This is a genomic window from Streptomyces hoynatensis, from assembly GCF_003626535.1.
GTDB lineage: Bacteria > Actinomycetota > Actinomycetes > Streptomycetales > Streptomycetaceae > Streptomyces > Streptomyces hoynatensis.
Window position 1 is genome coordinate 450,454 of sequence record NZ_RBAL01000002.1, and the last position, 55,493, is coordinate 505,946.

General features: G+C 75.5%; 54 protein-coding genes and 2 pseudogenes (2 of these 56 only partly in view). 35 read left to right on the top strand and 21 right to left on the bottom strand.

Annotation, left to right across the window (positions count from 1 at the left end):
• The 4 genes from D7294_RS33625 to D7294_RS05460 form a co-directional block, all read left to right on the top strand.
• Positions 1–37, top strand: the final stretch of a protein-coding gene (locus D7294_RS33625) for a helix-turn-helix transcriptional regulator (protein WP_158674569.1). 3,035 nt of this gene lie to the left of the window's left edge; 37 of the gene's 3,072 nt are visible here — the last part of the coding sequence; its start codon lies beyond the left edge, outside the window; it ends in the stop codon at positions 35–37.
• A 439-nt stretch (positions 38–476) separates the two neighbouring features.
• Positions 477–1,229 (top strand): SAM-dependent methyltransferase, encoded by a 753-nt coding sequence (locus tag D7294_RS05450; protein WP_120676026.1) that lies wholly within the window; start codon positions 477–479, stop codon positions 1,227–1,229.
• A 44-nt stretch (positions 1,230–1,273) separates the two neighbouring features.
• Positions 1,274–2,086 carry a methyltransferase domain-containing protein gene (locus tag D7294_RS05455; RefSeq protein ID WP_120676028.1) on the top strand — a complete coding sequence of 271 codons (813 nt, stop codon included), beginning with the start codon at positions 1,274–1,276 and terminating at the stop codon, positions 2,084–2,086.
• Positions 2,083–3,330: a phthiocerol/phthiodiolone dimycocerosyl transferase family protein gene (locus D7294_RS05460; RefSeq protein ID WP_120676030.1), complete on the top strand. Its 1,248-nt coding sequence runs from the start codon at positions 2,083–2,085 to the stop codon at positions 3,328–3,330. Before D7294_RS05455 ends, D7294_RS05460 begins: the two co-directional genes overlap by 4 nt.
• On the opposite strand, the gene D7294_RS05465 is transcribed toward D7294_RS05460, so the two are convergent.
• Positions 3,317–3,829, bottom strand: coding sequence for an ATP-binding protein (locus D7294_RS05465; RefSeq protein ID WP_120676032.1), 513 nt, complete (start codon positions 3,827–3,829; stop codon positions 3,317–3,319). The two genes, D7294_RS05460 and D7294_RS05465, sit on opposite strands and share 14 nt — an antisense overlap.
• Before the next feature lie 450 nt (positions 3,830–4,279).
• Between D7294_RS05465 and D7294_RS05470 the strand changes: the two genes are divergently transcribed.
• A complete protein-coding gene (locus D7294_RS05470; RefSeq protein ID WP_120676034.1) occupies positions 4,280–4,810 on the top strand; it encodes a hypothetical protein in 531 nt (176 codons plus the stop codon).
• A 46-nt stretch (positions 4,811–4,856) separates the two neighbouring features.
• On the opposite strand, the gene D7294_RS31525 is transcribed toward D7294_RS05470, so the two are convergent.
• A complete protein-coding gene (locus tag D7294_RS31525; protein ID WP_147450777.1) occupies positions 4,857–5,684 on the bottom strand; it encodes a hypothetical protein in 828 nt (275 codons plus the stop codon).
• 219 nt (positions 5,685–5,903) lie between these two features.
• Between D7294_RS31525 and D7294_RS05480 the strand changes: the two genes are divergently transcribed.
• The 5 genes from D7294_RS05480 (at position 5,904) to D7294_RS05500 (ending at position 13,034) form a co-directional block, all read left to right on the top strand.
• Positions 5,904–7,394, top strand: coding sequence for a hypothetical protein (locus D7294_RS05480; protein ID WP_120676038.1), 1,491 nt, complete (start codon positions 5,904–5,906; stop codon positions 7,392–7,394).
• Positions 7,391–8,788, top strand: coding sequence for a hypothetical protein (locus tag D7294_RS05485; RefSeq protein ID WP_120676040.1), 1,398 nt, complete (start codon positions 7,391–7,393; stop codon positions 8,786–8,788). Before D7294_RS05480 ends, D7294_RS05485 begins: the two co-directional genes overlap by 4 nt.
• Positions 8,785–10,755: a tetratricopeptide repeat protein gene (locus tag D7294_RS33630; RefSeq protein ID WP_120676042.1), complete on the top strand. Its 1,971-nt coding sequence runs from the start codon at positions 8,785–8,787 to the stop codon at positions 10,753–10,755. Before D7294_RS05485 ends, D7294_RS33630 begins: the two co-directional genes overlap by 4 nt.
• A 192-nt stretch (positions 10,756–10,947) precedes the next feature.
• A complete protein-coding gene (locus tag D7294_RS05495) occupies positions 10,948–12,324 on the top strand; it encodes a CHAT domain-containing protein (protein WP_120676044.1) in 1,377 nt (458 codons plus the stop codon).
• Between the two features lie 320 nt (positions 12,325–12,644).
• The gene (locus D7294_RS05500) at positions 12,645–13,034 is read left to right on the top strand and encodes a hypothetical protein (RefSeq protein ID WP_120676047.1); all 390 of its coding nucleotides are present in this window, start codon (positions 12,645–12,647) and stop codon (positions 13,032–13,034) included.
• Between the two features lie 111 nt (positions 13,035–13,145).
• Here D7294_RS05500 and D7294_RS05505 read toward each other — a convergent pair whose 3' ends face one another.
• Positions 13,146–14,048: a Gfo/Idh/MocA family protein gene (locus D7294_RS05505; RefSeq protein WP_241562115.1), complete on the bottom strand. Its 903-nt coding sequence runs from the start codon at positions 14,046–14,048 to the stop codon at positions 13,146–13,148.
• Positions 14,049–14,079: 31 nt separating this feature from the next.
• Positions 14,080–14,238, bottom strand: a pseudogene (locus D7294_RS32895) (Gfo/Idh/MocA family protein); the annotation flags it as partial.
• Positions 14,239–14,346: 108 nt separating this feature from the next.
• Between D7294_RS32895 and D7294_RS05510 the strand changes: the two are divergent.
• Positions 14,347–14,943, top strand: coding sequence for a TetR/AcrR family transcriptional regulator (locus tag D7294_RS05510; protein WP_120676049.1), 597 nt, complete (start codon positions 14,347–14,349; stop codon positions 14,941–14,943).
• 57 nt (positions 14,944–15,000) lie between these two features.
• Here D7294_RS05510 and D7294_RS05515 read toward each other — a convergent pair whose 3' ends face one another.
• Complete coding sequence (locus tag D7294_RS05515) at positions 15,001–15,609, bottom strand: CGNR zinc finger domain-containing protein (protein ID WP_120676051.1); 609 nt, start codon at positions 15,607–15,609, stop codon at positions 15,001–15,003.
• Positions 15,610–15,693: 84 nt separating this feature from the next.
• On the opposite strand from D7294_RS05515, the gene D7294_RS05520 reads away from it, so the two are divergent.
• The 5 genes from D7294_RS05520 to D7294_RS05535 all read left to right on the top strand — a co-directional run bounded on the left by D7294_RS05520 (position 15,694) and on the right by D7294_RS05535 (position 19,144).
• The gene (locus D7294_RS05520) at positions 15,694–16,482 is read left to right on the top strand and encodes an MBL fold metallo-hydrolase (RefSeq protein ID WP_120676053.1); all 789 of its coding nucleotides are present in this window, start codon (positions 15,694–15,696) and stop codon (positions 16,480–16,482) included.
• Positions 16,483–16,625: 143 nt separating this feature from the next.
• Entirely contained in the window at positions 16,626–17,159 is a 534-nt protein-coding gene (locus D7294_RS05525; RefSeq protein WP_120676055.1) for a hypothetical protein, read from the top strand.
• A 159-nt stretch (positions 17,160–17,318) separates the two neighbouring features.
• Entirely contained in the window at positions 17,319–17,486 is a 168-nt protein-coding gene (locus tag D7294_RS31815; RefSeq protein ID WP_158674570.1) for a hypothetical protein, read from the top strand.
• Positions 17,483–18,295: a DUF2637 domain-containing protein gene (locus D7294_RS05530; RefSeq protein WP_120676057.1), complete on the top strand. Its 813-nt coding sequence runs from the start codon at positions 17,483–17,485 to the stop codon at positions 18,293–18,295. The genes D7294_RS31815 and D7294_RS05530 overlap by 4 nt, the downstream gene beginning before the upstream one ends.
• 60 nt (positions 18,296–18,355) lie before the next feature.
• Positions 18,356–19,144, top strand: a complete 789-nt coding sequence (locus D7294_RS05535) for an SAM-dependent methyltransferase (RefSeq protein ID WP_120676059.1) — start codon at positions 18,356–18,358, stop codon at positions 19,142–19,144.
• A 22-nt stretch (positions 19,145–19,166) separates the two neighbouring features.
• Here the strand turns inward: D7294_RS05535 and D7294_RS05540 are convergent, their stop codons facing one another.
• On the bottom strand, positions 19,167–20,093 hold the full coding sequence (locus D7294_RS05540) for a YihY/virulence factor BrkB family protein (RefSeq protein WP_120676061.1): 927 nt from the start codon (positions 20,091–20,093) through the stop codon (positions 19,167–19,169).
• Between the two features lie 315 nt (positions 20,094–20,408).
• Here D7294_RS05540 and D7294_RS05545 point away from each other — a divergent pair, with 315 nt between their 5' ends.
• From D7294_RS05545 to D7294_RS05560, 4 genes are all read left to right on the top strand, one after another.
• On the top strand, positions 20,409–20,690 hold the full coding sequence (locus D7294_RS05545) for a DUF1876 domain-containing protein (RefSeq protein ID WP_277751067.1): 282 nt from the start codon (positions 20,409–20,411) through the stop codon (positions 20,688–20,690).
• Between the two features lie 201 nt (positions 20,691–20,891).
• Positions 20,892–22,406 (top strand): multidrug effflux MFS transporter, encoded by a 1,515-nt coding sequence (locus D7294_RS05550; protein WP_120676063.1) that lies wholly within the window; start codon positions 20,892–20,894, stop codon positions 22,404–22,406.
• The gene (locus tag D7294_RS05555; protein ID WP_120676270.1) at positions 22,403–23,401 is read left to right on the top strand and encodes a small ribosomal subunit Rsm22 family protein; all 999 of its coding nucleotides are present in this window, start codon (positions 22,403–22,405) and stop codon (positions 23,399–23,401) included. The genes D7294_RS05550 and D7294_RS05555 overlap by 4 nt, the downstream gene beginning before the upstream one ends.
• A 336-nt stretch (positions 23,402–23,737) precedes the next feature.
• Complete coding sequence (locus D7294_RS05560; RefSeq protein WP_120676065.1) at positions 23,738–24,448, top strand: bifunctional DNA primase/polymerase; 711 nt, start codon at positions 23,738–23,740, stop codon at positions 24,446–24,448.
• Positions 24,449–24,527: 79 nt separating this feature from the next.
• On the opposite strand, the gene D7294_RS05565 is transcribed toward D7294_RS05560, so the two are convergent.
• A complete protein-coding gene (locus tag D7294_RS05565) occupies positions 24,528–25,505 on the bottom strand; it encodes an SCO2278 family lipoprotein (RefSeq protein WP_120676067.1) in 978 nt (325 codons plus the stop codon).
• A 144-nt stretch (positions 25,506–25,649) separates the two neighbouring features.
• Between D7294_RS05565 and D7294_RS05570 the strand changes: the two genes are divergently transcribed.
• Entirely contained in the window at positions 25,650–26,429 is a 780-nt protein-coding gene (locus tag D7294_RS05570; protein WP_120676069.1) for a CDP-alcohol phosphatidyltransferase family protein, read from the top strand.
• On the opposite strand, the gene D7294_RS05575 is transcribed toward D7294_RS05570, so the two are convergent.
• On the bottom strand, positions 26,354–26,827 hold the full coding sequence (locus D7294_RS05575) for an FAD synthase family protein (protein ID WP_120676071.1): 474 nt from the start codon (positions 26,825–26,827) through the stop codon (positions 26,354–26,356). The two genes, D7294_RS05570 and D7294_RS05575, sit on opposite strands and share 76 nt — an antisense overlap.
• 129 nt (positions 26,828–26,956) lie before the next feature.
• Here D7294_RS05575 and D7294_RS05580 point away from each other — a divergent pair.
• The 3 genes and pseudogenes from D7294_RS05580 to D7294_RS05595 all read left to right on the top strand — a co-directional run.
• Positions 26,957–28,243: pseudogene (locus D7294_RS05580) on the top strand (glycosyltransferase); the annotation flags it as partial.
• Between the two features lie 299 nt (positions 28,244–28,542).
• Positions 28,543–30,288 (top strand): lipopolysaccharide biosynthesis protein, encoded by a 1,746-nt coding sequence (locus D7294_RS05590; RefSeq protein WP_174248271.1) that lies wholly within the window; start codon positions 28,543–28,545, stop codon positions 30,286–30,288.
• Positions 30,285–31,538 (top strand): MATE family efflux transporter, encoded by a 1,254-nt coding sequence (locus D7294_RS05595; RefSeq protein ID WP_241562116.1) that lies wholly within the window; start codon positions 30,285–30,287, stop codon positions 31,536–31,538. Before D7294_RS05590 ends, D7294_RS05595 begins: the two co-directional genes overlap by 4 nt.
• Before the next feature lie 41 nt (positions 31,539–31,579).
• On the opposite strand, the gene D7294_RS05600 is transcribed toward D7294_RS05595, so the two are convergent.
• A complete protein-coding gene (locus D7294_RS05600) occupies positions 31,580–31,951 on the bottom strand; it encodes a DUF4267 domain-containing protein (protein ID WP_120676073.1) in 372 nt (123 codons plus the stop codon).
• A 347-nt stretch (positions 31,952–32,298) separates the two neighbouring features.
• On the opposite strand from D7294_RS05600, the gene D7294_RS05605 reads away from it, so the two are divergent.
• The 8 genes from D7294_RS05605 (at position 32,299) to D7294_RS05635 (ending at position 40,491) form a co-directional block, all read left to right on the top strand.
• Positions 32,299–32,967 (top strand): aspartate/glutamate racemase family protein, encoded by a 669-nt coding sequence (locus tag D7294_RS05605; RefSeq protein ID WP_120676075.1) that lies wholly within the window; start codon positions 32,299–32,301, stop codon positions 32,965–32,967.
• 219 nt (positions 32,968–33,186) lie between these two features.
• Positions 33,187–34,581 (top strand): glycoside hydrolase family 16 protein, encoded by a 1,395-nt coding sequence (locus tag D7294_RS05610; RefSeq protein WP_241562117.1) that lies wholly within the window; start codon positions 33,187–33,189, stop codon positions 34,579–34,581.
• Between the two features lie 166 nt (positions 34,582–34,747).
• Entirely contained in the window at positions 34,748–35,830 is a 1,083-nt protein-coding gene (locus D7294_RS05615; protein ID WP_158674571.1) for a methyltransferase domain-containing protein, read from the top strand.
• Between the two features lie 126 nt (positions 35,831–35,956).
• Positions 35,957–36,085 carry a hypothetical protein gene (locus D7294_RS33635; protein ID WP_277751068.1) on the top strand — a complete coding sequence of 43 codons (129 nt, stop codon included), beginning with the start codon at positions 35,957–35,959 and terminating at the stop codon, positions 36,083–36,085.
• Between the two features lie 157 nt (positions 36,086–36,242).
• Positions 36,243–37,706 carry a hypothetical protein gene (locus D7294_RS05620; protein WP_120676278.1) on the top strand — a complete coding sequence of 488 codons (1,464 nt, stop codon included), beginning with the start codon at positions 36,243–36,245 and terminating at the stop codon, positions 37,704–37,706.
• A 128-nt stretch (positions 37,707–37,834) separates the two neighbouring features.
• A complete protein-coding gene (locus tag D7294_RS05625) occupies positions 37,835–39,034 on the top strand; it encodes a glycosyltransferase (RefSeq protein ID WP_120676079.1) in 1,200 nt (399 codons plus the stop codon).
• A gap of 207 nt (positions 39,035–39,241) precedes the next feature.
• Positions 39,242–39,739: a DUF234 domain-containing protein gene (locus D7294_RS05630; RefSeq protein ID WP_120676081.1), complete on the top strand. Its 498-nt coding sequence runs from the start codon at positions 39,242–39,244 to the stop codon at positions 39,737–39,739.
• Positions 39,718–40,491, top strand: coding sequence for a glycosyltransferase family 2 protein (locus D7294_RS05635; RefSeq protein WP_120676083.1), 774 nt, complete (start codon positions 39,718–39,720; stop codon positions 40,489–40,491). Before D7294_RS05630 ends, D7294_RS05635 begins: the two co-directional genes overlap by 22 nt.
• Before the next feature lie 37 nt (positions 40,492–40,528).
• Here the strand turns inward: D7294_RS05635 and D7294_RS05640 are convergent, their stop codons facing one another.
• The 4 genes from D7294_RS05640 to D7294_RS05655 form a co-directional block, all read right to left on the bottom strand.
• Complete coding sequence (locus tag D7294_RS05640; protein ID WP_241562118.1) at positions 40,529–41,467, bottom strand: TauD/TfdA family dioxygenase; 939 nt, start codon at positions 41,465–41,467, stop codon at positions 40,529–40,531.
• A 22-nt stretch (positions 41,468–41,489) separates the two neighbouring features.
• A complete protein-coding gene (locus D7294_RS31530) occupies positions 41,490–41,681 on the bottom strand; it encodes a hypothetical protein (RefSeq protein ID WP_147450778.1) in 192 nt (63 codons plus the stop codon).
• A gap of 70 nt (positions 41,682–41,751) precedes the next feature.
• The gene (locus D7294_RS05650; protein ID WP_120676087.1) at positions 41,752–42,237 is read right to left on the bottom strand and encodes an NUDIX domain-containing protein; all 486 of its coding nucleotides are present in this window, start codon (positions 42,235–42,237) and stop codon (positions 41,752–41,754) included.
• Between the two features lie 36 nt (positions 42,238–42,273).
• Entirely contained in the window at positions 42,274–42,642 is a 369-nt protein-coding gene (locus D7294_RS05655; protein ID WP_158674572.1) for an ATP-binding protein, read from the bottom strand.
• 300 nt (positions 42,643–42,942) lie between these two features.
• Here D7294_RS05655 and D7294_RS05660 point away from each other — a divergent pair, with 300 nt between their 5' ends.
• Entirely contained in the window at positions 42,943–43,812 is an 870-nt protein-coding gene (locus tag D7294_RS05660; protein ID WP_241562119.1) for a helix-turn-helix domain-containing protein, read from the top strand.
• Positions 43,813–43,821: 9 nt separating this feature from the next.
• Positions 43,822–44,025 (top strand): DUF397 domain-containing protein, encoded by a 204-nt coding sequence (locus D7294_RS05665; protein WP_120676093.1) that lies wholly within the window; start codon positions 43,822–43,824, stop codon positions 44,023–44,025.
• Positions 44,026–44,274: 249 nt separating this feature from the next.
• Here D7294_RS05665 and D7294_RS05670 read toward each other — a convergent pair whose 3' ends face one another.
• The 4 genes from D7294_RS05670 to gmd form a co-directional block, all read right to left on the bottom strand.
• Positions 44,275–45,135 (bottom strand): glycosyltransferase family 2 protein, encoded by an 861-nt coding sequence (locus D7294_RS05670; RefSeq protein ID WP_120676095.1) that lies wholly within the window; start codon positions 45,133–45,135, stop codon positions 44,275–44,277.
• A gap of 7 nt (positions 45,136–45,142) precedes the next feature.
• Positions 45,143–45,667 carry a hypothetical protein gene (locus tag D7294_RS05675; RefSeq protein ID WP_120676098.1) on the bottom strand — a complete coding sequence of 175 codons (525 nt, stop codon included), beginning with the start codon at positions 45,665–45,667 and terminating at the stop codon, positions 45,143–45,145.
• A complete protein-coding gene (locus D7294_RS05680; protein ID WP_241562120.1) occupies positions 45,664–48,480 on the bottom strand; it encodes a CBM96 family carbohydrate-binding protein in 2,817 nt (938 codons plus the stop codon). The genes D7294_RS05675 and D7294_RS05680 overlap by 4 nt, the downstream gene beginning before the upstream one ends.
• A gap of 160 nt (positions 48,481–48,640) precedes the next feature.
• Positions 48,641–49,666: a GDP-mannose 4,6-dehydratase gene (gene gmd, locus D7294_RS05685; RefSeq protein ID WP_120676100.1), complete on the bottom strand. Its 1,026-nt coding sequence runs from the start codon at positions 49,664–49,666 to the stop codon at positions 48,641–48,643.
• 127 nt (positions 49,667–49,793) lie between these two features.
• Between gmd and D7294_RS05690 the strand changes: the two genes are divergently transcribed.
• Positions 49,794–50,735 carry a GDP-L-fucose synthase family protein gene (locus D7294_RS05690; RefSeq protein ID WP_241562121.1) on the top strand — a complete coding sequence of 314 codons (942 nt, stop codon included), beginning with the start codon at positions 49,794–49,796 and terminating at the stop codon, positions 50,733–50,735.
• On the opposite strand, the gene D7294_RS05695 is transcribed toward D7294_RS05690, so the two are convergent.
• From D7294_RS05695 to D7294_RS05710, 4 genes are all read right to left on the bottom strand, one after another.
• Complete coding sequence (locus D7294_RS05695; protein WP_120676104.1) at positions 50,732–52,246, bottom strand: exopolysaccharide biosynthesis polyprenyl glycosylphosphotransferase; 1,515 nt, start codon at positions 52,244–52,246, stop codon at positions 50,732–50,734. The genes D7294_RS05690 and D7294_RS05695 overlap by 4 nt on opposite strands.
• Positions 52,247–52,617: 371 nt before the next feature.
• Positions 52,618–53,121 carry an ATP-binding cassette domain-containing protein gene (locus D7294_RS05700; RefSeq protein WP_120676106.1) on the bottom strand — a complete coding sequence of 168 codons (504 nt, stop codon included), beginning with the start codon at positions 53,119–53,121 and terminating at the stop codon, positions 52,618–52,620.
• 214 nt (positions 53,122–53,335) lie between these two features.
• A complete protein-coding gene (locus D7294_RS05705) occupies positions 53,336–54,937 on the bottom strand; it encodes an alpha-amylase family glycosyl hydrolase (protein ID WP_120676108.1) in 1,602 nt (533 codons plus the stop codon).
• A gap of 16 nt (positions 54,938–54,953) precedes the next feature.
• Positions 54,954–55,493, bottom strand: partial view of a carbohydrate ABC transporter permease gene (locus D7294_RS05710; protein ID WP_120676110.1) — the 3' portion only. Its footprint extends 357 nt past the window's final position; 540 of the gene's 897 nt are visible here — the last part of the coding sequence; its start codon lies beyond the right edge, outside the window; the stop codon is at positions 54,954–54,956.

Genomic DNA, 55,493 nt, shown 5'->3' on the forward strand with positions numbered 1-55,493 from the left:
CCCCGGCCTCGCCGAGGAGCCGAGGGAGACGGCCTGAGGCGAGCGCGCCGGGCACCGCCCCCCGCGCCCGCCGAGGAAACCGGCCGCGCCGCCCGGGCCCCGGCCCGCGCCGCCCACCGGCCCGCGCGGGCCGGGGCCCCGCGCAGGCGGGTGGGCCGCGCGCGGCCGGTGCGCGCCCGCCGCGGCCCCCGGCCCCCGGGACCCCGCGCGACCGCGCAGAACCCCGTGACCGGCCTTGTCCCTCACCGGACGCGACTGCTTGCATGCGAGTCGTGACGAGTCAGGACGTGAGGTACGCGTCGAACGCGGCACACCTCAGCGCAGCGCCAGGAACGACAGAGACGACAGAGACGACAGAGACGACAGAGACGACAGAACCGACCGGACCAGCCGGGGCAGCCGGACCAGCCGGAGCCGCCGGGCGCCCCCCGGGGCCGCCGGCAAAGGACGGCCCCGCCCGCCACAGCTCGGCGCGGGTGTGGAACCACTGGCTGGGCGGCGTCCACAACCTCGCCGTGGACCGCGCCGCCGGCGACCGGCTCTCCCTGGAACACCCGGGAGTGGTCGAACGCGCCCGCACCACACGCCACTTCCTGACCCGGGCCGTGCGCCACCTGGCGCGCGAGGCGGGCGTCACCCAGTTCCTCGACGTGGGCTCCGGGCTGCCCACCGCGGGCAACACCCACCAGATCGCGCAGGCGGCCCGACCCGAGGCGCGCGTCCTCTACGTGGACCACGACCCGGCCACCGTCCGGTACGCCCGCGAGCTGCTGCGCTCCACGCCCGAGGGCGCCGCCGCCTACGCCGAGGCCGACCTGCGCCGCCCCGCGGACGTGCTCGCCGCCGCCCGCGCCACCCTCGACCTGTCGCGCCCGGTGGCGCTCGTCCTCAGCGGCATCCTCGGGCACGTGCCCGGCTACGCCCGGGCCCGCGGCATCGTGCGGGAGCTGCTGGCCGCCCTGCCCCCCGGGAGCCACCTCCTCGCCCACGACCTGAGCGACACCCAGCCCGAGTGGCGCGCCCTCCAGGCCAGGCACAACTCCGCCGCCCCCCTCGCCTACCACCTGCGCAGCCCCGAGCGCATCGCGGGCTTCTTCGCGGGCCTCGAACTCCTCGACCCAGGCGTCGTCCCGGTGACCTCCTGGCGCCCCGACGGAAGCGAGCACTACCCCGCCGAGTGGACCCGCCTGGTGGCCGACGTCGTGGGCGGAGTCGGCCGCAAGCCCTGAGCCCGCCCGCCCCTTCCCACCCCGCGACCCACCGGAGGCCCGCCATGCCCGACGCCTGGAACCCCCTGCGGCACCTGCGCGCCGCGACCGCGCGCACCCGCCCCTTCCACGACCTGTTCCTCCACGTCCCCGACCCGGCCCGCGGCCCGGCGCGCGTCGTCGACCTCGGCTGCGGGTCCGGGGAGATCACCGCCCTCCTCGCCGAGCGCTGGCCGGGCGCGCACGTCACCGGCCTGGACAACTCCGCGGAACGGCTGCGCGAGGCCGAGCGGTTCGCCGGGCCCACGCCGGGCGGCGGGCGCCTCGACTTCGGCCGGGCCGACCTCGCCGACTGGGCGCCGGGGGAGCCCGTGGACGTGCTGGTGTCCAGCGCCGCGATCCAGTGGGTCCCCGACCACCTCGACCTGTTCAAGACCTGGACCCACACCCTCACCCCCGGCGGCGTCCTCGCCTTCCAGCTCCCGGACAACGCCGCCTCGGCGGGGCACGCGGCCCTGCGCGAGCTGTGCGCGAGCCCCCGCTGGCGCGACCGGCTCGGCCGGGGCGTGCTGCGGGAGTTGCGGGTCCACGACCCGGCCGTGTACGCGGACCGCCTGGCCTCGCTCGGCTTCGCCGTGGACGCCTGGGAGACGACGTACGCGCACGTGCTGCCCGGCCCTGACCCCTTCGCGGAGTGGATCGGCGGCACCGGCATGCGGCCCGTGCTCGACGCCCTGGTGGGAGAACCGGGGGCCGCGGGGGAGTTCCTCGCCGCCTACCGCGAGCGCCTGCGCGCGGCGTACCCGGTCACCGCCTGCGGCACCGTCTTCCCCTTCCGCCGCGTCTTCGCGGTGGCCACGAGGGGCGGGGACCGGTGAGCGCCGCGCCGCTCGAACGGGCCCTGTCGCCGCACGAGGCCGCCATGCTCGCCGGCGACATGCGGGTGGTGACCGTGTGGGAGCTGCGCGGGGAAGTGGCGGAGGACGCCCTGGAGACGGCTCTCGGGCACCTCGCCAGGCGCTATCCGGTGCTCGGCGGCCGGCTCTTCGCCCGCGGCGGCGAGGGCGTGCTGCGGATCGACCCCACCCCCGTCCCGCTGCGGCTGCACCGGGGCGGGGACCTCGCCCGGGCGATCGGGGAGCGCGGCGACTGGGCCACGGGCCCCCTGCTGCGGACCACGCTGGTCACCGGCCCCGCAGAACGGGGGCGCCACCTGGTCGCCGCGTTCCCGCGGGCCTGCGTGGACGGCATGTGCGTGGTCGCCGTGCAGCAGGAGTTCCTCGCCCTGTACGCGGCGGCCCGCGCGGGCAAGGACCCCGACCTCACGCCCGTCCTGCCGGTGCTCGCCGGCCCCCTGGAGGCGGAGCTTGAGGGGCGCTGCGCCCCCGGCGAGCTGCGCGCCTACGCCGAGCGGCGGGCCGCCGAGGAGGCGGAACGGCCCCCGGCGCGCCTCGCGCCGGCCGCCGCCGTGGACGGCGGGCCCGGGCCCGACCCGGGGTTCGGCACCGCGCGCGCCGAGCTGAGCCCCGCGGAGACCGCCGCGCTGACCGGCCTGGCGCACCGCGCCGGGCTCACGGTCAACACCCTGGTCTGCGGCCTCCTGCTCGCCGCCCTGCGGCCCTCGCTCGAACCTGCGGACGGCGCCCTGCCGGTGAGCTGCGGCGTCGCCGTCGACCTGCGGCGCAGGCTGTCCCCGCCGGTGCCCAACGAGGTGATCCAGTCGGCCGCCTCCGGCTTCCCGGTGCGGCTGGACGTGGCGCGGGGCAGCGACCCGCTGTCCCTGGCCCACCGGCTGGCCGGGCCGATCCGCGCGCACCTGCGGGCCGGGACCGCGGAGCGGGAGGTGGCGGCCTTCCCGCACCTGACGGCGCAGGGCCCCGCCTCCCTGTTCGTCACCAACCTGGGGGAGATCGACAGCCCCTCGCTGCCGGAGCCGGCGCGCGCCGCGCGCCTCCAGGTGCTCCCGCTGACCCGCATGCCGATGGTCTTCGCCGTGGTCACCCGCTACCGGGGGAGCCTGCACGTGGACTTCCCCTTCAGCCGCGCCTGGTACACCGACGGCCAGATCCGGCGCCTCGCCGCCGCGACCCGGTCCCTGGCCGCGGAGCTCAGCGCCCGCTGACGACCGGCCCGCCGGCGAGGGGCCCGCCGGGGACGGGGGAGCCGCGCCCGGTTCCGCCGGGGGCCCGGCGGGCGGGTGCCTCCCGGGCGCAGGGCACGACGGCGGTGACCGTCTTGCCGCCGCGCGGGCCCGGGCCGGTCCGCACCGAGTGGGCGAGGCCGTGGACCAGGTGCAGTCCGAAGCCGCCCGGGGTGTGCGGATCGAGCGGGCGCGGCCTCGGCGGCCTGGGGCTCGCGTCCTGCACCGCCACCTCCACCGCGTCCGGCGTCACCGCCCGCAGCCGGAACCCGGTCAGCCCGCCGGCGTGCCGCACCGCGTTGGTCACCAGCTCGGAGACCACGAGCAGCACCGAGTCCACGTCCTCGGCGCGCGGCGGCGGAGACATGACGGACAGGAAACGGCGCGCGACGGCCCTGGCGCCCGTCACCACCTGCTCCCGGTGATCGGCGGGAGCGGCCCGCCCGGCTCCCTTCCGTTGCCCCACGTCCGGCACATTCATCAGGGCCCCCTTCTTCGCCCTTCTTTCGGTCTTCTTTTCAGTCTTCTTTTCGGTCTTCGCCCTACTTTGCCCTGTTTCGCGCACCGCCTGGCCGCCCTTCCGCGGCCCGCTCCGGCCGTACGGTTCGGGTGCCCGGCGAGGTCTCCGGCAAACGCCGCCAACTGGCCTTATGCGGGCGAAATCTGAGCGGAGGGGAGAGGAGGGGCGAGGTGGGGCGGGGTGGGGCGGGGTGGGCGCGGGGCGCTCCGGGGCGCGGGCCGCCCGGAGTCGGCGCGTTCTGCTTATGCCGTTTTCACGAACGGCTGGTTAGCATCCGTTCGTCGGGCCCTGGGGACCGCTCCCCTTTCGCTCCACGTCCGGGCGCGTTCCTGCGCGTTCGGCCGCCTTGGTCCCTTCTCGGCCCGCATGTCCCTGAGTCGGCGAGAGAATCGAGTATCCGGGGTAACGACGATGGCCTCATCCACCGAGAGAGCACTGGGCAAGCTGCTGAGCAAGCACAGGACGGACACCGGAAGGCGGCGCCGGGCGGCCGTGCGCGCGCTGGTACTCGGCGCCGTCCTCGTCGTGGCGGGCGCCGTGGCCTTCGCGGCCGCCCCCGCCTACGCCGCCGCCGTCCTCCTCCTGCTGGGCCTGCTCTCCCTGCTGCGCGGTGTGCTGGGGGCCAGGGACCACAGGCGGCTCGGCACCGAGCTCTTCGCCGTCCGCGAGCGTGGCCTGGTCCACCGGCGCGGCGGTTACTCGCAGGCGGTGCCCTGGGAGAAGGTCGCCTCGGTCACCGTGGTGCGCGGCGCCCGCCCGCTGCTGTGGCTGGCCGGCCGCGACACGGTCTGCCGCGTGCGGCTGACCGAGGGCGGAACGATCCGGGTGTCCCCCTACACCCCGGACGCCGCCAGGCTGGCCGAGCTCGTGGCCGAACACGTCGCCGCCCCGGCCGAGACCGGGGCCGGGGCCCCGCGCCGGGCCCGCCAGGCCACCGCCTGACCGCGGCCCGCGGGGGAGGGGCCCGCGGGGCGGCCGGCGAGGTGGCTCACGGGGTGGCGCGCAGCATCACGACCACCTCGGACTCCTCGTCCGGCAGGTAGCGCACCGGTACCACCGTCCCCGGCTGCAGCCCGGGCGCGAGGGAGGCGGGCACGTTCTTCTCCTGCGTGCTGTCGAACGCGGTCCCGTCGGGCCTGGTCACCCGAAGCGTCAGGCGCACCACCGCCCGCTCGCCGCGTACCTCCCCGGTCGGCGTCATCGCGACCACCACGGCGTGCGCCTCGCGCCCCTCCTCGGCGATCCGCAGCTGGCGCGCGGTGATCTCGCCCTTGGCGAGCTGGACGCGGCCGGTGACCCGCTGCACCTCCTGCGGGGCGGCGTCCGTGGCCACCACCACGCGTGCGACCTGCCCCGCTGCGGCCTTCCCCCCTCCCGCCGCCCCGGCGCCGCCGGCGGCGTCCCCCGGCAGGTAGCGCACCGGCAGCCGGGTGCCCGGGGTGAGCAGGGAAAGCTCCGTCAGGTCGACGACCCGGCGCGCCACCGCGCGGAACGACCGGCCCTCCTCGGTGTCCACGTCCAGCAGGATGTCGAGCTGCGGCTGGTCGTTGACGGACAGGCCGGTGCGCTCCACCGCCCGCACGGTGCCCACGGCGAGCGGCGCGCCGCGGAACTCCGCCGGAAGCTGCCCGACTCCCCGGAAGGTCCCGAGCAGCCTGCCGAAGACGAGCAGATCGGGGACGGCGAAGAGCAGCAGGCAGGGGCCGACGAGAAAGCCGTTGACCCAGTCGCCTGGGCCGCCGGTCAGGCCGGTCAGCAGATAGCAGACGGTGAGGACCGCGCCCACGGCGGCGGTCAGCCAGGCGAGCAGACGCATGAGGGCTCCTTACGTGGTGGGTGGGCTGGGGTTCCGGTCCCGCCGGGGCGGGAGCCGCGGGCGGGCGGGTGCGAACGCCGCCGGGAACGGGGGCGGCGCCCCGGCGGCCGGGGAAGCAGATCCCGTGCGCCGCCGGGGAGTTCAGCCTCGCCCTGCGGACCGGCTACCGATCACACGTTTCCGCCCTGGGCGGCGGCGCGGCCGGTTACGATGCCGGGAATGAGCCTGGGAACGCCCGCCGTCGGCGAGACGGCGCCGACGCTGCCGCGGGCCCTCCTCCTCGCCCGGGCCTGGGCCGAACTCGGCGATTCCGTCGCCCCGTTGAGCAACGCCTCGGGCCGCCCGCTGGCCCGCACCGTCAAGCTGCTGCTCGACCCGCTGGTGCTGCGGCCGGCGCTCAACCCGCGCTTCGCCGGGGCCGCCATCCGCCGCGAGGACGCCGGGGACCTGCGGCGGGCGATCCTGGCGGCCGGCCCCGAACTCGCGGCGACGGCCGGCTGGTTCCTGCTGCTGAAGCGGGCCAGGCGCCGCGCCCGCATCACCGAGGGCAACCCGCAGGACCGCTACTTCCAGCACTGCTACGAGCTGGCCCGCCGCCACGGCCCGCCGCCGCCGGGACCCCGCGCCGAGCGCCTCGCCGCCGAGGCCCTCGCCGAGCTGCACGGTCAGCCGGGCGGCGCGCGGCTGACCGTGGCCGCGCTGCGCGCCTACCTCACCGAACCGGCCCGCGCCGCGGTGCTCGCCGGCCGGCTGCGGGCCGCGTGGGAACGGGAGCCCGCGGAGGCGAAGGACCCGCAGGACCTGGTTCCGGCGCGGCTTTGGGCGTTCCTCGATGCCGGCGCGGCAGATGCGGCACGCCCGGCGCGCCGGGAGCGGGCCGGGGAGCCGTTCGCCGCCCTGGTGGCGGACCGGGTGGGGAGCCTGGCCGCCTCCGGGCTCGAACTCCCGGGAGTCGCCCGCGAGCTGGGGCTGACCGCGCGCCTCAGGCCGGTCCCGCCCGAGCTGGGGGAGCGGGCCTCGAAGCGGAGCCTGCCGAGGCCGTTCGACAGGTCCGTGCTGGAGCGGCTCTTCGCGGGCTTCACCGCCGCCTTCCACCGCGAGGCGATGCCGGAGCTGCCGATCCTGGTGGCGGAGGAGATCCGCCGCACCGCCGCGCCCTGGCAACTGGCCGGGGAGGACTCCCGCGTGGCCATCGCCCTCGGCCGCGAGGCCAGCGCCGGGCTCCCCTCGGGCCGGGACCGGCCCGCCGGGGCGGGCGGGCCCGGCGCGGTCGGTGAGCCCGGCGCGGTCGGCGAACCTGGGGAGGCCGGTGAGCCGGGCGAGCCGGACGGGGCGGGCGAAATCGGTGAGCCGGGCCGGGCGGGCGAGTCCGGTGGGGCCGGCGAGTCCGGTGGGGGCGGCCGGGAGCTGCCGCCGAACGCCGCGCGGGCCAGGCTCCTCGCGCGCTGGCGCAGGGAGGCGTACGTGCAGCGCGCGTTGCGCCTGCCGCACCCGGACGCGCCGGGGCTGCCCGCCGCGCTGCGCGAGGAGGTCCTCGCGGTCAGGCAGGCGTACCTGCGGCGGCTCTGGGCCCGGCTGCACGGCCGTGAGCTGCGGAGGGAGACGCTCGACCCCGGGGAGGTCCCGGACCTGCTCGACGGCGTGCTGCGTTCGGTGATCATGGACCAGCGCGACCGCCTGCGGGCCGCCCTGGAACGGGAGGCGGCGTGAGCCCGGCACTGCGGGTGACGCGGGCGGGCGGCGCGTTGCGCGTGGGCGGCCCCCCGCCCCACCCCGAGCAGGCGGCCCTGGTCGAGGCCCGCGGCGCCCTGCTGGCCTGGGACGTCCTCGCCGCGGAGGAGGCCGGGCTGCCCGTGGCCGAGATCCACGATCCGCACGCCGCGGCCGACTGGCTCTGGGAGATCTACGGCCCCGGGGGCGCGGACGCGATCCTCGGCGCCGGCGAGGGCACCTCCCGGGTGACGGCCGAGGGTCCCGCGCCCGCCGAGTCGGGGGTGCTCGACGCCGCGCGCCGCCTGGGGCACCTGTCCTGGGCGGCGGCCTGGTGGCCGGCCTCCGCGGTGGCCGGGGTGCCGGCGCTCGCCCCCGCCCTGCTGGCGGCGGAACAGGCCCTCGCCGCCACGGCGGTGGAGCACCTGCTCGACGCCCCAGGCGCCCTCGGGCCGCCGCTCGCCCGGCGCCGCGAACCCCAGGACGCGGCCGGCCTCCGGGACCCGGGCGCCCCGGGCGCGGCCGGGGACCCCGGGGGGAACGAGCCGCCGGACGGCGCGGCCGGGGACCCCCTGGCCCTGGGCCTGTCCGACGCAGCGGCCGAGGACCCCGTGGCCCGGCTGCTCCGGCGTGCCGCACCCGCCGCCGGCGTCCTCGCCGCCCTGGCCGGCGACCCCGAACTCGGCGCGGCCGCACGGGAGACGGCGGAACGGCTGGCCGCCGCGGCGGAGTCGTGGGGCGTCGACTGGCCCGAGCCTGGCAGGCCCGCCCCGGCCGCGCCGCGCCAGGCCCCCGCCGCCCCGCGCCTGGCCCTGGCCGCGGGCGGCCCGGCGGGCCGGCACGTGTTCCCGGGCGCCTCGGGGGCCCTGGGGCCCCCGGATTCCTCCGGCACCCCGGGGCTGCCGGGCCTGGCGGGGCTGTCGGGCAGCGTCCCCGTCGACTGGGCGCTGGTGCCGCCGGGGGCCGTGGACGCCGCCGCCGGGGCCGCCTGGTCGGTCACCCGGCGCGCGGGCGCCCTGCTGGTGACCGTCACCGTGCCGCGCGCCCCCCGCTCGCCCCTCGACCCGCGGGAGCCGCACCCGCCGCGGCTCGCCGCGCGGTTCGGGCCCGTGGAGTTCCCGCTGGCCCCGGCGCCGCGCCGGCCTGGCGAGTTCACCGGCGAGGCGGAACTGCCGGGGGCGGCGGTCCTGCTGCTGCCCCCGGCGCGCCGCGCCCTCACCGTCTGGGCCCCCGGCTTCGCCGCCCCCGGCCGCCCCGGCGGCCCGGGCGAGGAGGCCACCGCCCGCCGCGCCGCCCTGCTCCGCCACGCCGGGCACCGGCTCACGGCGCCCGGGGCCACACTCGCCGAACGCGCCGCGTACCACGCCGGATTCACCGGAGGGGAGCCCCGATGACCCAGCCCGAGGAACGTCCAGGCGAGGACCGGGAGGAGCCCCCCGCGCAGGAGCCGGGGGCGCAGGGGGAACCGCCCGAGGGCACCCTGGGCGTGCGCGGCCGGGCCTACGGCCCGCGCTGGGCGGCCACCGCCCGCCTGGTCTCCGACGCGGGCCTGGCCCTCGGCCGCGGCGAGCCGCCGCGGCGGGCCGAGGAGATGCTCAGGCGCGCCCACCGCGCCACGCTCGTTCCCGACGTGGACGGGGAGGGGCTCGACCTCAGGGCCAGGGCCCTGGCCAACCTGTCCTCCCTCGCCGAGGGCCGCGGCGACCTCACCCGGGCCCTCGACCTCGCCGGGGAGTCGATCGCCCTCTGCGAGGAGGCGGAACGGCTGACGGGCGACCGCCACGACACCTCGGCCACCCGGGCCGCCGCCCTGGTCAACCGGGCCCAGACGCTGCAACTGCTCGGCCGCTACCAGGAGGCGCTCGCGGACTGCGAGGCCGCCGCCGCGGTGGGCTTCGGCGCCGAGGAGGGCAACGGCCTGCTGCTCTCCTTCACCCTGCACAACACCCGCGGCTACGTGCTGACCTTCCTGGAGCGCTACCCGGAGGCGGAGGCCGAACTCAGGCGGGCCCTCGACCTCGCCCTGACGCACGAGCCGCGCCTGGCCGGGCACGCCTACGCCAACCTCGCCGCGCTCGCCCAGCGCGTGGGCGACCACGCGGCGGCCGGGGAGGACATGCGGCTGGCCGGGGAACTGCACCAGGCCACGGGCGACGCCGCGGCCGCCGCCGCGGCCGAGGAGGGCCTGGCCAGGCTCGCCTTCGAACGCGGCGACGCCAAGGAGGCGGGGCGCCGCTTCCAGGCGGCCCTCGGCGAGTTCGAACGGCTGGGCAGGCCGCTCGGCGCGGCGCACTGCCGGCTGGGGCTGGCGCGGGTCGCGATGCGGCGCGGGCGCTTCCTGCGGGCGCAGCGGCTGCTGGCGGCGGCGGCCCCCGTCCTCGAGGAGGCGGGGGAGGTGCCCTCCCTGATCGAGGCGCTGCTGCTCGTCGGGGACTTCTGGAGCCAGTCCCTGTTCCCCCGGCGCAGCGAACGGCACTACCTGATGGCGCGCGAGCTGTGCCTGCGCGCCGGGGCGCCGCACGAGGCGGCCCGGGTGGACGTGTACCGGGCGGTGATGGCCTTCGCCTCGCCGCTCGGCCCGCTGCGGCTGCCCATGCGGCCGGCGAAGCGGCGGCGGCTGCTGGCCGCGGCGCTCAACGTGGCCCTGCCCGCCGCGCTGGCCACGGACGCGGTGCGCTACCGCTTCGCGCCGGGCGCCGCGCGGGAGCGCTGGGTGCGGGGCGTGGCGGCGCCCGCGATGGAGGTGGCGTTCGACCTGGTCACCAAGCTCGGCATGACCCGTCTCGCGGTGGAACTCGTCGAGAGCGCCGGGGCGGCGGCCACCCTGGAGCAGGCGGCGCTGGACCCGGCCGCCCTGGCACAGGCCGCGCCCCCGGGCCGTTCCGGCGGGCCGCGCGAGGTCGCCGACCGGGTCAGGAGGGCCCTGCGCGAGGCCCCCGTCGAGACGGCCGTGCCCGGGGAGGCCGGCACTCCCGGGCCCGAAGCCCCGGGAGCGGGCGCCTTCCCGCCCGGGGCCCGCGGGCCCGCCGCCCCGGGCGGGGCGGGAGGTTCCGCGCCGGGCGGGGAACGCGAGGGCGCAGAAGGCCGCGGCGGCGAGGGACGTCGGGAGGACGAGGGACGGCGGGAGGACGAGCCGGGCGGTGGGGCACCGGGCGCCGAAGGCCCGCACGCGCCCTTCGCCGCCCTGGCCGCGCTCGGCGGCACGGGCGCGGCGGAGGGCTTCCCCGCCCCGCGGTTCGCGCTGCCGCCGCGGCTTGAGGTGCTGCCGGGGCAGGAGGCGTACCTGGACGCGTGGATCGAGGCGAGCGAGGAGCGCTACGGCTTCCCGATCCGCTCCCGCGAGGTCGTCCGCACGTGGTGAGGGGGCACGGGTGAAGGGGCACGGGGCGAGGACAGCCGTGGCAAACGGGGCGAGGTCCGGGAGGGCGCGGGCCGTGGGCCGCGGAAGAGCGGGGCGGACGGCGGACGTTGACGGGCGAGGGCCGGAGGGCGGGGGCGCGGCGCCGGCCGGCGCCCGGCCGCCCCGGCGAGCGGAAACGGGGGGTGGCGGGCGATGAACGAGACGGCCGCGACGGGCGGTACGGGCGAGAAGGGCGCGGCGGGCGGGGTCCGCGACGGGAGCGAGGCCGCCGGGGCCACCCGGCGCGTCCGGCGGGCGGGCAGGCGGGGCCGGGCCGCCTCCCCCGACCTGCACGCCGGCCTCGGCCCTGGCGCCCGTCCCGTGGTGCAGCTCAAGTACGCGGACGCGGGCGCCCTCTACGTCACCTGGCGGTGGGAGCACGCCCTGGACACCCCGGGCATGGTCGTCTTCCCGCGCGAGGCCGTGCGCGGGGTGCTGACCGAGCTGGCCGCCGCGCTGCCGAGCCCGCTGCCCGGCGAGGACGTGGAACGGGCCCTGGCGCGTTCCCTCGGCGGGGGCGCGTTCACCGACCCGGTGCGGGAACGGGCCCTCGCGATGCGGCTCACCGGCCTGCTGCCGGGACCGCTCGCCCAGGAGCTCGACGCGCTGATCGGCCGCGGCATCAGGCCGCGCCTGCGCGTCCAGCCCTCGCCCTCGACGGCGCAGGTGCCCTGGGAGGCGCTGCGCGGCAGCGACGGCGAGCGCCTGGTGGAGAGCGCGGACGTCGCCCTCCTGCCGCCGGCCACCGTGCGCAACTCGCCCGCCCGCCGCCCCTCCCCGTGGCGGCCGGAAGGGCCGGTGGCCGTGGCGCTCGACCCGCGCGTCCCCGGCTTCCCCGACGACTCGGCGCTCGGCTCCGTGCTCGGCCCGGTGGCCGCGGGCTCGCCGCTGGCGGCGCTCGCCGAACGCCTGGGCCCGCGGCTGCTGCCCGCCGGGGCCCGCCAGGCGCCGTTCCGCCGCCGCGACGTGACCCGCGAGGTGCTCGAACCGCTGCTCGCCGAGGCGGTCAGGTTCCTGTACGTGGGCCACGTCTCGACGGCCGACCACGGCCTGGGGGCCGCGCTGCACCTGGGGTGCGGGCCGGAGACCACCGGCCGGGCCGCGCTGGTCGGCGCGCACCGGCCGCTGACGGCGGCCGACCTGGTGCTCGGGCACCGGCCCGAGGCGCCGCGCCCCTGGCGGATGCCGAACCGGGTGGCGTTCATCGCCTGCGAGAGCGGCGGCGACCTGCGGTTCGCCGAGCCGACCGGGCTGGTGGCCGCGGCCGTCCACGGCGGGGCCGAGTACGTGACGGCGACCCGCTGGACGCTGCCCACCGACGCGGGCCTGCGGCACTTCGCGCCCGCGGCGGGTGCGGAGACCAGCGTGGTGCCCGAGGCGGTGCTCGCGGTGGACGCGGCGCACGAGGCCGCCGACCCGGTCGCCGCCCTCAACGCCTGGCAGGCCGGCAGGGCCCGGCTGTGGGAGGCCACCGGACGGATCGAGCACACCCCCCTGTTCTGGGCGGCGTTCACCACGACCCACGGCTGACCGGCCCCCCGCGTCCGCGCCGCCGCGCTCCCGCGTGCCGAAAGAGGCACAGAGGGTGGGAAGGCGCCTGGAAGGCGGCGAAAGGCGGAAAGGGGGGCGGAACGTGGCGGGGCATGACGAAATCCCGCGCCGGCGCGCCGGAGTTCCGCCGCGGCTCCGGAAGACTGGGGAAAGCAGCAGGGCGAGTCGGGGGAAGACAGAGGGGAGCCGGGAGAGCCGGGGACGAGCCGGGAGGCCGGATCGGGCCCGGGCGAGCCGGGGGTCCGGGGGCACCGGAAGAGCGCGAGCGCGCCCGAGGCGGGCGCCGGGAGGAGCGGGAGATGCGGGTCGGGCTGCTGCGCGCGGTGGGCGCGGGGACGGCGCTGTACGGACTCGGCGTGGCCGTGTGGCCCGGGCTGCTGGCGCGGCCCTCCGGGCTGGCCGACGAGGAGGGCCGCACGGCCGAGGCGACGCGCGCCTCCCTGCGTCCCCTTGCCCTGCGCGAGGTGGCGAGCGGGCTCGCCCTCGGCCTCGCCCCCAAGGGGCCCGCCCTGGGCACGGCCGCGGCCCTGCGGCTGGCCGCCGACCTGGGCGACGCGGCGCTGCTTGGCCGCACCCTGCCCGCCCCGCGCCACCGCCGCGCCGCCGCCACGGTCTCCCTGGCCTGGGCCTCCCTCACCGCGGCGGCCCTGCTGCTCCCCGCGCGGCCCGCGGGCGGCGCGAAGGACTGATCCGCCGCACGGAGCCGATCCCGCGCCCGGGCGGCCTTTCCCGTGCGGGGCCCGGTCGTCACGCCGTGCCGTGCCGTGCCGCGCCGGGCCTGGGGCCGTCCCCGGCCGCGGTCAGCGGACGGCCGTCTCCCGCGAGCCGTGCGCCGCGGACTGTTCGATGGCGGCGAGCAGCCGGTGCTGCCGGGCGGCGGCGTCGAAGTCGGGGCGGGCGGGGCGGCCCTCGGTCAGGGCCCGGGCGACGTCGCGGTAGAGCGCCGCGATCCTGGTCGCGGGCCCCGGCGGGACCGCCGCGGGAACGGTGCGGTAGGCCGCGGGCACGGCCAGGGGCTTCCCGTCGACGGAGATGTCCCAGTCGGTCCAGTGGAGATACATGCCCCTGCGGCGCGGGGTGGCGACCAGGGTTCCCCGTTCGCAGGCGAGCGTGAGGAAGAAGCCGACCCCGTCCGGTCGATCGCCGCCCTGGACGGCCACCGACGCCGTCGCCCCGCCGGCCAGCGTCCCGTGGAGCAGCACGTTTCCCGGCGTGCCGTTGCGCCGCCGCTCTCCCGTGCCCGCCACGGTCACCTGCTCGTGGACCAGGGGCAGCCGCGCGGACACGGAGGTGAAAGGGCCGGTGACGCCCTCCAGGGTGGACAGGAAGTGCCCCGCCATGATGCTGAGGATCGAGGCGCCGGCCGCGGGGTCGAGCGTCCAGGCCAGGTCGGCCTGGATGGTGCCGCCGCCGAACGGGGCGCCGTCGGCGACCAGGACGGCCGACTCCAGGCGCCCGAGGCGCCCCTCCGCCAGCAGGTCGGCGACGAAGCGCACGTCCGGGGAGTGCAGGCCCTGCAGCACCACCGCGGTCCGCACCCCGGCGGCACGCGCCTCGGCCGCGAGCGACCGCGCCTCCTCGGCGTCCACTCCGAGCGGCCACTCGGACAGGACGTGCTTGCCCGCCGCCAGGGCCGCCCGGATCGCCCCGGCGTGGCCCGGCGTGGCCCGGCACCTTGACCGATACCACGACGAGGTCGACATCCGGGTGCGCCGCCAGCTCCCCGGCCCCGGCGAACGCGTGCGGCACACCGTGCTCGGCGGCCACGCGTTCGGCACTCGCCAGGCGGGTGGTCGCGACGCCCGCGACCGTGAACTCCGGCAGGTGCGCCAGCGCCGGCAGGTGTCCCACCGAGGCCCAGCCGCCGCCTCCGACGATGCCGATCCCGATCATGTGTGCTCCCCAGAGATATGTACCGTACGGTATGAAAGTAGGGGTGGGCGGGTCTGCGGCGCAAGGGGATAACGTACCGAGCGGTACTGAACTGGAGAGGAGAAGCCCATGCCCGGTGGCCGGCCGCGCACCTTCGACCCGGACGCGGCGCTCGACCGCGCCCTTGAGGTGTTCTGGACCCACGGCTACGAGGGCGCCTCGCTGACCGGGCTCACGGGCGCGATGGGCATCAACAAGCCCAGCATGTACGCGGCTTTCGGCAGCAAGGAGGAGCTGTTCGCCAGGGTGCTCGGCCGCTACGTGCGGGGCCCGGCCGCCTTCGCCGGGGCGGCGCTTTCGGCGCCGACGTTCCGCGAACTGGCCGAGCGCCTGATCCTGGGCAGCGTCGAGCTCACCGCGGGCGGGGGCACCCCGCGGGGGTGCCTCGCCGTCAAGGGCGTCCACGCGTGCGGTCCGGGGGCCGGGCGCGCCCGGCGTGAGGCGGCCGCCGTCCGCGAGGCCGCCGCGGCCGCGCTGCGGGAACGCCTGGCGCAGCTGGAGGACCTGCCCGCCGGGGCCGAACCGGCGGCGCTGGCCCGGCTGCTGCACACGATCACCGACGGCATCGCCGTCCAGGCGGCCTCCGGCGTGCCGCGCGCCGCACTGGAACGCGTCGCCGCTTCCGCGCTGCGCCTGCTGCTCGGCGACGGCCGGCCGGAGCGCTGAGCCCGAGGCGCCGCGGCCGGGCGCGCCCCCAGGCCGGGGCGCCGGCGCGCGGCCGGGTCACGCCCCCGGCTTCGGGTCGGGGCGCGTCCGCCTGGCGTAGGCGCGGGCGGCGCGCGCCCGGTCGCCGCAGCGGGTCGAGCACCACTGCCGGCGGCCGTGCCGCAGCAGGTAGCGGTTGCAGGGAGGGGAGCCGCAGCCGGTGAGGCGGCCGGCGTCGGGGCCGGTGAGGAGGTCGGCGGCGTCGGCCGCCAGGGTCGCCAGGGCCCGGTCCAGGATCTCGTTCGTGGGGCACCGCACCGCGCGGTAGGGGCCGCGCACCTCGTCCCAGTGCAGCAGGGCGGCGGCGGGAGCCCGGCCGAGGGCGTCGTTGACGGCGGACAGCGCCGCGGGCAGCGCGGGCAGCCCCGCGACGCGGGAGGCGAACAGCGACCTGAGGTGCTCCCGCAGGGAGCGCAACTGCGCCGCGCACACCTCCCGCACGCCGGCGTCCTCCGGCGCGAGCCCGTGCGCGGTGAGCCAGCGGTTCGCGGCCCCCGGAGTGCCCAGGAGATCCACGAAGTGCCCCCCGGGGAGCGCGACGGCGCTGTTGACGAAGTCGAGGGCCGGGTAGTCCCCCGCCCCCGGCGCGGGGGGCGGCGCGGAGGGGCCGGTCGGGACCTGAGACATGACTGTCATGGTACGGGTTGCGCTCATCCGTGAGACCCCTCTATCGTTCTCACGGAATACTCGCCTTCTATCCGTGAGGTTTTCATGGCCGGTGCCGGCACGTCCGCCCCGTCGATCCCCGTCCGCGTCCTGGGCGGCCCGACCGCCCTCTTCGCGTACGGCGGCCTGCGCTTCCTGACCGATCCGACCTTCGACCCGCCCCGCCGCTACGAGGTGCCTGGCGGCTCGCTGACCAAGACGGCGCCCCCGGCCGCCGCGCCGCAGGACCTGGGCCGGATCGACGCGGTGCTGCTCTCGCACGACGAGCACCCGGACAACCTGGACGCGTCGGGCCGGGCCCTGCTCGCGAGCGTCCCGCTGACGCTGACCACGCCGGGCGGCGCCGGCCGCCTCGGCGGAGGGGCCAGGGGGCTGGCCGACTGGGAGCAGGCCGAACTGGAGCGCCCGGGCGGCGGCACGGTCCTCGTCACCGGCGTGCCCGCCGTCCACGGGCCCGGCGGGCGGGAGGAGGTCGAGCCGGTCACCGGCCAGGTCGTCGGCTTCGTCCTGACCGGCGAGGGCCTGCCCACGGTCTACGTCAGCGGCGACAACGCCTCCCTCGACGCGGTCAGGGCGATCGCCGAGCGGTGCGGCCCCGTGGACACCGCCGTCCTGTTCGCCGGGGCACCCCGCATCCCGGTCCGCTTCGGCGGCGCGCCGCTCGTCCTGGACAGCGCGCAGGCCGCCGAGGCCGCAAGGATCCTGGGCGCCCGCCGGGTGGTCCCCGTCCACTACGACCAGTGGTCGCACTTCACCGAGGGCCGGGACGACCTGGCCGCCGCCTTCACCGCGGCCGGCCTGCTCGACCGCCTGGACTTCTGCGACCCGCGCTGACCGCGGCCCGCCGGGACCGGGCGGGGCGGCGCGGCCCTCGTTTGCCGGGCGGCGCGGCGGGCACCCGTGGCGCGTCCCGGCGGGACTCGCCCGAGAACCGGCCGGGAACGGGACCCGCGAGCGGAGAGGACGGCGGAGAGGGCATGGGAGAGCACGGCTCACGCGCCGAGGCGAAAACCGGCGGCACGGGCCACGGCCCCGGCCTGCTCGGCGTCTACCTCAACGACCACCTGGCCGGCGCCACCGGCGGGCTGCGGCTCGCCCGCCGCATGACCGGCCCCCGCGCGAGCGCGGAACCCGGCCCCGAACTGCGGGAGATCGCGGCCGAGATCGCCGAGGACCGCGCCGCGCTGCTCGGCATCATGCGCCGCCTCGACGTGCCGGTGCGGCGTTACAAGGCGTACGCGGGCGGCGCGGCCGAGCTCGCCGGGCGGCTGAAGCCGAACGGCCGGCTGCTGCGCCGCTCGCCGCTGGCCGGCCTCGTCGAACTGGAGGCCCTGCGCCTGGGCGTCACCGGCAAGGCCGAGGCGTGGAGCGTGCTGCGCGAACTGGCCGCCTCCGACGCGCGCCTGGACTCGCGGCTCCTCGACGAACTGCTCGCCAGGGCCCTGCGCCAGGGCGAGACCCTGGATCGGCTCCGCGCCGAGCGCGCGCGGGAGCTCTTCGCCCCGGCCTGAGCGCCGTGCGCGCCGCGGCAAGCGCCGCGCACGCCGCGACCGGGCGGCGCCCGGCGGCCCGGATGGCGGCCCGGCGCGGCGGCTTATCCGATATGCAGGAATGACGCGCATATTTCCAAGGGGCCGCATCTCCGCCGAAAGAGGGTCGTTGGTAGGGATGTGACCACACCAGACATGGCCGGGCGCCTGTCCGTGCGCGAGCCCGAGCCGAAACCCCAACCTGACTGCTGTCACGACCTGCTGGACGAGTTGCTCGCCTCCCTGCAGCAGATCAGGTCCGAAATGGAGGAACGTTTGGCCGCGATCGAGCGGGGCGCCCCGCGGTGATCGACGACCCCCGGTACCTCCCGCCCTTCACCCCGCCCCGCCAGGGACCGCTCGCGGAGCACGACCTCCCGGGGGACCCCACGGCCCTGCCGATGGTCGCGGACTTCACCTGTTCCTCGGTGCACATCCCCCGCCCCCGCAGGCACCGCGGGCCGCGCGCCAGGCCCCCGCGGCGCCCCGCGGGCAGGCCGCGCTGGCCGCTCCTGGCCGGCGGCCTGCTGGCCGCCTGCATCACCCTGCTGGCCGCCGCGCTCAGCGCCCTCGCGGGCGTGCTCAGCTACGCCCCGCTGCGGCACGCGGCCAGCCTGCGCACCTCGCCCTCGCTGACCGCGTCCTGGCCGCTGCTGATCTACGGGCCCTGGCTGGTCGCCGCGCTGTCCGTGCTCCGCGCCGCCCTGTACCGGCGCGGGTCCACCCACTCCTGGTGCGTCGTGCTGCTGTCCTCCGCCCTCGCCGTCGTGCTGTGCGTCGCCCAGGCCCCCAGGGAACCGCTCGGCCTGGCGGTGGCCGGGCTCCCGCCGCTGTCCGCGCTGGTCGCCTTCCAGCAACTCGTGTGCCAGGCCACCCTCCTGCATCCGCCGCGCGGGGGCAGGAGCCGCGGCAGGCCACGCCGCGGTGCGGAGGAGGGCGAGGGGGGCGGCGCGCAGGCAGGCGTCCCCGGGCCGGCCCCCGGGGAGCAGGCGGCCGCCGGCACCCCGGCCGGAGGCGCAGCCGGGTACGGCACCAGGCGGGCAGCCGGGTACGGCACCGGGCCGGGGGGCGCCGGGCCGCCGGGCGGGATTCTCGGCCGAACTCCCAAGGGAATGTAGGGATTTCACCGCGCCGCTGCCCCTCTCCGCGGCGCCCGCGCCCCCACTAGCATGCGCGGCATGAGGGATGACCTGCCCGGCAGCGATCCACACGAGCCGCTCGCCGCCCGGATCTGGACCTACTGGCTGGGCGGCACCGAGCACTTCCCCGTGGACCGCAGGGCGGCGGACCGGTTCGCGCGGACCTTTCCCGACATCGTCGAACTCGCCCGCGTCGGGCGCTACTTCCTCGGCCGGGTCGTGCGTTTCCTGACCGTGGAGGCCGGGGTGCGGCAGTTCCTCGACATCGGCCCCGGCCTCCCCACGGCCGGGAGCACGCACCTGGTGGCCCAGCGCCTGACCCCCGGGGCGCGCGTGCTCTACGCGGACAACGATCCCGCGGTGCTCGCCCACGCCAGGGCCCTGCTCGACGAGCCGGGCGAGGGCGCGACCCACTACGTCGCCGCGGACCTGCGCCGGCCGGAGACGATCCTCGACGCCGCCTCCGCCACCCTGGACCTCGACCGGCCGGTCGGCCTGCTGCTGATGGGCGTGCTGGCGTACGTGCCGGAGTACGAGGAGGCCAGGTCCCTGGTCAAGACGCTGCTCGACGGCCTGCCGCAGGGCAGCTACCTGGCGCTCAGGGACGGCGTGGACACCCACCCCGGCTACGTGCGGGCGATGCACCACCACAACGCCGTGGCGGCCACCCCCTACCACCTGCGCACCCCGGAACAGCTGGCCGGATACCTCGACGGGCTCGAACTCGTCGAGCCGGGCGTGGTGCCCTGCCCCCAGTGGCGGCCCGACCCGGCGCCCTGGCCGCGGCCCGAGGTCGCCCTGCTCGGCGCCGTGGGCCGCAAGCCCTGACCGCCCCAGGGGCCGCCGCGGCTCAGCCGACGGCCTCCGCGCCCTCCTCCGGCCCGGCGGCCGGGGCCCTCTCCTCCCGTGCCAGCAGGGCGAGTTCGGCGTTGAACTGGGCGCCGGTCAGCAGGCTGAGGTTCGACACCCACAGCCACACCAGGAAGACGATGATGCCGGCCAGCGAGCCGTAGAGCCGGTTGTAGGTGCCCACGCCCGAGGCGTAGAGGGCGAAGGCCGCGGAGGCCACCAGCCACAGCAGGACGGCGAGCGCGCCGCCGGGCACGCCGCGCGCCGGGACGCCCCCGTCGGCCGGTCCGGTGCGGAACAGGACGAGCACCAGGCCGGTCACCAGCACCACGAGCAGCGGCCACTTCAGCAGGTTCCACGCGGTGGTCCCCGCCTCGCCGAAGCCGAGCAGCCGCCCTATCGTGCGCGCCGCGCCGCTGGTCAGCACCAGCACCGTCGCGCTGCCCACCAGCAGGGCCAGCAGGCCGAGCGCCCACAGGAGCGTGCGGGGGATGGCCCGCCACGGGGGCCTGCGGTCGACCAGCCCGTGCATCGCGTGCTGCACGCGCCGGAAGACGCTGAGGTAGTTGTAGGCGGAGACCAGGGCGCTGAGCCCGCCGACCACCGTCACCAACCAGGCGGAGGAACGCTCCTGGGCCAGGTCGTGCAGCGTCGTGGTCACCTCGCCCCTGGACTCCGCCGGAAGCAGCGCGCTCACCTGGCCGATCAGCTCCTGGCCCGCGCCCGGGTCGGCGAGCCCCACCACCGAGAGCGCCACGAACAGCGTGGGGAAGACCGCGAGGACCGAGTAGTAGGTGAGGGCCGCCGACCAGTGGTCGATGTCGTCGCGCCACATCGACACGGGGGTGCGGCGCAGCGCCACCGTCCACTGCGCGGGGACGGAGCGCGCGGTGGGCACCCCGGGCTCGGTCGGCAACTCTTCTGGCATCGCTCACCTGGTCGGTCCTGGCCCCCCGTTCGGCAGGGAACACGATGCCATCCCGCCGCCCGCCCGCTCGCCACGGCCCGCCTCCGGCGGCGGCCCCCGGGAACGTTCCCGCCCGGTGTGCGGCGCGCGCCGGCGCGGGTCACGATGGAGGGGCGGAACGCGCGCCCGGCCGCAGAACGCCGGGCGCGGTGCGGGGCGAGCCGCCGTGAACGCGACGTGAGTGGCCGCGAGTGGCCGCGAGTCCGTGACGTTGACGCGAGTGGCCGCGAGTCGCCGTGGCGTTGACGTGAGTGGCCGCGAGAAGGGAGGCGCGCCGTGGCGAAGGCGCACGAGGAGGTCTGGAACGTGCACATCGCGATCGGCGGCGACGGGAGGATGACCCGGGCGGAGGCGCGCCTGGAGGGCAAGCCGGACACCGTGCTGGTGAGCGAGGGCACGGCGCGCGCCAATCCCGAGGACGAGAACGTCCCCGCCATCGGCCGCGAACTGGCCGTCGCCCGCGCCCTGTCGGAGCTCTCCCACCAACTGCTGCACGTCACCATTCAGGACATCGAGGGCCACACCCACCAGCGCGTCACGCGGCTGCGCGACGTGTGAGCTTGCCCACCAGCCGGCGCGGCCGGTCCCGGCCGGGCCGGCGACCGCGGGCGCGAACCGGCTGGCAGGGCCGCCGCACCGGCCCGCGGAGCGCGGTGCGGGCGGCGGCGGGAGGCCGCCCGGGCGGAGTAAATCCGCGCGAGAACGCCGGTGTGATCGTGGGATGATTGAGTCGATCGTGACGAGTCACCGGAGAGGTGCATGAACCAGCCCGGCCAACCCCAGACGGCCGTACCCAGTCCCACCCCGACGCCCCGTTCCACCCCGAGCCCGGCCCACCGGCCGGCAGCCTCCCCGACCGCACCCCCCGGCGGCAGCCCCGCCGCCACCAGGCCCCAGCAGGCACGGCCCGGCGAACCCGGGCGAACGCGCTGGAGAAAGCCCTCCCCGACGCCCCAGGCGTCCCCGACGCAGCGCCGCCTTCGGCCCGCGTCCTCCGGAACCTCACGAGCGGCGCAGCTCACCGGCAGGGCGAGGGCCACACTCGTGTTCACCCTCATTCTCGGCAGCCTCTCCGCGCTGCCGGCCCTGTCGATGGACATGTACCTCCCGGCGCTGCCCGACGTGGGCGACGCACTGGGCACCGGGGCCTCCACCGCCCAGCTCTCTTTGACCGCCTGCCTGCTCGGACTCGGCCTCGGCCAGCTGGTCATCGGCCCGATGAGCGACCAACTCGGCCGCCGCTGGCCGCTGATCGCCGGCATGTCGGCGTACATCGCGGCCTCGCTCGCCTGCGCCTTCGCGCCCAACATCGAACTCCTCACCGGCTGCCGGTTCGTCCAGGGACTCGCCGGCTCGGCGGGCGTCGTCATCTCGCGGGCCGTGGTCCGCGACCTGTTCGACGGCGTCACGATGGCCCGCTTCTTCTCGACGCTGATGCTGGTCTCCGGCCTCGCGCCCATCCTCGCGCCGGTGTTCGGCGGGCAGCTGCTGCGCTTCACCGACTGGCGCGGCATCTTCCTCACGCTGTCCGTCGCCGGGGCCGCGCTGGTGCTCGTGGTCGCCCGCTGGCTGCCCGAGACCCTGCCGGCCGGGCAGCGGGACACCGGCGGCGTGCCGGTGGCGCTGCGCGCCATGGGCGGGCTGTTCCGCGACCGGGTGTTCGCCGGCCACCTGCTGGTCGGCAGCCTCACCTTCGCCGCGCTGTTCGCCTACGTGGCCGCCTCGCCCTTCGTGTTCCAGGAGATCTACGGCGCCTCGCCGCAGACGTTCAGCATGCTGTTCATGGCCAACTCGATCGCCCTGGTGGCCATGAGCCAGGTCAACGGGAAGCTGCTGATCGGCCGCGTGGCGGGCGAGCGGGTCATGGCCGTGGGGCTCGCGCTGGTCACCTGCTCCGCCCTGGCGCTGCTGGTGATGACCAGCGGCCTGTTCGGCAAGGCCGGGCTCTTCCCCGTCGCCGCCGGCCTGTTCGCGCTGATGGGCTCGATGCCCCTGGTGCTGCCCAACGCCAACTCCCTGGGCCTGGACCGGGCCGGGCACGCGGCGGGCTCCGCCTCCGCGCTGCTCGGCGCCTCCGCCTTCTTCGTCGGCGCGATCGCCTCCCCGCTGGTCGGCATCGCGGGCGAGGACAGCGCGGTGCCGATGGCGCTGGTGCAGCTGGGCTCCGTGCTGCTGGCCGCCCTGTGCTTCCTCACGCTGTGCCGTCCGCGGCGGGCCGCCCGCCGCGGCCCGCGGGCCCAGGCGGTCGCCGCCGGGCCTACACTGCGGCGGTGACCAGCACCTCCGACCACCTGCGCGCCGCCCTGGACGGGCTCCTCGACGGGCTGCCCACCCGGCAGGCCGCCGCCGCAGTCGACCGGCTGATCTCCGGGTACCGCTCCCGGGCCGGCGGCCCGGCCCCCGCGCTGCGGAACCGGGCCGACGCGGTGGCGTACGCCGCCTACCGGATGCCCGCCACCCACGAGGCGCTGGCCGCCGCGCTGCGGGAACTGGCCGCCGCGCTGCCCGGCTGGGCCCCCGCGAGCCACCTCGACCTCGGCGGCGGCACCGGCGCCGCCGCCTGGGCGGCGGCCGGGGTGTGGCCGGGGCAGCGGCACACCCTCGTGCTGGACGCGGCGGCGCCCGCCCTGGAACTCGGCCGGGAGCTGGCCGGGCGCGCGGCCGAGCCCGCGGTGCGGGCCGCGCAGTGGCGCCAGGAGCGGCTCGGCGAGCGGCCGGGACTGCCGGAGGCCGACCTGATCACCGTCTCCTACCTGCTCGGGGAGCTGCCGGAGGCGGTCGGGCAGGCGGTCGTGGAGGCGGTGGCCGGCGCGGCCTCCGCCGCCGGGGCCGTGGTGCTGGTCGAGCCGGGCAGCCCCGAGGGCCACCGGCGGATCGGCGCGGCCAGGGACCGGCTGCTCGCCGCGGGGCTGCGCCTCCTCGCGCCCTGCCCGCACGAGCGCGCCTGCCCCCTGGCGGAGGGCGACTGGTGCCACTTCGCGGCCCGGGTCGCCCGCTCCGCCGTCCACCGCAGGGTCAAGGGCGGGGTGCTGCCCTACGAGGACGAGAAGTTCGCCTATCTCGTGGCCACCCGGCTGCCCGCCGCGGCCCGCGAGGGGGACGGCCGGGCGGCGGCCCGCGTCCTGCGGCGTCCGCTGCTGCGCAAGGGACAGGTGCTGCTCGACCTGTGCACCCCGGAGGGAACGCTGCGCCGCGAGACGGTGACCCGCCGTGATCCCGCGCCCTACCGCGCCGCCCGCGACACCGGCTGGGGCGACACCTGGGGCTGACCCCCGCTCCCGCCTGCCCCGCCCCGCCTGCCCCGCCTCCCTCCCCGGCCTCCCCAGGCGCCCCTTCGCCGAACGCCGAAACCACCCGGCCCGGCCGCCGCCGCCGGGTCCGCCCGGCTCACCCGATTACCCATCCGTCCGGGGCACAGGGCAGGATGTGCCGTTACAGCGGAATAAAAAGCAGGTACCGCACGCTGCACAGCGGCAACAGCCGGAAGCGGCCTGGACGGCCAGGAAGGGACCGGAAAAGGACCGGAGGGGCCGGAAGGGCCGGGTCGCGGGCGAGCGGGCCGCAGCGCGAAGAGGACGTGAACAGAAGGGGTGGTGGGGGGTCCCATGGAACGCGAGAGCAGAAGGCCGCGGTGGTTGCGCCGGGGCGCCAGGGGGGCCGCCGCAGGCGCCGCCGCCGCCCGTGCCAGGGAGGAGCTGCTGCTCGCCGCCGCCGGGGCCGGGTTCCCGCTTGCCCCCGCCGCCAGGCCGCTTGAGTACGGCTGTAGCTGCGACCGGATCGGCTGTCCCACCCCGGGGCGCCATCCGGTCTCCCTGGCCTGGCAGACCCAGGCCACCACCGACCCCGAGCAGATCCTCCGCTGGCTGCGCGCCGACCCCGAGGCCAATTTCGTGACCGCCACGGGCGCCGCCCACGACGTGCTCGACGTCCCGGCCACCGCGGGCTACGCCGCCCTGGAGCGGCTGGCCGCCGAGGGCACCGAGGTGGGCCCGGTCGCGGTCGCCGACCCCGATCGCGTGCTGTTCTTCACCGCCACCCGGGGCACCCCGGACGACGAGGACGAGTGGTGGCCCTGCGAGCTGGACTGCCACCCGGAGACCATGGACGAGCACCCGGGACTGCGCTGGCACTGCCGCGGCAGCTACGTCCTCGTCCCGCCCTCGCGCGTACCCCCGGGGACCACCGGCGGGGTGCGCTGGCTGCACGGCCCCGAGCGCCCGCTGCCCGAGCCGTTGACCCTGCTGGAAGCCCTCACCGACGCCTGCGCCGCGCTCTTCGCCGAGGAGCCCGAGCAGGCCGCCGCCACCTGGCTGTGAGCCGGGCCGGGCGCGGCCGGGGCCCCGGCGCCCGCACGGCGGCGCCGCAGGCCCGCGGCGCCGCCCCGCGGCGGTGCCGCTACTCGCCCTCCGCGGTGATCAGGCCCGCCACCTCGCTGAGGATGTCGACCGGCCCGTCGCCCTCGGCCACCGTCGCCGTCTCGACCGCCAGCCGGTGCAGGGTCAGCGACTGCGTGGGCGTGCCTTCGAGCAGCGCCTCGACCTGCGCGTTGAGATTGAAGTGCTGGCCGGGCGCCAGCGTCTGCCGCTCGTCGTGGTGCATGGTGAAGAACACCAGCGCCCCGCCGTCCCCGGTGCGCATCGCCACCGGCGCGTAGTCCTCCTCCTCGGCGGGGGCGTCCTGGAACTGGACCTGGTAGGCCGGGCTGCTGTTGGCCTCCTCGCGCTCGTCGAGCACCTCGGTGGTGAACCGCCCCTCGCTGAACCGGCCTTCGCCGCCCTGCAGGTAGTCCGCGTAGGCGGCGCCCACCTCGTCGGGCGCGACGGCCAGGTCGGAGCCCGCGCGGCCGCCCAGCGGTATGTCCTCCAGGTAGCCGTCGTCGTCCTGCGCGAACTCCGGGACCCGCTCGGCCGGGAGCGTGGCCAGGTAGGACACCCGCCAGTCCTCGTCGATGCTGTTCCTGGTGAAGACCATCAGCCAGCGGTTCTGGTAGCCCCTCGGCTTGGTGTCGGCGACGAAGAACTTCGGCCAGCCCGCCTGCTGCGGGATGTGGAACTGGGTGTCGGTGAGCTCAAGCGGCTCGAAGTCCGGGTCGCCGTTGGGCTGTTCTGCGGCCCTGGCGGTCAGCCCTGCCTCGTCGATGGCGCCCAGCGGACCGGCCTCGATCTCGTCGTTCTGCTCGGCGTCGTAGTCCCGCTTGGCCTCGTTGTTGACGTCGACGTAGTGCTCCAGGGCCGCCTCCGCCTCGTCCTGCGTGGCGGCGGGCACCACGGCCTCCTCGCCGTGCACCGTCATGCAGCCGGAGAGACCCGCAGCCATCGCCAGGGACACGACCAGCCCCGCCGTGGTCGTCGCCAGCCGTCCTCGCAGCCGCATCGTGGGCCCTCCCCGTCGTTCTCGCTTCGGCTCACGCATCGTATCCGTGCTTCCGGCGCCGTGTTGCATGGGATGATGCCAGCCATCGTAGGCGGGGCGGGGGCGGGGGCCCCGGCGGAGTGCGTGCGGGCGAGGGGGCGGGCGATGACGGCCACGCGGGGGAGGGCGAACGGGGCGGGAGAACGGCCGGAGCGGTGGACCTACCGGGCCGCGCGCGACCGGCTCGCCGCCGCGCAGAAGACCGCCAAGGGCGTCTCCCTGTACTCGCGCCTGGTGAACCGGCCGCTCGGCCGGCGCCTCGCCGCCGCCGCCGGCGTGGCCGGGCTGACGCCGAACCAGGTGACCCTGCTCAGCGCGGCCTGCAGCTTCGGCGGCCTGGCGGCCCTCGCCCTCGCCGCGCCCTCCTGGCCGCTGGCCGTGGGCGTGTACGCCGCGCTCGTCCTCGGCTTCGCCCTCGATTCGGCGGACGGGCAGCTGGCCAGGCTGTACGGGGTGGCGAACCCGGCGGGGGAGTGGCTGGACCACGTGGTGGACTGCCTCAAGATCGTCGCCATGCACGCGGCCGTGCTGGTCACCTTCCACCGGCACTTCGCGCTGCCGGGCGAGGGCTGGCTGCTGGTGCCGCTGGTCTTCCAGCCGGCGGCGGTGCTGCTGTTCTTCGGCGGGCTGCTCACCGACAAGCTGCGGCCGAAGCCGGCGCCAGGCGCGGGCGCCGCCCGGCCCTCCACCCTCCGGGCGGTGGCCCTGCTGCCGGTGGACTACGGCGTGCTGTGCGGCGTCTTCCTGCTGCTCGGCAGCGAGCGGGCCTTCCGGTTCGGCTATGCGGCGCTGTGCGCGGCCTACGTGCTCTACTGCGCCGCGTTCTCCGTGCGGTGGTTCCGCGAGCTGTCCGCGCTCAGCACCGCCAGCGCCTCCCGCAGCTGAGTGCTGGAGGTGTGGACCGTGTAGGGGAAGTAGACGAGGTGTACGCCCACCGTGGCGAAGTCGCGTTCGAGCTTCTCGCCCTTGGGGGTGCCGCGCCAGTCGTCGCCCTTGAACAGCACGTCGAACCGCACCTGTTGCCAGGTCTCCAGCTTGTCGGGCACCGTCTCCACGAAGGCGGCGTCCACGTACCTGATGCTGCGCACGATCTCCAGGCGCTCCACCAGCGGGATCACCGGCGGCCTGCCCTTGGCCAGCAGCGCCATCTCGTCCGAGACGACGCCCGCGACCAGGTAGTCGCAGTGGCTTCGCGCGTGCCGCAGAATGTTCAGGTGCCCCACGTGGAAGAGGTCGTAGACCCCCGGTGCATAGCCCACTCGGTAGCGCGCGCTCGGCGGCATACTCCGCACCCCCCAGGCCGGCAGCAGTTGCCTCACGATAGCCCGAACGCCCCTTTCCCGACGGCCGATTGCCGACATCACGTGGCGCTCTGCGGATAGGCTGACACGCACGGTCGCCAGGCGGGCTGGATGAGGGGGGAGGCGTTCACCATAAGCGGCGAACACCCACACAGACGTGAACGTTTACTGCTGGTGTCCACCAACTACGCGCCGGAGCAGGCCGGCATCGGCCCCTACGCCACCCAGCTCGCCGAGCACCTGGCCGGGGAACGCGGCAGCGAGGTGCACGTCCTGGCCGGCTTCCCGCACTACCCCGCCTGGCGCCTCGACCCCGCCCACCGCGGCCGGTGGCGGGGCGTGGACGCGCTGGGCGGCGTCCTCGTCCACCGCAGGCGCCACACCGTCCCCCGCCGGCAGACCGCGGCCCGCCGCGCCCTGTACGAGCTGTCCATCCTCGCCCACGGCCTGGCCGCCCCGCCCCGCATGGCCCGCCCGCACGCCGTCCTCGCCCAGGTGCCGAGCCTGGCGGGAGGGGTGCTCGCCGCCCGCCTCGCGCGCCGCTTCCGCGTCCCCTACCTGCCGATCGTGCAGGACCTGATGGGCGCGGCCGCGGCGCAGAGCGGCATCAGGGGCGGGGGAGGGGCCGCCTCGGCCGCCGCCGCCGTGGAGGGCCGGATGCTGCGCGCGGCGACCCTCGTCGGCGTCATCCACGAGAGCTTCCTGCCCCGGGTGCGCGCCCTGGGCGTGCCCGCCTCCCGCCTCAGGGTGGTGCCCAACTGGTCGCACCTGCCCGCCCCTTCCGGCACGCCGAGGGAACGCGTCCGGGCGGCGCTCGGCTGGCCCGCCCAGGCCCCGGTGCTGCTGCACTCGGGCAACATGGGCCTCAAGCAGGGCCTCGACGTGCTGATCGAGGCGGCCAGGCTCGCCCCCGAGCTGCGCGTCGTGCTGATGGGCGAGGGCAGCCAGCGGGAGCGGCTCGCGGAGCTGGCCGCCGGCGTGCCGAACGCCGAGCTGCTGCCGCCCGCCGCCGCGGCCGACTTCCCCGACGTGCTGGCCGCCGCCGACCTGCTGGTCGTCACTCAGCGGGCCGCGGTCCTCGACATGAGCGTCCCCTCGAAGCTCACCTCGTACTTCGCCGCCGGGCGCCCCGTCATCGGCTCGGTCGCCGCCCGGGGCGGCGCCGCCGAGGAGATCGGGCGGGCCGGGGCCGGGGTGCTGGTGCCGCCGGAGGACCCCGCCGCGCTGGCCGCCGCGGCCCGCACGCTCCTGGCCGACCCCGCCGCGGCCCGGGCCATGGGGGAGCGCGGCGCCGCCTACGCCCGCGCCCGCCTGGGCCGCGAGGCCGGGCTTCGCCGCCTCACCGCCGTGCTGGAGGAGGCCCTGGCCCTGCACGCCGCGGAAAGCGCCGCACGACCGGTCCGCGCCAGGCGCCGACTCCCTTACGCTTGGCCCCGGTTGGCCCAGGTGCCGGCACCCGGAGCGGGCGCGGGAGCCGGCCGGGACCGCGCGGGCGGAAGGGGCGGCGCGGACGGAAGGGGCGGCGCGGGCGACACGGGCGGCGGGGGCGCGTACGCCGCCTCGGGCGCCGTTGGGGAAGACCGGAAGCCGCCCCCTGAGGGAGCCGCGCACGGCACCTCGGAGGCAGGCCGGGAAGGACGCCCCCGGGGAAGCGGCGAGGGAACGAGCGGCACCACGGAAAGAAGGGGCGAAGGCGCATGAGCGCAGCGCGCGAGGAGGGGCGCGGCGGCGGACCGCCCGGCCACCCGGGCCACCCCTACGACGAACCCGACCTGCTGCGCGACCAGTTCCGCCAGCTGCTGCGCTACCGGCTCCTCATCGTCGCCGGCATCCTCGCCGGCCTGGCCGGCGGCGCCTGGCTCGGCCTGCGGGCCGGCGACACCTACATCGCCACCAGCGAGATCACCCTCAGGACGCCCACCACGGACCCGCTGGCCGCGACCAGCGTGGACCGCGTCGCCATGGGCTCGGAGCGGCGCACCGCGGTCAGCGACGTCGTCGCGGAACGCGCCGCCGAGGCGCTCGGCAGCCCCGGCGCCACCGCCTCCCTCAAGCACGGCCTCCAGGTCACCAACCCGCCCAACACCGAGGTGCTGCGCTTCGCGTACTCGGCCGGCGACCCGGAGGTGGCCGCCGACCGCGCCAACGCCTTCGTCCAGGCGTACCTGGACAACCGGCAGGCCGACGCCGAGGAGACCGTCGCCAGGTCCGTCGCCTCCTACGAGGACCAGCGCGCGCCGCTGCTCGAACGCCGCGACGAGCTCCAGGACGCCCTCGACACCCTCGCCGAGGGCAGCAGCGCCTACGACAGCACCGCGGCCGACCTGTCGAACCTCGCCGGCGAGATCGCCGAGATCAACTCCGCGATCTCCAGCCTCAGGGCCCTGGACACCTCGGGCGGCCGGGTCATCACCGCGGCCACCCCGCCGGGCAGCCCGGCCGGGCCCGGGCTGCCGCTGCTGCTGTGCATCGGCTACGTCGTGGGCATCGGCCTCGGGCTCCTGGCCGCCTGGGTGCGGCTGGTGTTCGACCCGACCGTCCGCTCGCCGGGCGACGTGACCCGCGCCCTGCGCGCCCCCGTGCTCGGCGTCCTGCCGCGCACCGGCCGCGGCCACCCCGACCGGCTGCTGGCCGAGGGGCGGCTGGCGGAGGAGTACCGCTCGGTCGCGTTCCGCCTCGCCTACGACGAGACCTTCGCCCAGCGCCGCAGGCTCCTGGTGGCCGCCCCGCGCGGCAGCATCGAGACCCCGCTGGCCACCGCGGTCAACCTCAGCGCCGCCTTCGCCGAGATGGGCATGGACGCCCTGCTCGTGGAGGCGGACCTGCGCACGCCGAGCCTGTCCGGGCAGCTCAGGCACGCCGACGGCGTCCGGCCCGGCTGGCCCACCGACCCCGGCTGCGGCGCCGGGTGGCCCACGGGGGTGCGGGTGCCCATCGACGCGGGCGAGTCGGGCATCTTCGACCTGGTGCCGGGCCGCCGGGTGCGCAACGTGCCGCGGGCCCTGACCGCGCCCGCCACCAGCCGGCTGATCGCGCACGCCGACACGAAGGGGGCCGTCGTGGTGGTGCTCGCCCCCGCCGTCCTCTCCTACGCCGACGCCATCGCCCTCACCGACCGCGTGGACGGGGTGCTCGTCGTCTGCGACCCGAGCCAGGTGCGGCGCGACGATCTGGCCCGGGTGCGCGAACTGGTCGTGGGCGCGGGCGGGGTGCTGCTCGGCGCCGTGCTGCACTCCTGGGGCAGCGGCACCGAGGAGGACCGCGGGCCGCTGCCCGCCGAGCAGGAGCCGGCGCCGGGTCCGAGGCCCGCGCCCGGGGCACGGCCGCGGCAGGAGCGGCCCGTGGCCAGGCACCTGCCGGGCGACGACCGGGACGGCACCGAGACTCTCGGGCTGCGCGTGCTCGACCCGGCCGACCTTGAGGACGGTTCCCCGCGGCAGTGAGCACCGAGAACCGAACTCCGAGCGGCGCGCCCGGCCTGCGGTGGGGCGCCGCCGCCTCCCTGGCCGACCAGGGGGTGGCCGCCCTCACCAACATCGCCGTCGTCGTCTTCGTGGCCCGGCAGTCCACGGCAAGCGACTTCGCCTCCTTCGCCGTCGTCTACGCCGTCTTCGCGCTGCTGCTCGGCGCCGCCACCGCCTACGTCGGGCAGGCCCTCGTGCTGCGGCGCGGGCCCGAGGCCGAACTGCGCCTGCACTGCCGGGTCTCGGCCGTCTTCACGCTGGCCGCCGCCGCCGTGATCGGCGCCGCGCTCTCCCTGGTCACCGCGGCCCTCGCCGCGCTGGGCCCCGGCGGCGGGCTGTCCCGGGGGCTGGCGGCCCTCGGCCTGGTCCTGCCGCTCCTGCTCACCCAGGACGCCATGCGGTACGCGTTCTCCCTGCTGGGCCGGCCGCACCACGCCCTGGGCGCCGACCTGCTGCGTCTTGCGGTGGCCGTGCCGGTGCTGGCGGCGCAGCCCTACGGCGCGGGGCCGGGCCGCACGGTGGCGGCCTGGGGGCTTTCCGCGCTGCCCGCGCTGCTGCTGTCCGCGGCGCTGCTCGCCGCGGCGACCAGGGGCGCCGGCTGGGGCGACCCGCGGGCGCTGCTGGGGCGCAGGCACCTGGGGCGCAGGTTCCTCGTCGAGTTCGGCGTGGGCAACGCCGCCTCGCAGCTGGCCATCGTGGCCCTCGGCCTGTTCGCCAGCCCGCCGGCCGTGGGCGCGCTGCGCGGGGCGAGCACCCTCTTCGGGCCGATGAACGTCCTGTTCAACGCGGCCACCGGCTTCGGCCCGCCGCTGCTCGCCCGGTTCCCCGGCGCGGGGCGGCAGGCCCGCGCGGTGGCCGGCGCGGGCGGCGCCCTGGCGGCCGCGGGGCTCGCGTGGGCGCTGGCCCTGCTGGTGCTGCCCGACCGGCTGGGCCGGCAACTCCTCGGCGACACCTGGGACTCGGCGGCCCACCTGCTGCCCGCGACCGGCAGCCAGTACGCCGCGATGGCGATGGGAACCTGCGGGCTGCTCCTGCTGCGCGTGCTGAACCCGCGGGCCACGCTGCCGGTGCAGCTGGTCTTCTCCGCGCTGTCCGTGCTCTGCCTGCTGGGCGGTTACGCGGCGGGCGGCGTGCTCGGGGCCGCCTGGGGGCTGTGCGTGGGCTCGGCGGCCAAGGCGGTGGCGGTCTGGCTGCGCGGCGCCCTCGAACTCAGGCTGACCCCGGGGTAGGCGCCGCGGAACTCCCGCCGGGGGCCCGCGGGGACGGGCGCTCAGGCCAGGAGGAGGACCAGGGCTATGGCGCAGGCGACCAGGGCGGTGCCGGCGTGGACGGCGTAGGCGGCGATCCGCGTGCCGCCGCCGCGCAGCACGATCGCCGCGTCGCCGAAGGGCGTGAAGCTGCAGGCCAGCATCAGCCAGCCGAGCAGCTCCCGGTCGCCGCTCAGCAGGACCACGAAGATCACCAGGCCCGAGGTGATGTCGCGGACGCCCTTCACCCACAGCCACGGCGCCCCGGCCTCGGCCATGGGACGGCCGCCGAAGTCCGCGGCCGAAGCCTGGGGCCGCAGCAGGAAGCGGAACCCGATCAGGATGATGCCGACGCCGATGAGCCCGGCGAGCACGGTGGCGGTGGTGGTGAGCATGGCGTTTCTCCTCCGGGGAACGCCGGCCTCGCGGGCCGGCCAGGAAATCTAGCGGCGCTAGAACGTGTTGCTGACGCTAGCATTGCCTGTGGCAGGATGTCTAGCGCCGCTAGATCCAGCGTTTGCCGCCGGGCGCCGCGCGGGCGCGCCCACCCGCCCCGGCCGGGCCGCCCGGCCGCCCGCGGGAGCGCCGCGGCGGTGTCCCCGCGCGCCCCGGCTCTTGCATCCGCCCCCGCCCCCGGATCCGCCCCCGCCCCCGGATCCGCAACCGTCCCCGTATCCGCCCCCGCAGCCGCCCCCGCCTCCGGCGCGGACGGCCCCGCGGCGCGTCGGGTAGCGTCCCTGCCATGCTGGGCTACCTGCACACCGCCGAGGCGCACGTCGCCACCTTCCGGGCGCTGACCGGAGAGCTCGCGCCCGGCGTGGCCGACCTGCACGCCGTCGACGAGGACCTGCTGGCGTACGCCCGCGCGCACGGCCTGGACGAGACCCTGCGCGAGCGGGTGCGTTCCCGCCTGGCCGCGCTGCGGGCCGAGGGCGCCGAGGTGATCGTGTGCACCTGCTCCACCCTCTCCGGCCTGGCCGAATCCCTCTCCGCCCCGGTGGGCGTGCCCGTGGTGCGGGTGGACCGGCCGATGGCCCGGGCGGCGGTCGCGGCGGGCCGCCGGATCGCGGTCGTGGCGGCCCTGACCGCCACGCTCGCGCCCACGACCGCACTGCTCGCCGAGTGCGCCCGCGAGGCCGGGCGCACGGTGGAACTGGTCGAGGCGCCCTGCCTGGACGCCTGGCCGCTGTTCCTCACGGGGGACGCCGAGGGCTACGCCCGCGCCGTCGCCCGCCACGTGCGCCGGCTGGCCCAGGAGGCGCCCGGGACCGGCGGCTTCGACGTGTTCGTCCTCGCCCAGGCCTCGATGGCCCCCGCCCTCGCCCACCTCGGCGACCTGCCCGTGCCGGTGCTCGCCTCCCCGCGCCAGGCGGTCACCGCCGCGGCCGCCCTCCTGCCCGCCGCGGGCTGAGCCGGCAAAGGGCCGCGCGACTTCGGGAAGTTGAGGGACGCGCGCCCGCGCCGCCTTTCCGGTGACGGCTCTTGACGCCTCGTGCGGACGGGAGCAGATTGACTGCGGCGCGCCGTCGCACCGGGACATGCCCCGGCGCCCGCCTCTCCCGGTCCCGTCGTCCCCGCGCGACGCCTCCCCGCGTTCACCTCTTATCGTCCACCGGCCAGGAGTGTTGACATGAGCATGGCTTTATCGCGCGAGCGCCGCATCCGCCGCGGCCTCCCCCTGGCGGCCCTGTGCGCCGCGCTCGCCCTCCTCGCGGCCCTCTTCGGCGCCCAGGAACGCGCCGGCGCGAGCGTGCCCCCGCCCCCGTCCGGCTGGACCACCGTGTGGACCGACGACTTCACCGGCGCGGCCGGGACGCTGCCCTCCTCCGCCGAGTGGATCGTCGACACCGGCCACGCCTACCCGGGCGGCCCCGCCAACTGGGGCACCGGCGAGATCCAGTCGTACACCAACAGCACCGCCAACCTCAGCCAGGACGGCAGCGGCAACCTCCGCATCACCCCGCTCCGCGACTCCTCGGGCAACTGGACCTCCGCCCGCATCGAGAGCCGCGACACCTTCCAGCCCGCCGCCGGGGGCACGATGCGCATCGAGGGACGCATCCAGATGCCGAACGTCACGGGCAACGCGGCGCTCGGCTACTGGGCCGCCTTCTGGACCCTGGGCGACACCTACCGCGGCAACTACCAGAACTGGCCCGGCATCGGCGAGTTCGACATCATGGAGAACGTCAACGGCCTCAACACCGTCTGGGGCACCCTGCACTGCGGGACCAACCCCGGCGGCTCCTGCAACGAGACCAACGGCCTGGGTTCGAGCCGCGCCTGCCCCGGCTCCTCCTGCCAGGCGGCCTTCCACACCTACACCTTCGAATGGGACCGCAGCGTCTCGCCCGAGACCCTGCGCTGGTACGTGGACGGGGTCCAGTACCACTCGGTCAACGCCGGGCAGATGGACGCCACCACCTGGGCCAACGCCACCCACCACGCGCACTTCCTGCTGCTGAACGTGGCCATGGGCGGCGGCTTCCCCAACGGCGTGTCCGGCGTCGGCACCCCCACCTCGGCCACCGACCCGGGGCACCCGATGCTCGTCGACTACGTGACCGTCCTCACCAGCGGCGGCTCCGGCGGCGGGGACGGCGGCGACGGCGGCAGCGCCTACGCCACGCTCCAGGCCGAGAACTACACCGAGCAGTCGGGCGTCGTCGCCGAGACCACGACCGACACCGGCGGCGGCCAGAACCTCGGCTACCTCGCGAACGGCGACTGGGTCCGCTACTCCGGCATCGAGTTCGGCTCCACGGGCGCCACCCAGTTCAAGGCCAGGGTCGCCTCCGGGGCGGCGAGCGGCATCAGCGGCCTGATCGAGGTCCGCCTCGACAGCCGCACGGCCACGCCCGTCGGCAGCCTCGCCGTCGCCGGCACCGGCGGCTGGCAGAGCTGGCAGACGATCCCCGCCAACATCAGCCGCATCACCGGCACCCACGACGTCTACCTGACCTTCACCAGCGGCCAGCCGGCCGACTTCGCCAACCTCAACTGGTTCACCTTCTCCGCCACCTGACCCGCGCCACCGCCCCCGCCTCCGGCCACGCCCGGGGGCGGGGGCACGCCTTCCGCCGCATGCCCCGCCGGCGCATTCCGCGACGCGAACAGGGGGCGGCGAGAGGGTTTTTCGATAGGTTGAGGCCGCACTCGGGCACCGGAGTATCGCGCGAGGGGAGTGCGGAGTGGCGAATCGTCGGGGCGATAACGGCGCAGCGGCATTCGCCGTGCCGCGGCACCACTTCATTCCCACCCGGGCGTGGGCGCGGCCGACGGCCGGAGTCGAGGGCTACTGGATCGACCGCGAACGCGACCCGGATCGCTGGTGGGGGGCGGTCTGCTCCGACACCGTGATCGTCACACAAATCGACGAGGGCCGCACGGAGTTGACTGAGGAAAACGTGCGAAGGACGTTCTCCTACACCTGTTCCTCCACCGGCCCTTCGCTCGTTTTCGCCCTTCTCGGCCTGCTCGATGCCGACCGGGAACACCGGGTGCTGGAAATCGGCACGGGCACCGGCTGGACCGCCGCCCTGCTGTCCCGCCTGGCCGGGGACGAGCACGTGACGACGGTCGAAATCGACCCCGTCCTGGCCGTCGGTGCCAGGGACAACCTGGCCCGCGCCGGTTTCGCACCCCACCTCGTCGTGGGCGACGGAGCCGACGGGGTGTCGGCGCGGGCCCCTTTCGACCGGGTCCACGTCACCTGCGGCGTGTCCGCCATCCCCTACCCGTGGATCGCCCAGACGCGGCCGGGGGGGATCATCGTGCTGCCGTGGTCAGGCAATCACCGGGCTCTCCGGCTCACCGTCGGCGAGGACGGCACCGCCATCGGCGACTTCCACGGGGAGTGCGCGTTCATGCCCCTCAGGGGCGGGCGCCGGGCGACGCGACATGCCGGCATCCCCGAAGGCGCACGCGAACGGGAGGTCACGACGGACGTCCGCCGGATCGTTGCGCTCTCCCCGGGGTGGTGGGTGTGCCTGGCCGAACTCGTCGGCGCCATTCCGGCCGTTTCCGGCCAAGGCGACGAGGGCCTCTTGGCCGTGCTCAGCGCGGGTATGTCACATGCGAGGGTCCACCTCGCCGCGGACGGCACGGCACGGGTGACGCAGCGCGGCCCCAGGAATCTCTGGGATGAGGCCGAGGAGGCTCATCGCAAGTGGACCGAGTGGGGCTGCCCGGACATCGGGCGGTTCGGCATGAGGGTCACTCCGGAACGGCAGTACGTCTGGCTCGACGATCCGAGTCGGCCCTTGAAGGAATGAGCACGGGGCGAGGGGAAGCGCGTCGGTGAGCTGGAGGCCACCGTCGACCGCCTGCGGGAGGAGGCGGCCACCGCGAGGGCCCTGGCCTCGATGGCCGATCGGGACGCGGCCGAGTAGCGCACCGCCATGCGCGGCCACACCCAGGTGCTCGATGCCCTGCGCGAGACGCAGCTGGAGCAGGGCGGGGTGCTGCGGGAGGTCGCGGGGCAGGTGCGGCGGATCGCGGACCGGCTCGGCGGCGAGGACCTGGGCTGAGCGGGACGGCAGAAGACCCGGCGCGGGGGGCGCGGGCGGGCCGGGGATGGTTCGGGCACCGGCACTCTCACTAGACTGCGCGGCGGGCGTGGGTGGCGCCACGTGGGGCCAGGATCGGCCGGGTTGGCCACGGGTGCGGGCGGGGGCGGGGCGGCGCATGACGATCGACGTGGCGGGGCGGGGGCGGGGCGCGCCCGGCCGGGCGGTGCTCTCCCGGCCGCTCTCGGTGCCGCTGATCGGCGGGATCGTCGGGATACTGCCCCTCGCGGTGGCCGCGCAGCCGGGCGAGGGCGTGCGGGACACCACCTTCTGGTTCCAGCTGCTCGTCGCCTGCTACGCCGGGGTACGGCTGTGCGCGATGGTGCTCTCCGGCCGGCGGCGGCTGATCCAGGGCGCGTTCTGGCTGTTCTGCTACCTGGCGATGGGCATCGCGCCGCTCGCCCAGTCCGTGCTCGGCCGCGAGCCGACCCCCGTGCTCGGGCCGCGCCAGGACACCCAGCTGGCCACCACGCTCGTGCTGTGCGGGATGGCCGCCTTCGACGTCGGCGCCCTCCTCGCCAGGCACCGGCCCTCCCCGCGCGGGGCCAGGCGCCCGGCGGCCACCGTGCACCGGACGCGGCTGTACGCGTTCGTGGCCTTCTCCTACGCCGCCAGCGGCCTGCTCATCGCCCGGCTCGGCGGGCCCGCGGTCTTCTTCACCAGCCGTCAGGAGATCAGCGAGAGCCTGAGCGAGGTCAGCGGCGCCGTGCCGGGCGAGGCGGCGAGCGAGGCGGGCAACGCGCTGCTGCGGGGCTTCGGGACGGTGCCGGTGATGCTGGCGCTGCTGTTCCTCACCCGCTGGATGGTCACCTCGCGCGCGGCGCGGCGGCGGCCGGGCGTCCTGCTGCCCTGGGCGGGCCTGCTCGCGCTCAACGTGATCGTCAACAACCCGATCTCCAACCCGCGTTACTGGTTCCTCACCGTCCTCTTCGCGCTGCTGTTCACCCTGTTCCCGCGCAGCCCCGTCATGTACCGGGCCGCGCTCGCGCTCGGCGTGGTCATCGCCCTGCTGGTCTTCCCGTTCTCCGACCGGTTCCGCTACGACGAGGAGGGCAGGCGACCGGTGGAGACGGACTCGCTGCTCGAACCCCTGGTCGTCAAGGACTACGACCAGGTCGGCATGCTGGCCAACACCATCACCTACGCCAGGGACGGCAACGGCCACACGTACGGCAGGCAGGTGGCGGGCGCGGCGCTGTTCTTCGTGCCGCGCAGCGTGTGGGAGGGCAAGCCGCAGGACACCGGCTTCCTCGTCGGCGGCTGGATGGGCACGGACAGCGCGAACCTCTCCTCCCCGCTGTGGGCCGAACTCTGGCTGGACTTCGGCCCGTTGGGCATGCTCGGCGGCTTCCTCGCCGTCGGCTGGCTGGCGGGGCGCACCGACGCCCGCTACGTGCGGCGCACCGTGGACGACCCCTCGCCTGGCAACGTGCTCGCCGTGGTGGTGCCGGTGATCGCGGGCTACAGCTTCATCCTGCTGCGCGGCTCGCTGCTGCAGGCCGCGGGGCGGATGGGGATCGCCCTGCTGTGCGTCGCCTTCGTGGCCACCCTGCGGGACCGCCCGGCCTCCCGGCTGAGCTGAACTCCCGCCGCGGCTCGGGGCGTGCACGGCGGGGGACGGGGCGTGCGCGGGGCGTGGCGGGGAGCCGGGCCGGGATGGGAGGATCCAGGGCAGGGGCAGGGGCAGGGCACGGGAGGGGTGGGGCGGGAATGAGAGTGCTGCACGTGGTCACGCTGCACACGCCGACACACGAGTTCGGCGGGCCCACCCGCGTGGCGTTCAACCTCTGCCGCGCCCTGGAGAGCCGCGGCGACCGATGCGTCCTGCTCGCCCTCGGCGACGGCTTCCCCGGCGGCAAGGGCCGGCTTCCCGGCTCCCCGCACGGCGGGGCGCCGCGCCGCCTGGACGGGGTGCGGGTCCGGCTGTTCCAGGCCAGGCACGTGCTGCCCCGCTTCGAGGTCAGCGGCATCACCTCGCCCGCCCTGCTGGCCAGGGCCTTCGGCTACGTCCGCGCGGCCGATCTGGTCCACGTGCACCTGATGCGCGACCTGGTCACCCTTCCGGTCGCCCTGCTCGCCCTGCGCGCGGGCACCCCGCTCGTCCTCCAGACGCACGGCATGGTCGACCCCACGGGGAAGCCGGTGGCCAGGCTGGTCGACGCGCTCGGCACGCGCCGCGTCCTGCGGCGGGCCGACGCCGTGCTCCACCTGACCGAGCGGGAGCGGCGGGAGACCGCGGCCGTCCTCGCCCCCACCCCCATCGCCCCCCAGTACCGGCTGGTGAACGGCGTGGCCGCGCAGGAACGCCGCACCACCTCGGGTCCGCCCACCATCCTGTACCTGGCGCGGGTGCAGGCCGGCAAGCGCCCGGAGGACTTCGTGCGGGCCATGCCGACGGTGCTGGCCGAGCGGCCCGACGCCCGGTTCGTGCTCGCCGGGCCCGACACCGGGGCGCTCGCGGACACGCTGGCGCTCGCGGACGAGCTGGGCGTGCGCGGGGCGCTCCGGTACCGCGGCGCGCTGGAGCGGGCCGAGGTGCTCGCCGAACTGCGCCGCGCCGACGTGTTCCTGCTGCCCTCCCTCCAGGACGCGTTCTCGCTCTCCGTGCTGGAGGCGATGTCCGTGGGCACCCCCGTGGTGGTCACCGCCACCACCGGGCTGGCCGCCGACGTCCGCGAGGCCGGGGCCGGGCGGGTGGTGGACAGCCGCGCCGACGCCGGCAACGGCCCGCTCCTCGGCCGCGCCGTCCTCGACCTGCTCGACCCCGCCGCCAACGAGAAGGCGTCCCTGGCCGCCTGGCGGCTCGTCCGGGAACGCTTCACCCTCGACGCGGTCGCCGGCACCCTCCGCGGCATCTACGCCGAGGTCCTCGCGGGCCGCGCCGCCCGGCCGGGCCCCACCCCGCGGTAGCCGCCAGGCGCCGGCCGGGACCGCAGGGGGCGCGGCGGCACGCTTGCCGCCGCCATCGGGCGGGAGGCGTTCGGAAGAGGGAACGGGCGCTCTTGCCGCGCGCCGGGCGGACTCGGCCACGCTCACCGGGCGGCCCTTCATGACATGCATCTGAGATACTTGCCTTGAAGAAAGTTTCTTCAGGGCAAGTGTCAGTGCACGCCCGGAGTGGCCGGCTGGCGCTTCTGGCTGGCCTTCGTGGGCCCACGCATCCCGTTGATCGAACGAGGCCGGGGCGACCGGGTCCTGGCGGCGATCCGCGAACGGTGGACGTCGTGGCGTGGCCGGGCGATCGAACCGGTGGTGCGGGAGGCGCTGTGGCGGCTCGCCGACGAGGTGCTGCCGGGGGGGACCGACGTGGTCGGCGGGTACTGGACGCGCAACAACGATCCCGAGATCGACCTCGTCGGCGCGGACCGGAAGCCGGTCGCCAAGCGGGTCACGGTGGTCGGCTTCATCAAGTGGCTGGAGCACAAGCCCTTCGACGCGCGTGACCTCGCGCGCGTGGTCGTTCACCGGTCTCAGCTCCCCGGTGCGGACGAGGACACCCCGCTGCTGGCCGTCGCGCGCGGTGCATGGCATCTCCTCATGCGACGTCGGTGGTTGAATGGACCGTCGTCTGTGGCCTGGCAAGGAGAAGCGCTGTGCCCCTGGTATCTGTCGTGATGCCCGTGTACAACTCGGCAGCCACTCTCGGTACCTCGATCCGGTCGGTTCTCACGCAGACCCATGGCGACCTGGAGCTTCTGGTCACCGATGACAAGTCGTCCGATCACTCCATGGATATGCTCATGGAATTCGCCCGGCAGGACGAAAGGGTCCTGCCGGACTCGGCGCCAGAACGGGGCGGTGCGGGCCGGGCGCGAAACCTTGCCATCGCTCGGGCGCGGGGGGACTACATCGCCTTTCTCGACAGTGACGACATGTGGCTCCCGGACAAGCTTGAGCGGCACATCGGCTTCGCTGCGACAGCTGATACGCCTTTGACGTTCACCTCCTACTACAAGGTGGACGCCGATTATGCCGGTGAGAGCACCGATTTCGTCCCGAATGGGCGCGTGGTCCAGGCGCGAGAACACGTGGATTACCGCGCGATGCTCATCCAGGATCACATCGGTGCCCTGACCGCCATGTACGACCGCACCGTCCTCGGCACGAGGCTGATGCCGGAGATGCCCAAGCGGCAGGACTATGCCTTGTGGCTGTCCATCATGCGTGATGGCATCGACGCCCGGGGCCTTCCCGAGCCGCTGGCGGTGTACCGGGCCCACCGCGCGGGATCACTGTCCTCCAACAAGCTGTCGCTCGTCCCGTACAACTGGTCGCTGTACCGCGAACATGAACGGCTGTCCGTTCCCCGCTCGACGCGGGCGCTGGCCGGAGCCGTGTGGCACTCGCTGCGCAAGTCGCGCATCTAGGGGGCGGCGAGACCAGGCGGCCGTTTGTGTTCGCCACCTACGAGGCGATCGGCCCCGTGGCGCCCGTGTCACGCAGGAAAAGCTGGAGCAACAGGCGACGTTCCCCGGATGCCACGTCGTGCTGGCCGACACCGAGCGGTTCGCGGCCGTGAACCCAGCGATGCTGGTCCACGATCAGGACGTCACCGCGCTGGAGCGTAAAGGACACCTGCCCGGCGACCATCCGGTCTGCGAGTTCCCTGGCCGCGTGGGCATGCGCCTCGTCGAGTCCCGGCTCGGCAAGCATCTTGGCGGTGAACCGAACGAACCCGAGGTTCGTCGGTTCGCCATCCAGGACAGGGAACGGCTTGTACTCCTCGCCGACATCACACAGATCAAAGAACGATCCGTAGCCGTATGCCGCTTCGGCGAGGAGTGTGCGGCTTGATGGCGTCAAGCGTGACACGGCCGCGCGCGCATCGGAAAGGATGCTCGCGCCGGCGCCGAGCGGATCGGGGCGGACGCACAGAAGCGCCGTGTAGTCGGGAGGCCGGGTCGCGTTGACCAAGTCCATGTGAAACGCGTTGTATCCCGTACCGGTGGACAGGCCGGGTTTGGCGTCGAGGTTGGTTCCGATCTCCTTCCACAGAGGCCATCGGCAGAAAGGCTGGAAGGGGGCTGCCACTTCGCTCAGGATCGCCGTTGCCAAACGCAAGAACGAGACCTCGATCCCCAGCGTCTGAGCGATGCGTCCCAGGCGCACTACGGCATATCCGCCAGTCGCCCCGCTCAGCACGGAGAGTAGGCGGTCCCTGACGTCGTCGAACAACGGAGCCGCTACCAGTTCGGCCCGGTACCGCTCCCTCGTGGAGCCCGCCAGGAAGGCGCCCTCCATGTTCCAGGCAGGGAGTGTCCTTCCGATCTCGATCAGTCCTTCTTCCAGCTCTCTCGGCAGGTCGATGAAGCCGTTCCAGGCACGTGAGATCTCAGGCATCATGCAGTTCCCTTCTGCGGGCTCGCTACGCCCGGCCGTGCGAGGTGTTGCTCTGCCCGCTGGTCGTCGGCCAGTTCGTCGCGCCGTTTCTCGAAGACGGTTGTGCGGAGGCCCGCTTGAGATCGGCCATGAGCTTCACTCTGGCCTCGCCGGTGATGTGCGTGCCTTTGGGAATCTTCTGTTCGCCGTTGCAGGTGACCGCGTTGACGTCCGGCACCGTTGCGTTCTCCTTTCCGATGGGTGGTGGCGACCCGGCCCTGCGGTCGTCTGGGGACTCGTGACGGGAGTCAGGCGGCGGCGCGGAATTCGGGGTGCCCGACGAGGTACCGCACCGGTCCACCCTCGCCGGCCTCAAGGGCGTTGCTGATGCGCCACTCGGTGTAGGGGGCGACGGCGTCGCACAGCTCCTCAACGTCCAGCCACAGGTGCCCGCGGAATTCGTCGTCCGGCAGCGCCAGTGGGGTGCCGGAGGGGATCGAGCCACAGTCGAAGACGAAGTTGTGGCCCTCCTTCACCTCCCCGTCGTCTGGCATGTAGTGGACGACGAGCAGGCCCCGGGGAACGAGCGTGAGCCCCATCTCCCTGAGCACCTGGCGCCGGCAGGCCACCGAGGCCGGCTCGCCGGGCTCGGCCAGCCCGCCCGGAAGGCCGAACCGCGCGGGCCCCTGTCGGTACGCCTTGTCCAGCAGCAGCACCCGCCCGTTCTCGTCCCGGATGAGCGCCAAACCCGCGGCCCGCCGCGGCGGCGGGCTGGTGAAGGCAGTCGTATGCATGAACTCTCCTCATCTCAGTGATTTCCATGGCTCCCGTCACGCGGCTGCCTCGCGAGTTCCGGCAAGGCGACAGGTAAACCAGGTGATCTTTCCCTGCGGGTGCACCCGCTTCCACCCGAGGTCATCCGCCATCTCGTGAAGGAGCCACAGCCCTCTTCCGGACTCGGAGTCCCAATCCGGCTTCACGATCTCCGGTGTCAGTGGCGACAGGTCGCGCACTTGGATGACGGCTCGATCACCGAGCCGGACAACTTCAAGCCGGCACTCGCCGCCCTGGACGTGCTTGGCCACGTTCGACAGCAACTCCCCGACACCGAACCCGGCCAGCTCCATCGCGTCGGCGTCGGCCTCCCAGCACCGCAGAACGGAGACGACGACCTGCCGCCACCGGGGGATCTCCCTCACGCGCGCCGTCAAGAGCCAGCCATGGGCGTCTTGAGCAGCTCGTCCGGCGACTTGCATAGGCACCTCCACCGATGAACCGCGCACCGCCTTGCCGCGGGCGCACAGGATCAACGTCCAGTCACGTCGCGAGCGCTCTGCGTTCGCATGCAACCAAGAATGGCCCCAACGCTGCCGATGTGCAACCCGGCTAATTCACAACGTTGTTCCGATGCATCGAGGAGCAATTGATAGCCTCTGCCTCGGTGATGGGGCCAGTGGTGGCCCCGGCGTGAGACCTCGGGCAGATGGAGGGGTGAACAGGTGCCGACGAAGCCTCGTCCGACCGTGCGTGCGCGACGGCTTGGCGCCAAGCTTCGGAGACTCCGCGAAGACGCCGGAGTCAAGATGGAGGCGGCAGCACGGCGGATCGACGGCGACAAGCCCAAGATCAGCCGTATCGAAAACGGTCGCATGTCGATCCGCCGGCTGGAGCTGGAAGCCCTCCTGGGGCTCTACGGCGTCACGGACGAGCGCACCGTCAACGCCCTGACCACCATGCTGCGGCAGACACGCCGGAAGGGGTGGTGGCACCAGTACAGCCAGGACCTCGACCCGGACTTCGAGGAGCGGCTGGACCTTGAGGACGACGCCGTTCGCATACTGGCTTTTCAGCCGCTGCTCGTGCCTGGCCTCCTGCAAACTGCCGACTACGCGAGGGCGGTGATCCGCAGCGCCGAACGCTCCGCCTCTGACGACGAGGTCGAGACGTGGATGTCGATGCGGATGACTCGCCAGGACATCCTGAGCCGGGAGACACCGCCCCAGTTGGTCTGTGTGCTTGACGAAGCGGTTCTTCACCGCCAGATCGGCGGTCCGGCGACGCTGATCGGCCAGCTGAAACGGCTATGCGAAGTGAACTCCCCGCCCGAGCTGTCGATCCAGGTCGTCCCCTTCGGGCAGGGCTGGCACGCGGGGCTGGACGGCGGCTTCAGCATCTACTCCTACCCCGACCCGCTCCACCTGGACGTCGTGACGGTGGACTACCTGGACGGGGCCCTGTACCTGGAGGACGATTCGAGTGTCGAGCGGTACCGAAGGGCCTTTGACCATGTGAGAGCATCGGCCCTATCGTCACGACAGTCCACGTCGCTGATCTCGCGGCTCGCGCGAGACCTGGATAGACAAGTGTGAGGCACCCCCATGATCCGGCACAACCTGCCCAAGAATCTGTGGCGCAGCTCGTCCTACAGCGCTGACAACGGGGGCCAGTGCGTCGAGATCCAGGTGATCGACGAAGGCGATATCGCGGTGGGCGACAGCAAGGACCGCCCGCGCGGTGCCTTCGTCTTCACGCCTGCGGCATGGTCCGCGTTCGTCACGCACATCAAGAAGGACGCCAACTGACTCCGGCAGGCGTGGCGGCACGGCGGGGCTCCTTGCGTTCGCGCGCGGAGGCGAGTGCGCGGGCCTTGAGGCCGATCTGCCAGCGGTCGAAGCTCATGGCCAACGCGTAGTCCGGTCCCGCGCGTTCGTCGAGGAAGCCGCGGCGCTGATCACCGAGGCCGCTCTCCGGCTGTAAGTCGGCCGCACCGCTGTCATGCGAACGCAGCTCAGTGCCCTCGCCGAGGTGTGCCCGGGGAGGCGCCCCCCCCGTCAGGGGCTCCCGGACGCCGGGTCCCCGGGGTCCCGGCCCGCGGCGAGTTCGCGGGCCTTGAGGCCGATCTGCCAGCGGTAGAAGCTCATGGCCAGCGCGTAGTCCAGCCCCGCGCGCCCGTCGAGGAAGCCGCGGCGGTACAGGTAGGCGTACCCGAAGGAGAGCAGCGGCTTGAGGGGGGCGCGGTGGAAGAGGCGGCCCTGCCGGGTCTTCGCCCGCCTGATCTGCTCGCGGACCTCCGGATGCGCCTCCAGCCACGCCTCCCAGTCCGAGTACCTGTTGTGCCGCTCGAACCAGGTGCGCACCGGGTCCAGATCCCGGTGCTCGATGGGGGCGCGCAGCCGGTGCACCGGGTCGGCCAGCGGCTGGTAGTGCCCCTCCTGCTCGCCCATGCCGGGGGCCGCCAGGTCGTCGGGCTCGGGGAACCTCGCCCGGGTGCGGTCCACGAGGGCCCGCTTGACGATGGTGTGGCCGTGCCGCAGCCTGCGGCCGCCGAACCAGTAGCCGAGCGGGATGTCGAACGCCGCCGGCCGCACCCGGCGGCCGTCGAGGAAGATCCGCCGCAGCTCGGCGAGCAGCTCCCCGCTCACCGTCTCGTCCCCGTCCAGGAACAGCACCCAGTCCGTCTCGGGCCGCACGTGCTCCAGGCACCACTGCTTCTTCTTCGGGTACCGGCCGTCCCACACGTAGGGGATCACCTCGGCGCCCGCGGCCTTCGCCAGCTCGCGGGTGCCGTCGGTGCTTGCGGAGTCCACCACGACGATCGCCTCGAAGTGGCCGGCGGCCGAGCGGACCGCGCCGGTGATGTTGGCCGCCTCGTTCTTCGTCGGTATCGCCACCACGATCGGCAGGCGGGTCACCCTTCGCTCACTCCCGTGCTCCCTCGTCCCCGGCCGCGTCCCCGCGACCGGCCTCGTCCAGCAGATCCGCGTACTCCGGGCACAGGTGTGCCACCGCCTCGGCGGCGCCCGGGATCTCGTCCTCGCGCAGCGCCGCCGCGGCCCCCTGCGGGTCGTGCCGCGCCAGGTAGCCGACGCGCTCGCAGGCCTCGGAGCCCAGCGCGAGAATGGCGTTCGGGTCCACGCCCTCCGGCACCCTGCCCGCCAGGTACTCCCGCTGCTCCTCGGTGAACTCGCCCTCGGCGGGCGTCAGTTCGTCCTCGGGCAGGGTCTCGTCCGGCACGCCGTCGGCGGTGCCGCCCCCGGCGTCCGCGCCGGGGCTCTCCCCTTCCGCGGGCCCGCCGGGCTCCGCCGGGGCCGTGGCCGCGCCCTCCGGGTGGCCGCCGTCCGCGCCGCCCTCGCCGCCGCCGTCCCCGCCCCCGCCGCAGGCGGCGAGGAGGCCGAGGACGGCGACGAGCAGCGGCAGCGCGGCGCGCCGTGCCCGCCCGCTCACGGCGCCCCGAAGGTCAGCAGCAGCTGCGGGTGGTACGAGGTCTGCCGCGCCTCGCGGGACCAGAACCACAGGCTGTCCCCTCCGGTGCCGGTCAGGGCCAGGTCCAGCTCCCCGCCGAGCGCGGCCCGCACCGTCGCCGGGTCCAGGGGCGCCGCGTAGACGCCGCCTGGCGTGGCCGGCGCCTCCAGCGTGCCCAGGGCCGTGTCCCCGAGCGTGGGGCGGGTGTCGTAGGTGACGGCCGTCTCCTGCCAGTCGCCGGTCACGGGCCGCACCGCGAAGGAGTCGGCCGAGCCCGAGGCGGAGTCGTCCGAGACCCGCACCCGCAGCGTCGCGTTCTTGAGCACCTGGCCTGCCGGGGCGTTCGGCAGGCCGAAGCGGAGGTAGCTCTCGTACGCCGAGGTGCCGCGCACGGCCAGCTGCTGGTCCGGCCCGTAGTTCGCGCCGCGGGCCGCGCCGTTGACGTAAGCGTCGGCCGTCGGCTCCAGCGCGGTCACGCTGTCGGCAGGCAGCGAGGCCGCGTCGTGGTGCGCCGCGACCCTGGCCGCCGTCAGCTGCGCCGGGTAGACGGCCGTCTCGTCCAGCTGCCCCGCGAAGTAGTCGCTGCTGGGCCGGTTGGCCCAGTTCGCCAGCGAGTCCCCGCCGACGTGCCAGTAGCCGCTGGTGTTGCGCGCCGAGGTGAACACGGAGTTGACGTTGGTGCGCACCCCGTCCACGTACAGCTCCATGCCGCGCGCCCCGATGGAGGCGGCGACCTGGTGCCACCTGCCGTCGTTGTAGGAGCGCGAGGTGGTGAGCACCCGGCTGCCGCCCGAGATGACGCAGCCGAAGCGCAGCCTGCCGTCGTCCAGCATGTAGAGGACGTCGTCCTGGCTGGTGCTCGGGCCGCCGACGGTCAGGTTGCCGAGCCCCATCAGCTTGCCGCCGCGGGTCGTCGTGGTCCGGAACCAGGTCTCCAGCGTGAAGCGCTGCTGACCGGAGAAGAGGCGGTCGCTGTAGGTGAAGGAGTCGGTGCCGTCGTAGCCGGCGGAGGCGGCCTGCGGCCCCGGCACCGCCGCCGGGGTGACGCCGCGCTGCGGGCCGCCGCGGTGGAAGCCGTTGTTGCCGTTGCCCGACTGGTCGGAGGCGAAGGTGCCCGCCGTCTCGTCGAGGCGCCAGTACAGCGCGGGGTGGTCGGCGAGCACCGCGTCCCGGTAGGGCTCGCCGCCGCCGGCGGCGGCGGTGGCCGTCACGGGGGCCGAGAGGGCGCTGGTGTTGCCGGCCCCGTCGGTGGCCGAGATCCGGTAGCTGTGGCTCTCGCCGGCCGCGGCGGCGTCGTTCCAGGTCAGCTGCGGGCGGCTCCAGGGCAGGGACTCGGCCTGGACGGTGTGCACCGGCGAGGTGCCGCCGTCCCGGTAGACCCGGTAGGTCAGCAGGCTGTCGTCGAGGTCGGAACTCGGCGCCCAGGACAGGTCGATGCCGCCGCCGGGGCCGGCCGCCGCGTGGGCCTCCGGAGTGGGCGGGGCGCCGGTGTCGGGGCCGGTGGCGAAGCGCGTCAGGCCCCACTGCGCGGTGCCGTCGACGACGGTGAAGCCGCCGCCCACCCACAGGTAGTCGCGGCTGTCGCCCGGCACGTCGGTGGCGGTGGCCAGCACCCGCGGGCCCAGCGCCTCGCCGAGGCCGTCGTTGGTGTTGGGGAACCAGCCCAGCTTTCCCGGGTCGTTCACGGACTGGGCGAGCAGGTGGTACCGCTCCTGGTTGGGGAACTCGCCCATGCTGGAGCAGTCGTGGGCGTGGTGGCCGCTGTAGAGCACCTCGCCGTGCACCGCGAGCGCCTGGGTGGCGCCCAGGCAGGTGTCGCGCCAGCGCTCGTCGAGGGTGTCGAGGTCGAGCGCGATCCTGCCGTCGAAGACGCCGCCGCCGGTGCCCTCGGCGCCGACGTAGAAGCCGGTGTCGTCGGTGGTGATGACCTGGACGGTCGAGTTGCGCTCGATGAAGCCCTCCGGGTACGTGCGGACGTTGTCGCCGGTGCCGGCGTCCACGACGGCCAGGGCGTGGGAGGCGGCGCCGTTCACGCGGAAGAAGTCGCCGCCGAGCAGGACGTGTGCGCCGTCGGGGGTGACGGCCACGGCCTTGCCGATCTCGTCGGCGTCCGCGACCCAGTTCCCGTCGACCGCGCCCGCGGTGGTCACCGCGCCGAAGCGGGCGTGGGCCCGGCCGTTGAGCTGGGTGAAGTCCCCGGCCAGGTAGACCCGGTCGGCGGTGGCGGCCAGGCCCCGCACGATGCCGTTGGCGGCCACGGGGAAGGGGATGCGGGTGCAGCCGGGCAGCGCGAAGGCGGCCACGCTGCTGGCGCCCGCCCCGTTGACCGAGCCGAAGCTGCCGGCCGCGTACAGGGTGCGGTGGTCGGGGGAGACGGCCAGGGCGCGGACCATCGCGGTGCCCGAGCCGATCGTGAACGACAGGTCGCAGCCCGTGGCCGGCTCGCCGGTGGCGGCGTCCAGGGCCACGAAGTTGCCCGCGGCCCGCTCCTGGGTGCCGGGCTCGGCGCCCGGCGGCCTGACGGCCGAGAAGGTGCCGCCGGCGAAGACGACGCCGTCGGCCTCGGCGAGGGCGAAGACGATGCCGTTGGTCTGCCAGGTGGGCAGGTCCTCCGCGGTCATGGTGACCGGCGGCGTCAGGGCCTGCGCGGCGGGTAACGCCCCGGGGCCCGCCCCGGCCATAAGGCCGGCGAGCAGGGCGAGCACGCCCAGGATGCCGCGGGCGCGGGCGCCCGGGACGGGCTCGCGCGCGGCCCGTCGTCCTTCTCTTCGCCCCGTCCGGGGTCTTTCGCTCATCGTTCAGCCTTCCCTGTCGCCCGTGCCCTGCCTGTGCCACCGCCGGCCCCGCCCCGCGGGCGGGCGCGCGGCGCTGGTGTCGACCAACGAATATGCCCACTGGTTGTGCGCGCGTGGGCGCACACGGGGGGCGCAGCGATGCACGCCGCGCCCCCTGGGCTCACCGGTCGATCCTGACCCGTGCGCCGCTCAACTCGGCGTTCAGCGCGGCGATGTCGGCCTCGACCATCAGCTCGGCCAGCTCCCGCCAGCGGACCGCGGGCTCCCAGCCGAGCAGCTCGCGGGCCTTGGCGGCGTCCCCGACCAGCGCGTCGACCTCGCTGGGGCGCTCGTACTTGGGGTCGAAGCGCACGTGCTCGGTCCAGTCCAGGCCCCCGGCGGCGAACGCGGCCTGCAGGAAGTCCCGCACGGTGGCCGGCACCCCGGTGGCCACCACGTAGTCGTCCGGCTCGTCCCGCTGGAGCATCCGCCACATCGCCTCGACGTACTCGGGGGCGTAGCCCCAGTCCCGCACCGCGTCCAGGTTGCCCAGGTAGAGCACCTCCTGGAGGCCCTCCCTGATCCGCGCCACGGCCCGGGTGATCTTGCGGGTGACGAAGGTCTCGCCGCGGCGCGGTGACTCGTGGTTGAACAGGATGCCGTTGACGGCGTACAGGCCGTACGCCTCGCGGTAGTTGACGGTCGACCAGTAGCTGTAGAGCTTGGCGCAGCCGTAGGGGCTGCGCGGGTGGAAGGGCGTCCGCTCGTTCTGCGGGGGCGGGGCCGAGCCGAACATCTCCGAGGAGGACGCCTGGTAGATCCGGGTCTCGATGCCGCTGGCCCGGATCGACTCCAGCAGCCGCAGGGTGCCGAGCCCGGTGACGTCCGCGGTGTACATCGGGGCGTCGAAGGAGACCCGCACGTGCGACTGCGCCCCGAGGTTGTACACCTCGTCGGGACGCACCTCGCGCAGCAGATTGACCAGCGCGACGCCGTCGGTGAGGTCGGCGTGGTGCAGCACCAGCGTGCGGCCCGGCTCCTGCGGCGCCTGGTAGATGTGGTCGATCCGCTCGGTGTTGAACGAGGAGGAGCGGCGGAGAAGCCCGTGCACCGTGTAGCCCTTGTCCATCAGCAGCTCGGCCAGGTAGGAGCCGTCCTGCCCGGTCACCCCGGTGATCAGCGCGGTTCTGCTCGCGCGGTCGCTCATGGCGAATTCCCCCAATCGGTAGCGGTGGTATGGCGGCTTGGGCCGAAAAAACCGGCCGTCGAGCGAGAAAGGCGATCGGCGGAGAATGCGCCTCGATGTCGTGGCCGCCCTGGCACAATCCGTGTCCATGACGACTCTGCTGCCGCCGGGCGCCCGGGTGTTCGTCGCGGGACACCGCGGCCTGGCCGGTTCCGCCCTCGCCCGCGTGCTCGCGGACGAGGGCCACGAGGTGCTCACCAGGACCCGCGAACAGCTCGACCTCCGCGACGCGGAGCGCACGGCGCGCTACCTCGCCGGGGTGCGGCCGGACGCAGTGGTGCTGGCCGCCGCCACGGTGGGGGGAATCATGGCCAACCAGCGTTTCCCGGTGCCGTTCCTGGAGGACAACCTCCGCATCCAGCTCAGCGTGCTGGCCGGCGCGCACGCCGCGGACGTCGACCGCCTGCTGTTCCTTGGGTCTTCCTGCATCTACCCCAGGCAGGCCCCGCAGCCGATCCCGGAGGAGGCGCTGCTGACCGGCCCGCTCGAGCCGACGAACGAGCCCTACGCCCTGGCCAAGATCGCCGGGATCAGCCAGGTGCGTTCCTATCGCAGGCAGTACGGCCGCGCCTGGATCGCCGCCATGCCGACGAACCTCTACGGCCCCGGCGACAACTTCGACCCGGAGACCTCGCACGTGCTGCCCGCCCTGATCCGCCGCTTCCACGAGGCGGCCCGCGAGGGGCGGCCCGAGGTGGTGCTGTGGGGCACGGGCACCCCGCGCCGGGAGTTCCTGCACAGCGAGGACCTGGCCCGCGCCTGCCTGACGCTGCTGCGCCGCTACGACGGCGAGCTGGCGCTGAACGTGGGCTGCGGCGAGGACCTCACCATCGCCGAGCTGGCGCGGACCGTGGCCGATGCGGTCGGCTTCGCCGGCGGCATCGCCTGGGACCCGGCCAGGCCGGACGGCACCCCGCGCAAGCTGCTCGACGTCACCAGGCTGCGCAAGCTGGGCTTCGCCCCGCGGGTTGACCTCGCCCGGGGCATCCGGGACACCTACCGGTGGTGGCTCGCCCACCCCGGCTCCTAGTAGGCGCCCCGGCCGTCGACGACGGCGCGGAAGGTGCGGGCGAGCACGTCGAGGTCGCCGGTGACCGACCAGTTGTCCGCGTAGAACAGGTCGAGCGCCAGGCCCTCGTCCCAGGACAGGTCGGAGCGCCCGCTGACCTGCCAGGGCCCGGTCAGCCCCGGCTTGACGCGCAGGCGCCGCAGGGCGACCGCGCCGTAGCGGGCGACCTCCTCGGGCAGCGGGGGCCTGGGCCCGACCAGCGACATCTGGCCGCGCACCACGTTGATCAGCTGCGGCAGTTCGTCGAGCGAGGTGCGGCGCAGCAGCCGGCCGATGCGGGTGACCCTGGGGTCGCGGCGGATCTTGAACAGCGGCCCCGACAGGTGCTCGTTGGCCGCTTCGAGCCCGGGCCTGCGGCGCTCCGCGTCGGCGACCATGGTCCGGAACTTCCACAGCGTGAACGGCGTTCCGCGGTGCCCGATCCTGGTCTGCCGGTAGAGCACGGGCCCCCGGGAGTCGAGCCACACGACGAGCGCGAGCAGCGCGAACAGCGGGGCGAGCAGCACGAGGGCGAGGGCCGCGGCCGAGCGGTCGAGGACGGACTTCAGCGCGGGCTGCGGGCCGTGGCGCAGCGGCGGGGCCAGGTGCAGCAGGGTCAGCCCGGCCGCGGTGGACAGGGTCAGCCGGCGTAAGGCGACCTCGGTGAGCCCGGTGACCACGGCCAGGGCCAGCCCGGCGTCCTGCACCGCCCAGGACAGCCGCCGCAGGCGTTCGCCGGCGAGCAGGCAGCCGGGGGCGACCAGCACCAGGTCGGCGTGCCTGCGGCGGGCGGCGGCGAGCACGGTGGAGCCGTCGGTGCCCTCCGGCACCGGGTCGGGCACGTGGCAGGGCGGGACCACGGCGTCAAGGCGCCCCATCTCCGGGGCGCCGCAGGTGACTTCGCCGCCCTCGCCGACCGCGACCGCGCCGATGACGACGTAGGCGTGGTCGGTGCGGGCGGCGAGCTGGGCGACGATCGCGTCGACCAGCCGGGGCTCGGCGACGACCAGCACCCGCCGCACCGCCTGGGCCCGGTGCCTGCGGCCGGCGAGGTGGCGGTGGATGGCCGCCCCGGTGGCGCCGCTGACCAGGGGCGCGGGGGCGAGGGCGAGCAGGGCGGTGGCGACGTGGGAGCTCTCCCCGGTGCAGGCGCGCAGGACGGCGAGGAGGCCGAGCAGCGCCAGCCAGTCCTGGCAGGTGGCCAGCAGGCCGCGGTTCTCGCCCAGGGTGCCGAGGGTGCGGCCGTGGTAGCGGTGGCGCAGCGCCCTGACGGTGAGCCAGGACAGGGCGGCGACGGTGGCGGCGGCCGGCGGGCGCGGTTCGTGGGCCGACAGGTAGACGGCGAGGACGGGCAGGAAGACGCCGGCGGCGTCGGCGGCGACGGTGAGCGGGGGATACCAGGGCGAGACGCTGCGGCGGCGTATCGGCCCGTGACCGGACACGGTTGGTCTTCGAGTGACGCCGTAGCGTGAGCGTGCCGGGTGATGACGCATGTACCCCCCAAGGTGTGGATGCGGCAACGAGGTTGCTCCCGGCCTGTCGGCGTGGCCGGGAAGCCGCGGGCGCGCGGCGGCGTGCGAGAGCGGACGTGCGGCGGCGGGCGAGGACGGAGGTGCGGCGGATCGGGCGGCGGTGACGCGATTCGTGGTGACCGTGGTGTCGGGGCAGCGAAGAACCAGAGTAGAGCCGAAGCGGAACGGTGACGTAGCCCCGGCCCGGCTGTGGCGAGGCCCCGGCGAAGTCGGCGCGTCCTCATCTCCCCTTGAGCGCGCGCCGCGCCGAGAAAAGGTTAGGGCATGCCCCTGACGTTTGACTGCCGTTCGCCGGAGATTTCCGGGGGCGCCGGCCGGGCCCCGCCGGGGCGTCACCTCAGGCGCGGCACCGCCGGGAGATGGCCGGTCCCGGGAGGCGCCGGCACCTGCGGCGGGTGCCGGTGGACGCGGCGGGGCCGTTCCTCCCGGAACCCGGCGGCGGGCGCGCCGGGCGCGGCGAGCCGGCCCTGGCGCGGCACGGCCGGCCGGCCGGCGTGGGCGGCGGCGAGCCCGAGGCGGTGCGCCACCGCCACCACCGCGTTGCCGGCCGCGGCAAGGCCCCGGCCCGGCTCCGGCCCAGGCTCCGGCCCAGGCTCCCGATGCCGCAGGTCAAGGGCGGCGGCCGGCTCGCCGAGCAGCGGCGGGGGCGCCCGCCGGGCGAGCACCCCGGCCGGGGCGGCGCGGGCCCGTTCCCCGCAGGAGAGCGCGGAGGAGGGACGGCCGGCGAAGGCGGTCGGCCCGGTGGCGGCCGGCGCCTGCGCCACCGCCTCCGACCCCTCGCGCTCGGCCGGGGTGCGCGCCCCGGGGGCGCGGCCCCTCCGCACCACCTCGGCCACGGAGAAGGGGAACTACAGGGTCACTTCCTGTGGAAGCACTGCCCGGCGCATGGCCAGCTCACGCGCTCCCCATGCGTGAGCGGCGCGCCCCGGCATGCGCGCCTCGCCCGCCGGGACGCGGTGGGCCGCCGCAGGCACCCGCACGCCGGCCCGCCCCGCGGGGAGGCGAACCGGCGTGCGGAGGCAGGGGGCGCGCCCCGAAAGGGGCGCGCGCTCAGAGCGCGAAGATGCCGAAGGAGAAGCCGGGCGCGACCGCCTCCCCGCCCTCCAGGGTGACGCCCGAGGTCTCCACCGGCCGTCCCGCGGCCAGGGCCCGGCGCGGCAGTGGCAGGGTGGCGGCGGCCCGCCGCGGGTTGACCACCACGAGGTAGCGCTCGCCCCGGACGTAGGCGAAGGGATAGCCGCTGTGCAGCACCTCGACCGAGCCCCGCGGGCCCAGCTCGGGGGTGGCCTTGCGCAGCGCGATCAGGCGCCGCACCAGGTGCAGCAGCGAGTGCTCGTGCGCCCGCTGGGCCGCCACCGTGGGCCGGTCGGGCTCCGGGTCGATCGGCAGGTAGAGCCGGTCGGCGGGGGCGGTGGAGAAGCCGGCGTTGGGGGAGTCGTCCCACTGCATCGGGGTGCGCGAGCCGGCCCGGTTGTAGCGCGGGCCGAGCACGCTGCCCTCGTGGTCGGGAAGCCCGGGCACGAAACGCATGCCGATCTCGTCGCCGTAGTAGATGGCGGGCAGCGTGGGCCAGGTCAGCTGGAAGGCGAAGGCCGGGGGCAATTGCTCCGCGGTGCGCGGCCCGCAGGCCAGGCGGGAGAAGTCGTGGTTGGCGGTGGGCAGGGCGGCGAAGCCCTGCTCGCCGATGACCGCGTTCACCGACTCCCAGGCCGTCACGAAGGGCCCGGCCGAGCCGCCGCCCTCGGCGTCGAAGTAGCAGGTGCGCTGCGTCCAGTGGTCGGCGACCGTGCCGTGCATGTTGTTCCACAGCGACCGCATCGGCAGCCCGTCGGAGGGGCCGCCGAACTGGAGGAAGAAGTCGGAGTGGAAACCGGCGGGCACCGAGACCGCCGGGTCGCCCCACTCGGCGAGCAGCGCCGCCTCGGGGTGGGTGCGGTCCAGCCAGTCGCGCAACTCCCCCCACAACTCGCAGGTGCGCGTCATGCCAGGGTCGTCCTTGACCAGCGAGTGCGCCATGTCCACCCGGAAGCCGGCCAGGCCCAGCCGCAGCCAGTGGTCCATCACCTCGCGCAGCGCCGCCCGGTTGGCGCGCGGCCCCGCGGCGTCCACCGGCTGCCGCCAGGGCTCGTCCGGGTCCTCGCGGGCGTAGCCGAAGTTGAGCGCGGGCTGGGTGTCGAAGAAGTTGGGCAGGAAGCCGCCCGGCCTGCTGCCCGGGGAGGCGACGAAGCGCGGCGGCAGGCTCCCCGCCGTGCCCTCGGCCCAGATGTAGCGGTGGTCCTGCGGGTCCTCGGCCGCCGCCTTGAACCAGGGGTGCTGATCGGAGGTGTGCCCGGCCACCAGGTCGAGCATGACGCGGATGCCGCGCCGGCCCGCCTCCTCCACCAGCTTGGCCAGGTCGTCCGCCGTGCCGTAGCGCGGGGCGACCGACAGGTAGTCGGAGACGTCGTAGCCCGCGTCCCTGAAGGGCGAGTCGAAACAGGGGTTCAGCCAGACGGTGTTGACGCCGAGCCAGGACAGGTGGTCCAGGCGGTCCGTGATCCCGGCGAAGTCGCCGATGCCGTCGCCGTCGGAGTCGGCGAAGCTCTGCGGATAGATCTGGTAGAGGACGGCGTCGGCCAGCCACGACGGGGTGGGGCGGCGGGAGGACGGCATGGAGAGGAACCTTTCGTCAGCCCTTGACGGCGCCCGAGGTCAGTCCGGAAACCACGGCGCGGCGGAAGATGAGGACCAGCAGCGCGATGGGCAGCACCGAGACCGTTGCGGCGGCGAAGATCGTGCCGTAGGGGACGGTGAACTGGCTGCCGAACAGGGCGAGGCCCACCGGCATGGTGCGGAACCGGTCCGCGGTGTTGAGGGTCAGCGCGATCAGGAACTCCGTCCAGCAGGCGGTGAACGTGAAGATCGCGGCGGTGAAGAGGCCGGGCGCGGCCTGCGGCAGGATCACGGAGACCACGGTGCGCAGGGGCGAAGCGCCGTCCACCCATGCCACCTCCTCCATCTCCTTCGGAATCCCGAGGAAGAAGTTCCGCAGAATCCAGACCGCAAACGGAACGTTGAGCGCCGTGTAGACAAGGATGAGCCCCTGATAGCTGTTGAGCCAGCCGATATCGCGCATCAGCAGGAACAGGGGAGCGGCCAGCGCCACCGTCGGGAAGAGGGAGATCATCAGCAGCGCCACCATGATCGGCTCCTTGCCGCGCAACGGCAG

Coding starts and splice junctions, on each gene's coding strand:
- D7294_RS05470 (WP_120676034.1), top strand. CDS start 4,280: ATGGCCTCATCCACCGAGAGAGCACTGGGCAAGCTGCTGAGCAAGCAC.
- D7294_RS05665 (WP_120676093.1), top strand. CDS start 43,822: ATGATCCGGCACAACCTGCCCAAGAATCTGTGGCGCAGCTCGTCCTAC.
- D7294_RS05705 (WP_120676108.1), bottom strand. CDS start 54,937: ATGCCGTCCTCCCGCCGCCCCACCCCGTCGTGGCTGGCCGACGCCGTC.
- D7294_RS05625 (WP_120676079.1), top strand. CDS start 37,835: ATGAGAGTGCTGCACGTGGTCACGCTGCACACGCCGACACACGAGTTC.
- D7294_RS05690 (WP_241562121.1), top strand. CDS start 49,794: ATGACGACTCTGCTGCCGCCGGGCGCCCGGGTGTTCGTCGCGGGACAC.
- D7294_RS05570 (WP_120676069.1), top strand. CDS start 25,650: ATGACGGCCACGCGGGGGAGGGCGAACGGGGCGGGAGAACGGCCGGAG.
- D7294_RS33635 (WP_277751068.1), top strand. CDS start 35,957: ATGCGCGGCCACACCCAGGTGCTCGATGCCCTGCGCGAGACGCAGCTG.
- D7294_RS05680 (WP_241562120.1), bottom strand. CDS start 48,480: ATGAGCGAAAGACCCCGGACGGGGCGAAGAGAAGGACGACGGGCCGCG.
- D7294_RS05455 (WP_120676028.1), top strand. CDS start 1,274: ATGCCCGACGCCTGGAACCCCCTGCGGCACCTGCGCGCCGCGACCGCG.
- D7294_RS05605 (WP_120676075.1), top strand. CDS start 32,299: ATGCTGGGCTACCTGCACACCGCCGAGGCGCACGTCGCCACCTTCCGG.
- D7294_RS05600 (WP_120676073.1), bottom strand. CDS start 31,951: ATGCTCACCACCACCGCCACCGTGCTCGCCGGGCTCATCGGCGTCGGC.
- D7294_RS05640 (WP_241562118.1), bottom strand. CDS start 41,467: ATGATGCCTGAGATCTCACGTGCCTGGAACGGCTTCATCGACCTGCCG.
- D7294_RS05480 (WP_120676038.1), top strand. CDS start 5,904: ATGAGCCTGGGAACGCCCGCCGTCGGCGAGACGGCGCCGACGCTGCCG.
- D7294_RS05520 (WP_120676053.1), top strand. CDS start 15,694: ATGGCCGGTGCCGGCACGTCCGCCCCGTCGATCCCCGTCCGCGTCCTG.
- gmd (WP_120676100.1), bottom strand. CDS start 49,666: ATGAGCGACCGCGCGAGCAGAACCGCGCTGATCACCGGGGTGACCGGG.
- D7294_RS31525 (WP_147450777.1), bottom strand. CDS start 5,684: ATGCGTCTGCTCGCCTGGCTGACCGCCGCCGTGGGCGCGGTCCTCACC.
- D7294_RS05590 (WP_174248271.1), top strand. CDS start 28,543: ATGAGCGCAGCGCGCGAGGAGGGGCGCGGCGGCGGACCGCCCGGCCAC.
- D7294_RS05560 (WP_120676065.1), top strand. CDS start 23,738: ATGGAACGCGAGAGCAGAAGGCCGCGGTGGTTGCGCCGGGGCGCCAGG.
- D7294_RS05550 (WP_120676063.1), top strand. CDS start 20,892: ATGAACCAGCCCGGCCAACCCCAGACGGCCGTACCCAGTCCCACCCCG.
- D7294_RS05565 (WP_120676067.1), bottom strand. CDS start 25,505: ATGCGGCTGCGAGGACGGCTGGCGACGACCACGGCGGGGCTGGTCGTG.
- D7294_RS05495 (WP_120676044.1), top strand. CDS start 10,948: ATGAACGAGACGGCCGCGACGGGCGGTACGGGCGAGAAGGGCGCGGCG.
- D7294_RS05510 (WP_120676049.1), top strand. CDS start 14,347: ATGCCCGGTGGCCGGCCGCGCACCTTCGACCCGGACGCGGCGCTCGAC.
- D7294_RS33630 (WP_120676042.1), top strand. CDS start 8,785: ATGACCCAGCCCGAGGAACGTCCAGGCGAGGACCGGGAGGAGCCCCCC.
- D7294_RS05575 (WP_120676071.1), bottom strand. CDS start 26,827: ATGCCGCCGAGCGCGCGCTACCGAGTGGGCTATGCACCGGGGGTCTAC.
- D7294_RS05620 (WP_120676278.1), top strand. CDS start 36,243: ATGACGATCGACGTGGCGGGGCGGGGGCGGGGCGCGCCCGGCCGGGCG.
- D7294_RS05500 (WP_120676047.1), top strand. CDS start 12,645: ATGCGGGTCGGGCTGCTGCGCGCGGTGGGCGCGGGGACGGCGCTGTAC.
- D7294_RS05505 (WP_241562115.1), bottom strand. CDS start 14,048: ATGTCGACCTCGTCGTGGTATCGGTCAAGGTGCCGGGCCACGCCGGGC.
- D7294_RS05515 (WP_120676051.1), bottom strand. CDS start 15,609: ATGTCTCAGGTCCCGACCGGCCCCTCCGCGCCGCCCCCCGCGCCGGGG.
- D7294_RS05525 (WP_120676055.1), top strand. CDS start 16,626: ATGGGAGAGCACGGCTCACGCGCCGAGGCGAAAACCGGCGGCACGGGC.
- D7294_RS05465 (WP_120676032.1), bottom strand. CDS start 3,829: ATGAATGTGCCGGACGTGGGGCAACGGAAGGGAGCCGGGCGGGCCGCT.
- D7294_RS05610 (WP_241562117.1), top strand. CDS start 33,187: ATGAGCATGGCTTTATCGCGCGAGCGCCGCATCCGCCGCGGCCTCCCC.
- D7294_RS05535 (WP_120676059.1), top strand. CDS start 18,356: ATGAGGGATGACCTGCCCGGCAGCGATCCACACGAGCCGCTCGCCGCC.
- D7294_RS05695 (WP_120676104.1), bottom strand. CDS start 52,246: ATGCGTCATCACCCGGCACGCTCACGCTACGGCGTCACTCGAAGACCA.
- D7294_RS05650 (WP_120676087.1), bottom strand. CDS start 42,237: ATGCATACGACTGCCTTCACCAGCCCGCCGCCGCGGCGGGCCGCGGGT.
- D7294_RS05540 (WP_120676061.1), bottom strand. CDS start 20,093: ATGCCAGAAGAGTTGCCGACCGAGCCCGGGGTGCCCACCGCGCGCTCC.